We start from the raw sequence: 57,671 nt of genomic DNA, 5'->3' as shown, positions 1-57,671 counted from the left end.
GTATAGAAAGGCTGATGAATCGTGAGAGCAGAAACATGGTAATTATTCCGCTGGACCATGGAATCTCTGACGGACCTATTGAAGGGCTTATTAATATTACCGATACAGTTAATAGGGTTGCCGAAGGAGGAGCAAATGCAGTTCTCATGCAGAAGGGCATGGTCAGGTACGGACATAGAGGATACGGCCACGATATCGGGCTTGTTGTGCATATCAGTGCCTCTTCTGTCCTGAGCCCGGACCCCAATGCCAAAGTGCAGGTCTGTACCGTTGAAGAAGTAATTAAGATGGGAGCTGATGCAGTTTCCATGCATATCAACGTGGGATCTGATACAGAAGCCGACCAGCTTGAAATGCTCGGGAAAATCTCAAGGGACTGTACGGAATGGGGTATGCCTCTTCTTGCCATGATGTACCCGAGAGGCAAAAAGATCACAAACCCACATGACCCGGTAAATGTGGCACACGCTGCAAGAATTGGAGCCGAACTCGGGGCTGATGTTGTGAAAACCGTATACACCGGAGACCCTGACAGTTTCAGGGATGTTGTGAGGGGCTGTCCTGTGCCTGTGGTAATTGCAGGCGGGCCGAAGACCTCTACCGACATGGAACTTCTTGAAATGATTGACGGGGCAATGGAAGCCGGAGCAAGAGGAGCTGCAATAGGAAGAAATGTCTTCCAGCACGGGGACCCTGTCAGGCTGACCAGGGCTATCTGCGAAATCGTTCACCACAGAAGGCCTGTAGAAGAAGCTCTGGAGCAGCTAAAATAAAAATATTGAATAAAAATATTGAATAAAAAAGGCCCGCTGTGAAAAAGACACAGAATGAAGGATTCCCAAGCAGGGTTTCGGAGAATGTACCGGAATAAATCCGGAATAAAAACAGAATTTATGAACGGGGTTGAAAGCCTTTGAAAAAGAAAAGCGTCTGGATAAAAGCCGATGAAGGCGGATGGGAAGAACAGAAAGAGAGGATCACAACAGGCCTGGAATCCGGAGCCGACTGTGTACTTGTAAATCCGGGAGATGTAGAAAAAGTCAGGGAACTCGGAAACATTACAGTTGCAGCCTTTGCCCGCGACAATAAGTCAGGAGCCGACATCGTGGTCGTGGGAAAGAGAGGAGAAGGTGACGGAACAAAACCCCTGCCTCAGGAAATTCCGGGTTCTTTTGATGTAAACGCAGCAACCCTGCTCACCGACAAAGGCGTAACCGTAGGCGGATATGTGGTCATAAAGGACAGAAGCTACGAACGCTTCGCAGCAGAAATGGGAAAAATCTGCGATTACCTGCTTGTTACCGGCACTGACTGGAAAGTTATCCCTCTCGAAAACCTGATTGCTGACCTCCAGCGTGAGAAAGTAAAGATTATTTTTGGAGTAAAAAGTGCCGAGGAAGCAAGGCTCGCCTTCCAGACTCTTGAAACAGGAGCTGATGGAGTCCTCCTTGACAGCGGAAACCCGCAGGAAATAAAAGACACAATTAAAGCTGCAAGAGAACTTGAAAGCGAAAGCACAGAACTTGAATCCGCAGTTGTAACCAGGGTAGAACCTCTTGGAATGGGGGACAGGGTCTGTGTGGATACCTGCAACCTCATGCAGCGCGGAGAAGGAATGCTTATAGGTTCACAGGCAAGCGGGATGTTCCTGGTAAATTCGGAGTCTGACGACAGTCCTTACGTGGCAGCCCGCCCATTCAGGGTAAATGCAGGTGCAGTTCATTCTTATATAAAAATTGGAGACAAAACCCGCTATCTTTCAGAACTCCAGGCTGGAGACAGCGTTACTATCATAGACTCAAGAGGGAAGCAGAGGGAAGGAATAGTTGGCAGGATAAAGATAGAAAGCCGCCCACTTATGCTAATTGAAGCAAAAGCCGGAGACCGGACTTTAACCGCAATCCTGCAAAATGCCGAAACCATCAAGCTTGTAGGAAAGGGCGGAACCCCTATCTCGGTTGCAAAGCTCAAAAAAGGTGATGAGGTTCTGGTACGCCTCGAAGAAGGAGCCAGGCATTTCGGCAAAAAAATCGAAGAGACGATTATAGAGAAATAAAGCAGGAAAGACTCTGTAAAGTCGATAGCAGCAGATTTCTACTCCCGGTTCGGAGAAAGCATGACTCAAATAGGCTCGTTTGACCTTGAAAAGAAAACTGCAGTTGTTGCAGTCATTCTTGAGAAACCCCTTGAAAATTCAAAGAAGGCAGCCGAAAAAGGAGCTGATATCCTTGAAATCCGGCTGGACCTGCTTGGGATAAGGACCCCTGAGAGAGCCGCAGAGGTGATCAGGGAAATAAAAGCCGAAACCGGGATTCCCATAATTGTTACCAGCCGTTCGGGAGCGGAAGGAGGAAAGTGGGATGGAAAAGAAGAAGATAGAACAGGACTTCTTATAAATCTTCTTTCTTTAAAAGATGGCCCGGATGCGATTGATATCGAACTTTCTGCCGGCATGAAAGAAAGAAACAGGGTTATTAAAGCGGCTAAGGACCGGGAAACAGCTGTAATCGTCTCTTCCCATGACTTTTTGAAAACCCCTCCCCTCCAGAACATGAGGACAATTATTGAAGAAATGTTTCTTGCAGGTGCAGATATTGCCAAACTTGCAGTTATGCCCCTGTCAGTGGGAGATACCCTTAACCTGCTGAGAGTTACTCTGGACTTTAAAGATGCAGGAAAATCCGTGTGCACAATTGCAATGGGCAGTCAAGGAAAGCATACAAGAGTTGTTGCCCCTTTTTATGGTTCAGTCCTTACATATGCTTCTATAGAAAGTAATGCGTCTGCAGCTCCTGGCCAGCTTCCGGTAGATGAAGTAAAAAAAATAATGGAAATGCTAAAATGAAGCAGGTTTTTGGTGTATTTGGAGACCCTGTAGGTCATTCCCTTTCCCCAGCCATGCATAATGCAGCTTTTTCAGCACTTGGCATGGACTGTATCTATCACGCTTTCAGGGTCACTCCAGAAAAGCTGGAAAAAGCGATCCTTGGAGCTGAAGCTATGGGATTTGGAGGGATTAACCTTACAGTTCCCTTGAAAGAAAAGGCTTTAAAACTTGACTTCGTCAAGCCTGACCCCCTTGCAAAGAGAATTGGAGCAGTGAATACTCTGGTATTCGGGAAAAAGGGAGATATCCAGGGATATAACACTGACGGGCCTGGGGCAAAGCAGGCGCTTCTGGACACTGGAGTGGAAATTAGGGGGTCCAGAATGGTGGTCGCAGGAGCAGGAGGAGCAGCAAGGGCAGTTGCTTTTCAGCTTGCAGCCGACGGTGCAGATATCACAGTAATAAACAGGACAGAAGAAAGGGCAGTAGGACTTGCAAGAGAAATCTCGGCTGCAGACCTTCCGGGAAAAATCAGAGGTACCGGGCTTTCAGGATTAAAAGAACTGTTAAGGGATGCCGATGTCCTGATAAATACCACAACTCTCGGAATGCACCCGAACACGGACGCAACTATTGTAACAGCAGAAGAGCTTCACAGCGGCCTTACAGTTTTTGATATCGTATATAACCCACTTGAGACAAGGCTTTTAAGGGAAGCCAGGACATCAGGAGCAAAAACGATAAGCGGGGTTTTAATGCTCGTCTATCAGGGAGCAGAAGCTTTCAGGCTCTGGACAGGGGTTGAGCCTCCGCTGGAGCTTATGAAAAAGACCGTACTGGAGGCTCTGCAAGCTTGAATACGGACTACGATGCTGGAAAAACGAAGGTTCTGATCCTTGGCGGGACCGGAGAGATGGGGCAGTGGTTCACACGTTTTTTCAAAGAAAGAGGCTATGAGGTTACTGTCTGGGGAAAAGGCGGCAAGATAGAAGTCGCGAAAAAACTGGACGTACCTTTTGCTTTAGACCTTGAGGCAGTTATCCCTGAAAGTGACATAGTGATAGTTTCCGTCCCGATCAATGCAACAGAAGAAACCATCGCAGAAATCGCCCCAAAAATGAAAGCTGGAAGCATTCTTATGGATTTTACCTCAATAAAGGTAGGACCTGTTGAAGCGATGAGAAAGTTTGCGCCCAAAGATGTTGAAATTCTTGGGACGCACCCCATGTTTGGTCCGACAATTCCCACAATAAGGGGGCAAACAGTAATCCTTGTTCCGGTAAAAGGGTATTCGGAAAAATGGTTTCCGGTAATCAGACAGCTTTTTGAGGAAAGCGGCGCGCACGTTGAGATCACAACTGCAGAGGAACACGACAGGCTGGTCTCAGTAGTGCAGGGGCTTACTCATTTTGCTTATATTGCTATAGGCACAACCATTGACAGGCTTGATTTTGACGTCAAAAAGTCCAGAAAATTCGTAAGCCCGGTTTACAGTATAATGCTCGACTTTGTGGGCAGGATCCTGGGACAGAATCCCTATCTCTATGCCCTGATTCAGATGGAAAACCCTGGAGTTCCTGAGGTGCATGAAGCATTTATAAAAGAGTGTGAGGAGCTTTCCAGCCTTGTGAAGGCACACGATGAGGAAGGCTTTGTAAGAAAGATGAAAGCAGCTGCCCGTAAATATGATGACACATCTCATGCCCTGCGCAGGTCGGACAAACTGATCAACTCCAGGATAATCGAATATGAAACTATCCTGAATTCTACAGGAAAAGTCTGTGGTTTTTCTCATATTTATTCCGGAAATATCCACGTGGGCAGACTGGAAAAAGTTAGACCGAACGAGATAGTTCTTATGAAACTTGTCTCAAAAGGTACTGCTCCCAATATAAAAAACAGATTTATAACACTAAAGCTTGAAAACCTTCGCCCCCTTTCGGAAGCTGAACTAAGGGAATGGAGAAAAGAAAACCTGGAGCATTCGGTAAGGGATATTTCAGTCGTGATCCCTGAAGGAGCCGATCCTGAAGTAGTCCTCAGGGCGGTGAGTACAAATAAACATCTTGCAGACTGTAAAATCAGTGACATTTATAAAGGGGTTAATGGGACGTTGCTAGAAAAAAAAGGAAGTACAGCCGAAAAATTGGGAGTAACTTACAGAATAAGTATATTTGGGGATTGTGACGCAGATTCTGTTGAAACTGAGGTGACAGCCCTTCTTTGCGGTCTCGGATGCCGTATAAGAGAGAAAAACCTGAAATTCAGTTAATGAAAAGGTTTTTCTCTCTGCCGGGCTTAATAAACAGAGAAATACATATAAACAATTAATAGATAGAAATTATAATGTCCCAGGTCAAATGGAAAATTTCTCTTTTATTTGCACTTATCACTCTTTCCATATTTTTTTCACTTTTATTAAGTAGTGATAAGTTTACGGAAAGTATGGGAAACGAAGTAAATACTACAGCAATGGCTGGAGTTTCGGGAGAAAATCAGGTTATAAGCCTTATGAACAGACTGGAAACTGGCAATGGAAGTGAAGCCAGGCTAAACGCCGCGACTGAACTTGGGAACCTCGGAGAGCCAGCTGCCAGCGCTATCATTGAGAAAATGGAAGCCGAAAACCCGAGTCTGGGGGGAGAAATAAAGAGTTACATGCTTCTTGCACTTCTTGAAACAGGAGATAAAAGAGCGGAGAATATTATTTCTGAATACCTTGGAAAAGAAGAAGCTTCAAATGCGGCTGTAGCAGACGGGGTACAGAGTAAAGGAGAAGTCCCGGAAGATATTATGCTGGCTATACAAGCAAAAGATAAAGCCATGAGAGAGAGCCTTGCAAGGTCTATGACCAGTGAATACGGAAATGATACAGACCTTCTTGAAGAAGCCCTCAAGGCAGAAGAACAGAATTCCACTCTATATACCTCCTTTGTACTCTCAAATTTTGAATTTGAATCTGAAAACGAAACTGAAATACTTCTTCAAGCTCTTAAAAGCGAAAAAGGATACGTGAGAGTTTCAGCTGCGATGGCTCTTGGACAAAAAAAGGAAAAAGCCGCAACAGATCCTTTACTGAAGATGCTTGCTCAGGATTACCCTCTGGCCGGACACAGTGCAGTTATGGCACTTGGAGAAATGGGAGATGAAAGAGCTGTAAACACCCTGATGAACGAATTGAAAAATAACGGGAAGGATTACATCAGGAGCAGCACTGCAATAGCTCTTGGGAAATTGGAGGCAGAAGAGGCAGTGCCTTATCTGATAGAAAGACTGAGAGATACCAGAGCTTCGGTAAGGAGTAATTCAGCCCTTGTACTTGGTAAAATGGGGGATGAAACAGCAGTAGAACCTCTGAAAAATATTCTGGAAAGCGGCAAGGATTCTGAAGGGAGAAGAAAAGATAGCCTGAATACAGGTGTGGATGTCCGAAAAAGCACTGTCCTTGCTCTTGGAGGAATAGGGGGCACTGAGTCTACACAAACATTAATTGGCGTAATAAACGACGAGGGAGAAATACCTGATGTAAGGGTAGCCGCAACCATAGCTCTCGGGAACATAGGAAGCCCTGAAGCTGTAAATGTCCTTAAAAAGACTTATGAAAACCAGAACATGAATATGAACGTCAGAAACGGAGCCCTTATTGCTCTTGGTAAAACTGAAAACCAGGAAGCTGCAGAGTTTTTTATAAAAAAAATAGGAGATAAAGACTTTGGAGTGAGTGCCAGAGAAGCCCTTATCAACATGGGAGAAACGGCAGTTGAACCCCTGATAGAAAACCTGAAAACAGAAGACCAGAAAATTAAGGATGAAACTGCCCTGATCCTTATTGAAATAGGGGATCCAAGAGCGGTTGAACCTCTTATTGAAGCATATAAGTAACTAAAAAATCCTTAGGAAATCTGAAAAGCGGCTGAAAAAGCCGCACTATTTTTTATTCATATTGTTAGAGTTTTATTATTCATATATGTTAGAGTATTATAATCGTATTATTTATCTGTGGATTTCTTAAGGTTCAGAAACCGCGATCACTTTTTAACAGCCCTTATGAAATAAATCGGATGGGAATAATCGAGCTTATCCAGCAGGCTTCCGTGTTTCCTGGCAGAAAGGCAAAGAGAATCCATACGTTCAATGTTAATCTCCTCAAACCCGGCATCATTCAATAAACCGAATACCCTACCGGGTTTTAAGCTATAAAGAGGGAGATCATTTTTAATCAGCTGGTATTTATTCTTAAAAGGGTCGTGACGATTTCTTTCCTTTACAGACCGGATGAGTCCGGAAACTGTACGGATCGATTTCAGGAATATCCCGGAGCTGTACCAGTCCCCATCAATAGCAATTATCATGCCGTCTTTCTTCAACACTCTCTTCCATTCCAGGAGAGCCTTTTTCGGGTCAGGAAGTGTCCAGAGGAGGAATTTGCTGGACACAACATCGAAATGTGCGTCAGGAAGCTGCAAATTTTCTGCGTCCCCCTGAATAAAATTAATATCAAGAGATCTCTGTAAGGCATTTTTCCTGGCTTTTTCAAGCATGCTGGCAGACAGATCGACAGCAGTTAAATGATGTCCCATCTCTGCAAACATCAGAGCAAGCTGGCCAGGTCCTGTGCCCACGTCAAGTATCTCAAGGCGTTTTCTCCCGCCCAGCTTTGAAGCAAGCATATTTTTCCAGGCAATCCTTTCCTCTTCAGAGTACTCCACAATGCCAGTGCTGTAGATCTCGCTGCGGTGGTCCCAGTAGTTTCTGATTATTTCCTTAGTTTCCATCAAATTACTCCATGAAAGCGATTTTATAACCAGTCTAATTAATGATCAAGTATAGAGTGAAAAAATGTTAACATAAATAATTCAATATTTGTAATACGATATTACACAAACATATAAAATATTCACTATTATTAACAAAGAATAGATTACTAATACAAATATCAGAATAAAGATGAATAAAAAAGAATTACTTAAAACCAGAAATAAAAAAGAAAAAAGCCGGTTCTTCTGCTTGATACTGGAGATAAGAAAACAGAAAAAAAGATGAGAAAATAACAGAACTCTCATCAAATAAAGACGAATCTAAAGCTCAACCTGAAATTCAACAAAGTAAAGACTTAAACAAGCCGAATAAGGTCTTCAAGTGCAGCTTTAGGATCTGAAGCTTTCACTATACCGGATGCGAGTAGTACTCCCTGCGAGCCAAGGTCAAGGGCTGCCCTCAGGTCTTCACCTTTTGAAATTCCGGCTCCACAAAGCACTTTTACATCAGGATTGATCTTTGAAACCGCTTCAACAGAACCACTGACAACTTCAGGGTCGGCTTTTGAGACAGGAATTCCGCTACCTATAAGCTCAGGTGGCTCGATTGCTACGTAATCAGGAACAAGCGCTGCAGCTGCTGCAGTTGTGGGGACGTTGTTGGTGCATATAATTGCCCTGAGCCCGAACTCTTTTGCAGCTTTCAACGAAGCTTCGATTTCCGCAAGGGTCAGACGCCTTTCAGAGTGGTTGATAAGAGTCCCGAAAGCTCCTGCTTCTTTTATACATTTTCCGAAAACATGACCTGTAAAACTTCCTGCTCCTATGCCGTCCATGTGCTGGGAAAAAACCGAAAGTTCAACTTCGGAAGCTACCCTGTAAATATCCGGAAGCTGAGGAGCTACTGCAATCTCGATACCTGACTCTTCGGATACGGTTTTGCAGGCTTTTGCAATATCAACTGCGCCCTTGCCTGTGCCCTGTATATAAGTCTTATAGTTCAGTAAAATGAATGGTGAACCCAAAAAAATCCCCTCCTGAAAAAAGAAAAGAAAAAGCGTGAAAATACACGCTTTCAGAAGTCTGTCATGACTCTGAACTGGTCAATCTCTGGCTTATTAAGGCTGTTGATAAACTGTTCAGCCATTTCCCTGACGTCTTTTGCATTGGTGATTGCACGTCCGACCACAAGGATATCAGCACCCTGGCTGAGGGCTACAGGAACCTTGTCGAGGCGGACTCCACCTGCAACTGCAACCAGAGCCTTTGGAGCGATCTTTTTGATTTCTCCAATATTGCCCCAGGCGTGTTCTGTGCCTTCAATATCGATTCCACGGTGAAGCTCAATGACATCTGGCATGACTTTGAGCTGCTTTAAGACAGAAATCGGATCCTGCTGATTAAGGGTGTCCATAACCGCGTAGATTCCGGTCTTGTGGGCTTCCTCAATAAGTTTATCAATGGTGCTGATAGGAGCAAGGGCTGAAACTACAATAGCGTCACCTGCGGCGTCTGCAACCATTCTGGCTTCAAGGTTTCCGGTGTCCAGAGTCTTCAAGTCAGCAACGATGAATGCATCCGGTCTTACCTGCCTGATCTTGGAAATAACATCTGTGCCGTAGCGCTTGATAAGTGGCGTGCCTGCTTCGATGATTACGTGGTCGCTCTTCGGGATTTCCGAGATAGCCGAGAGCACGAACTCAAGGTTCGGGTTGTCAAAGGCAATCTGCAGATATGGTGGGTCCCAGAGCCTTGTAACTTTGAATCCCATGATAGCATGTGTGGACTTGTTGCTTTCCTCAAGTACAGTGTCGATGTCAGGGAAGCCTTCAAGTGCCCTCTTTATTGCGAGTTTTGTGGCTCCGTAGTTGTACCTGTAGATTTTATTGTAGTCCTGGGCTTCAGGGTGGATAAAAACGCTTGCCACAATAACAAGGTCTTCAACCTGGTCCTTCGGGATCACGCCTTCTTCCACGGAGTCTGCTACTGCTTTTGCAACAGCTGACTGGGCAGGTCCGAAAATCCTAGCTGCCTGGTCCATGTTTTTTACAGTGACCTTCGGGATAATAAGGGTTGAAGGCTTGGGCGGCAGATTTGGCCTGATAACTGAAAGGAGAGGGGTGTGCCCGGCTGAAAGCTGGGTAAGGCCGTTTGCAAAAGCCTGCCCTACTGGACCTCCCTTGTCTCCTATCATCAAATCAACGTGGGCAAGTTCTGAGCCCTGCCCCATTAATGCTTCTCCTATCTGAAACATGTTTAACCTCGCGAAATGGTAAATGTGAGATGCAGATTACTGATGATATACACTGTGCAGAGTATTGAATTTTGAGAGTACAATGTAAAGAATGATGTTTGTGCACCTGAAATGAATCTGTCATCGAATTAAGGGATAAGCATAACCCTTTTGCCAGCTTAATGCCAGCTTTATATAAATAATCTCGTATCCCCATAATAGTTTTCTATCCATGCACAATGCCTCATGAATTCGATTATACAGATTAGTTTCACAGAAAAAATAGTAAAGGAATCCTGATCAAAGGAGGATTGAAATCCTGATCAAAGGAGAATTTTAGGGCAGATATCATTCAGGATGCAAATCCCGCACCTGGGAGATATGGGCCGGCAGACATTTTGCCCGAATTTTACAAGCAAAATATTTACATGTCTCCAGTATTTTTGCGGCAGGAGCTTTTTTAATTCCATTTCCGTTTCCTCGGGATTTTTTGTTACTACCCGCCCTAGCCGGTTAGAAATCCTGTGGACGTGGGTATCAACGGCAAGAGCATCTTCTTTAAGGAATGCATGCGCAAGTACACAATTAGCTGTTTTTCTGCCGACTCCAGGGAGTTTAAGGAGAGTCTCCATATCATCCGGGACCTTGCCGTTATAATCTTCCAGTAAAATCCGGGATATTTCCTTTATCCTTCCTGCCTTGACCCGATAAAAACCAACGTCTCTTATGAGCTCTTCAATATCCTCAACGTTAGCTTCGACCATTTCCTCAGGGGTTGAAAACCTTTCAAAAAGCTTCTTTGCTGCAGGGTAGGTCACATCGTCACGGGTTCTGTGTGACATGACAGTGGAAATCAATGCAAAAAAAGGCTCCCGTACATCTACAGTGCAGCCATCGGGATAAAGTTCGAAAAGTCTCCGCATGAGTTCGTCAGTGTCCATGCCCAGAATTAGTATTCTTTTGATATAAAAAATACCAGATTAAAAAGGTGATTGTTTTCTCAGCTAAAAAAGAAAAAAATTTTCCAGAGAAAGCTCAACTAAAGATAAAAAGATTTAGAGAAAATCCAGGAAAAGACAAAAGAAACAAATTTTAAATGAGAAAGAAAAAGATAAAGATAAAGTGTTTAAAAAGCCAAGGTCCGGATTCGAACCGGAATGGTATCGCTCTGCAGGCGATTGCGTAGCCGCTCCGCCACCTTGGCACAAAGTGGATTCGTTTAAAGCACTTTATTGAATATATACTTTTAGGTTGAGTTGTTTATTAGAAGAGAAAAGCCAAGATCCGGATTCGAACCGGAATGGTATCGCTCTGCAGGCGATTGCGTAGCCGCTCCGCCATCTTGGCATTTTTGAACACGTCTTAATCGTGTAGATGCAATTAAAGTAATTTCTTATATATAAATATTTAGCTTGAAAAGGTGAATAATAAAAAATTTTAAGAAATAAGTAAAAAAATTTTTGGGTTATCTCTTAAAAAGAGACACCCGGATGATATATGCTTAAACAAGAGTTGAAAAAGTACTGGATAGAACAAATACTGCTACAGCCACGGCCAGTAAGATGATCAGGACTAGAGGCAAGAGTACAGCTATCGCCGATTTCACCATACTGACATCATGTACAATCATTCCGCCGAGAATATAAAGATATAGTCCGTAAAATCCGAAAACCCAGCCGATAAAAGGGATCCAGGAAAGCAGCATCACAGCAGTCGCATAGCATATGAACCTTACAGTACCTTCATAGCTCCCTTTGCCACCAAGCACTTTATAAATTATGTAAAGTATTGCAGCCCCTACGAGTACAGAAATAATACCCGTAATGGGAAACGTAATCGCGATAATGAGCGAATTAAAAAGACCGGGACCGCCGGAACCTATTCCATATCCATACATATCTCCGATCATTTCGCGGTTGAAAAGTGCACTCAAAAGCCCGTATATGAGATAACTGATTGCTGCAAAAGTAAGCGGCTCAGCGTATCCTCCGGTCACTGGCATTTTTCGGTAAAAATTAGAAGGTCTTTGAATGACCTCTTTCCATGTTTCGATATAATCCATAGAATATCCCGATAAAAAATATGCATGAGTCATATTTAAACATGAGTCAAAAAGAAATCTGCTTTTAGATAAACAGGATCTCAGACAAAAAGAATATTAGACCGCAAAAAAAGATATAATAAAATTTAGTAAAATTCTTCACAGAAGCACATTTAGAGAGACTGACCAGGTTACTCATCACATGAGTTATCTCTAATCTCTCTACATTGCTGTTCACTTACTGCCCCACAGGTCAATAAATTCAGTGCTTCAAATATACCTTCACCCACACTTATTCCTTTTAAAGCACATTTCTTCATTAAACGGTCGTAAAGGTCTTCATCCTGACTTTTTATAAAGTCGCACATTTCGGAAATGAATTTGTCCGTTAAAAATACCTCTTCTTTATTTACCCAGTTTTCGATCGACTCCATCAAATATTGACTTAGAGGCTTGTCCTTCCCTATAGCGCTCAGGTTCGCAAAAGCACATTCATCCGCACCTAAAACCCACTTTTCAAGCTTAAAGTCAAATATATCCCTGCTGTCAGTATCACTCATATGTAATCCTCCACAAAAATAAGAGACTTCATGATATTTAACAATTTTAGGCGATTTTTATAATTAAATGGATATTTAAGTAGATATATGATTGACATCGCTCTCAGGTACCAGGTGAGTATCTAAAAAGTATAATAGATAAATTATAAATTGTGCAAACTATAATCTCTTTTGCACAGGGGGTTTATGCATGAAAGGAAATGAAAAGATGATTGAGCATCTAAATGCTCGTTTAGCGGAGGAATTGACTGCTATCAATCAGTATTTTGTACATGCTGAAATGTGTGAAGACTGGAATTACAAGCGACTGGGAGAGGTAGTGGAGAAGCGAGCCATTACTGAAATGAAGCATGCCGAGAAACTTATCGAACGCATCCTTTTCCTCGAAGGAAGGCCCATAGTCAGCAACCTGAACGAAATAACCATCGGGTCCTTTGTGCCTGAGATGCATGAAAACGACCGCAGGGCCGAAGAAGGAGCTATAAAGGGTTATAATGAAAGTATCCGTCTGGCGTCTGAGATAGGAGATAATGACACAAAATCACTTCTCGAGTCTATCCTTAAAGAAGAAACAGAGCATATCGACTGGATTGAGGCCCAGCTCGACCAGATAAGTCACATTGGTATCCAGAACTATCTGGCGCAACAGATTTACGAATAAAGATGAACTGTAGAATTTACCTTTTTTAATTTACTTTTTTTAGAGATCTTGAGGGTACCTGCAAAAGAGTTTTAGAAAAGATCAAAACCCCAGTACCCCAGAGAATATTTATCGAATAAATTCCTGCAGAGAAAATTTGTAAAACGCCCTTTTTTAGAATTTATTTTTGTGAGAATTTCGACTACGATCAAGCAAAAAATGTGAAGAGATAAACAAAATTGCAGGAAAATAGAATTAAAAATCATAGAAAACAAAATAAAATTAAAAATCATAGAAAACAATATCGGAATACCACATAAGAAATACAATATTCAAAGAGTCATTCAAAAAACAATACCAGAAAAAACAATTTCAAAAATCGGTTTTAAAATTAAAGTATTATAAGGTGAGCTTGGCAGCGATCCAGAGTTCCCGAAGGCTCGCACACTTCAGTACAGTAAGGAACGCGGGCAGGCTTATCTTCTGTGTTCGGGATGGGTACAGGAGTTGCCCTGCCGCTATGGCCGCCAAACTCAACCTATAAAAAGGATAGGGGAATATGAAAGTCGTGTTAGTGCTGCATACTGAATTTCGCCTGGACCTGAATTAGGGAAAGGAACGGATAGTTAGTGAACGCGGACTGAACACCTCGTTGCCTTGGTGCTTACATCCCGTTTCTATCAAACCGGTCTTCTACCGGAATCCTTAAAAAGGTCTCTTTTTAGGTCAGATTTCGAGCTTAGATGCATTCAGCTCTTATTCCTTAGCGCGTAGCTGCCCGGCGATGCCTTGTCAGACAACCGGTACACCAGTGGCGCCGCTGCTTGGTTCCTCTCGTACTAAAAGCAGCTTACCCGCAGACCTTGTGCACCTCTAGTAGATAGTAACCGACCTGTCTCACGACGGTCTAAACCCAGCTCACGATCTCCTTTAATAGGCGAACAACCTCACCCTTGGCCGATGCTGCACGGCCAGGATGGAAAGAACCGACATCGAGGTAGCAAGCTGCCGGGTCGATATGTACTCTTGCCGGCAACGACTCAATTATCCCCGGGGTAACTTTTCTGTCATTTTTGGCCCCCACCAAGGAGGCTCAAAAGTTCGCTAGAACCGACTTTCGTCTCGTCATCCACTGCTGTGCTGAATAACGTCAGGCTGACTTATGCTCTTGCACTCTTCAGTGAGTTTCCGACCCACTTGAGTCAACCATTGCGCGCCCTTGATATCTTTTCAAGGGCGTCCCGCCCCAGGCAAACTGCCCACCTATCGGGGTCCTCTTCGCAGAGTTAGGGTCGTAGTCCCAGAAGGGTAGTGTCCCAATTGTGGCTCCACGCATGCTGGCGCACACGCTTCGACGCCTCCTACCTACTCTGTACATCCAGAACCACAACCCAGCGACAGGCTGCAGTAAAGCTCCACGGGGTCTTCACTTCCCCCTAGAGGTCTCTAGACTGTGCACTAGAATGTAAGCTTCACCGGATTCCAGTTAGGGACAGTAGGGCTCTCATTGATCCATTCATGCAAGTCGCCAATTAAGCGACAAGGTACTACGCTACCTTAAGAGGGTCATAGTTACCCCCGCTGTTTACAGGCCCTTCTTCCCGTTGAACCGGGGTTTCAGGTACCTGCACTGAGCAGGATTCAGAGATTGTACTAGCCCTTACGGGTTTGCAATCTCCTATGTTGGTATTAGACAGTTAGAGCCCCCTGGTCACTGCGACCTGCTGTCTTCACAGCAGGCACTCCTTATCCCGAAGTTACGGAGCTAATTTGCCGAATTCCCTTAACTGAAGTACTCCGACACGCCTTAGCCTTTTCAGCTAGGGGCACCTGTGTCAGTTCTCGGTACGGACATTTAGCTGCCTTTTCACGGGTCCCTGGGTGCAGCCGACTTGAGCCATTACAGATTCGCCCGATTCTCGCCATTACGGCTCTCCACGGGTTTCGCTGCTTAGACGGCGCGACGACGCCGCTCGGCCTGCCCTGAGACGTCAGACTCAGTGCTAAATGGTACAGGAATATTAACCTGTTTCCCTTTTGGCGTACTCGAATTACGGTACGTCTTAGGACCGACTAACCCTCGGCTGACGAACATTGCCGAGGAAACCTGGCCCCTTCGGCGGCAGGGATTCTCACCCTGCTATGCTGCTACTATTACCAGGATTTTCGTTTGTGAACGGTCCACAGGACTTCACAGCCCTGCTTCAGCCCGAACACAACGCCTTCCTACGAGATTACCTTGCGGTACTCCGTGGTATCGGTGGTCGACTTGAGCCCCGTCAATTTTCGGGGCCCCAAACCTCGACTGGTGAGCTGTTACGCACTCTTTGAAGGGTAGCTGCTTCTAAGCTAACCTTCCAGCTGTCTTGGGCTTGGGACGCCCTTTAGTGTTTACACTTAGTCGACACTTGGGGACCTTAACCACGGGCTGGGTTGTCTCCCTTACGGACTACAAGCTTACCCCAGCAGTCCGGACTCCGACTATCTTTGATGACAGTGGGTTTGGAGTTTGACAAGCGGGCGAGGGGTTTCCCCCCCGGAACCGCCAATCAGTGCTCTACTCCACCGACAATCTCCAGTCAGGTCATGCTGCGACATGTTTCGGAAGGAACCAGCGGATGCCGGGTTAGATTAGCATTTCACTACGAGACGCAGGTCACACGAATGATTTGCAGATCAATACCGCTTGCGGTCCTCCACGTAGCTTTCGCCACGCTTCAACCTGCCCACGCCTAGATCACCCGGCTTCGGGTCGTACCCCGATGACTCCACGCACTTGTATACGTCGTGCCTCACCCGTAAGGGTTGCGCACATGTTGCTTTCGCTTCGGCTGCCCAATTAAAAGGTTAGCCATTGCCATCAAGATACACTCCCTGGCCCGTTCTTCAAAACGTAAGATACGACACTGGCAGTGATATTCGTACAACACTCTCGCGAGTGGTTCCTTCATATCAAAGATCCTTTCATGCCGTATCGTTCCATCACTATCAGGTTTCAGGCACTTTGCACCTCCCTTCTCGGGGTACTTTTCAGCGTTCGGTCACCCTACTATTTCGCTATCGGTCTCAAGGAGTATTTAGTTTTGGAGGTTGGTGCCCCCCGGATTCCCGCACGATATCCGACGCACGGTACTCAGGGACATGTTCCTGTCTTCTGGCTTACACCTACGTGACTGTCACACTCTATGGTCTGCCGTTCCAGGCAAGTTTGGTTTTGCCGCGAGACTTTTGAACAGCCCTACAACACCACATTTCCCCGAAGGGATTCGGTTTGAACTGTGCCGGTTTCACTCGCCGTTACTTACGGCATCTCGTTTGATTTCTTTTCCAGCTCCTACTGAGATGTTTCAATTCGGAGCGTTCCCGATCATGACTGATCACTATGGAGAGGTCCCATTCGGAGATCCCGGGTTCATTGGATCCATGCACCTACCCCGGGCTTATCGCAGCTTGGCACGTCCTTCATCAGCTCTTGAGCCGAGCCATCCACCTGATAGCATAATTCCTATATACCTAACCAGGTCCAGTTAGCGTTCAATATACAGCACCTATACACGACTTCATGTGCCTGCGGTTCCGCGCAGGCTATCCATCCTTCCCCGAAAATTTACTTTCCGGGTGCACTTGATGATTTGTGAGATTAATATGGAGAAATCTTATCGATTTCTGGTTTGAGGATTTGTTCGGTTTATCGGCATCTGGGTGATATTGTTTTATGCTTAGGAGGTGATCCAGCCGCAGATTCCCCTACGGCTACCTTGTTACGACTTAACCCCCCTTGCAAAGCACAGGTTCGAACACGGCACGAAGTCCGTGCCCTCACCCATACCTCACTCGGGTGGTTTGACGGGCGGTGTGTGCAAGGAGCAGGGACGTATTCACCGCGCTATATTGAAACGCGATTACTACGGATTCCAGCTTCACGAGGGCGAGTTACAGCCCTCGATCCGAACTACGAATGGGTTTGTGAGATTACCAGCCCTTTTCAGGGGAGGGACCCATTGTCCCATCCATTGTAGCCCGCGTGTAGCCCGGGAGATTCGGGGCATACTGACCTACCGTGGCCCGCACCTTCCTCCGATTTAACATCGGCGGTCCCCACAGAGTACCCATCGTCCCGGAGGACATGCTGGTAACAGTGGGCACGGGTCTCGCTCGTTGCCTGACTTAACAGGATGCTTCACAGTACGAACTGGCGACGGCCATGCACCTCCTCTCAGCGATTCAGGCAAAGTCTTCAGCTTGGCCTACATATTGCTGTCGCCCCCGGTGAGTTGTCCGGCGTTGAGTCCAATTAAACCGCAGGCTCCACCCGTTGTTGTGCTCCCCCGCCAATTCCTTTAAGTTTCAGCCTTGCGGCCGTACTTCCCAGGTGGCTCGCTTCACGGCTTCCCTGCGGCACCAGACACGGTCGCGCCATGCCTGACACCTAGCGAGCATCGTTTACGGCTGGGACTACCCGGGTATCTAATCCGGTTCGTGCCCCCAGCTTTCGTCCCTCACCGTCGAACCCGTTCTGGTAAGACGCCTTCGCCACAGGTGGTCCCACAGGGATTACAAGATTTCACTCCTACCCCTGTAGTACCTCTTACCTCTCCCGGTTCCAAGTCTGGCAGTATCCCCCGAAAGCCTAATAGTTGAGCTATCAGATTTCCCGGAGGACTGACCAAACCGGCTACGGACCCTTTAGACCCAATAATCACGATCACCACTCGGGCCGCCGGTGTTACCGCGGCGGCTGGCACCGGTCTTGCCCGGCCCTTGCTAACGGATGTATTTTACACATCCGGACAGCCAGCATATGATGCTGGCACTCGGTGTCCCCTTATCACGGTTTCCCGCATTGTAAAGTTTTCGCGCCTGCTGCGCCCCGTAGGGCCTGGATTCATGTCTCAGAATCCATCTCCGGGCTCTTGCTCTCACAACCCGTACCCGTCGCTGGCTAGTAGGTACATTACACCCACTACTACCTGATAGGCCGCAGACCCATCCTTGGGCAGACGAATCCTTTTGACGCATAAAGCATTCCAGCAAATATGCGTTATCCGGAATTATCCCCAGTTTCCCGGGGTTATGCCGGTCCCAAGGGCAGGTTATCCACGTGTTACTGAGCAGTACGCCATGTATTGCTACATATGACTCGCATGGCTTAGGCGAACACCGATAGCAGTAACCTCTGGCAGGATCAACCAGAATTGTTATTGTATCGCACACTTCAAAATTAAAGGTCTTGGTCGCAGAAACTTGCACTAACAACTATCAATTCAGTTAGTTCATGTCGCGATAAATGTAGTATAACAAATATCACCCAGAATTAACCGAACCGACAAATCCTCGTCAGTCAGGAAATAACTCCTGACTCCATTAAAAGATGAAATTGAATTTGATTTTCAACCCACACATTTGACCTGTGTGAGGGATACATACAAGACGTTTCTTGTATATAAAGCTTTGTGTTGTTCCCCCACGCATTTACGCATTGTGAGGGGATACATACAAGGAATTTCTTGTATATAAACATTTTCCTTCAAGGAAGGTCGAACAAATTTGAATGATGGAAAGTGAATAGTTAAAAGATTTCAAGGAAGTTGGCCCTTTGAATCCTTTTCTCTGTCCGTTTTTATCAGCGATCGTTATTAAAACAAATCACTCAGGCACTTTTATTCGTTTTTCATGTCTCGTTTTTAAGTACCTGTTCCGTTTTTCGAACATCGTTTTTCAAATTCCGTTTTTCACCTTCGGGATGTCTTGTGACACCCGAGAAGCAACCCTAACATAGCATATCAACTATAAATAAGTTTCCATTGAAAACTCAAAAAAGTAAAATTTCAGTTAAACATTTAAAAATATACATGATGTTTATATACCAGAACTGTACATCCATGTAGATGATTACTATGGATGTACACACTGAAAGAAGGGATCGATTTTTACATCGAACCCATGCAGAGTAAAAAAGTAACTGTTTTTGACACAACACTGCGTGACGGAGAACAAACCCCTGGAGTATCCCTGACTTCTACACAGAAGCTGGAAATTGCTCATCAACTTGACAAACTCGGGGTAGACATAATAGAAGCCGGATTTCCCATCTCTTCAGAAGGAGATAAAGAATCCGTAAAATCGATTTCTAATGCCGGGCTTGACACCACAGTTTGCGGACTGGCTCGTGTGCTGAAAAAAGATATCGATGCCTGTTTTGAAAGTGATGTTGGCCTTGTGCACACCTTCGTCCCTACCTCGGATGTACAGCGGATCTATACCATCAAAAAGAGCCGGGAAGAAGTCATTCAACTGGCTGTAGAAGCTGTCCAGTACATCAAAGACCACGGGCTGAAGTGCATGTTTTCCGCAATGGACGCCACCAGAACAGACCCTGAATACCTCATAGAGGTTTTCAAAGCGGTTCAGGAAGCAGGCTGCGACATCATCAACGTGCCGGATACTGTTGGCGTGATGGTCCCGTCTGCAATGTACAGGCAGATAAAAGGCATTGCAGCTGAAATAACGATTCCTATAGACGTGCACTGTCATAATGACTTCGGGCTTGCTGTGGCAAATAGCCTTATGGCTGTTGAAGCCGGGGCATCTCAGGTACAGGTCACCATAAACGGCATAGGAGAAAGGGCAGGAAATGCTGATCTTTCCCAGACAGTAATGAGCCTGACATCAATCTACGGTGCAAAAACCAATATCCGGACAGAATACCTTGTAGAAACCTCGAAAATGGTTGAAAACTATACAGGAATCAGGCTCCCTCCAAACACGCCTGTGGTGGGGCAAAACGCATTTTCCCATGAGTCAGGAATTCACAGTCAGGGAGTGCTTGAAAAATCCGACACCTTCGAACCAGGAATTATGACTCCGGAAATGGTTGGGCACAGACGGCGCATTGTCCTTGGTAAGCATACCGGCAAACATGCGGTCAAACAGTCCCTTGAGTCTGCCGGGATAAAAACCAATGATAATCAACTCGATGAAATTGTGATCAGGATTAAAGAAATCGCAAACAAAGGTAAACAGATAACAGATGCTGATCTTTATGCAGTTGCCTCTGCAGTTCTCGGTAAAGCGAGTTCTGAGGAAGAGCTGATCAAACTCAAAGAAGTATCCGTCATGACAGGAAACATCCTTACACCTACGGCTGTGGTTAAGGCAGATATTGAAGGAAAAGAAATCATTGCAGCAAGAACAGGAGTCGGTCCTGTGGACGCAGCCCTCCATGCCGTAAGAGACATTCTTGGCGAGAGTAATCATTTCAGACTCCAGGATTTCAGGATCGATGCTATCACAGGTGGGGCAGATGCCCTTGCCGATGTATACATAGGTCTGGAAAATGAAAAGGGAAGGATTGTAACAGCCCGGTCCGCAAATCCGGACATAGTAATGGCTTCCGTGGAAGCCCTTGTAAATGCTATGAACCTTCTCTATAAAAAAGAAAACAAAAGCTGAAAGTAAAGCCCTGAAGAAAAAGTAAAGGATAAGAAAAACTGAAGGGCAAAAAAGGCTGAAAAACCGGAATAATATACCGGAAACCCGGAAAGAAAAACCGAAGATATCAGCTCAAAACCCAAAATCGGATAAGGTCCGGAATCTTCTCTTTTTTTGGGTTTGTATTCCCGAAGCATGTATAAAGTAAAATAAAATGAAATGGAATACAAACCCATGCCTTATCCAATCATTGATTCTCACTGTCACCTTGATTTTCCAAAATTTAACCCTGACAGGGAAGAAGCCATTCAGAGAGCCCGAAAAGCAGGAGTTGTCGGGATGGTCAACTCCGGAATTTCCCTTAAAGGAAACCGCATAAGTCTTGAACTCGCGGAAAAGAACGAGGATATTCATGCCGCACTGGGGCTTAGCCCTGATATCGGCAGGGAAGGCAGTGATAAAGATATAAATGCAATCCTTGCCCAGATAGAAGCTAATGCAGGAAAAGCGGTAGCTATCGGAGAAGCCGGCCTAGATTTTCAGGACTGCAAAACAGACGAAGAACGTAGAAGACAAACAGCTTCATTTAAAAAGGTGATCGAGCTTGCAAAAAACCTGGAAAAACCTCTTGTTGTGCATGCCAGAATGGCTGAAGCTGAAGTCCTGGAGCTTGCCAGGGACGTAGACACAGTAATTTATCACTGCTACAGCGGCTCTGTTGAAACCATGAAGGAAATCGTGGACGCAGGCTACTACATCTCCCTGGCAACACTTGTCTGTTTTTCCGAACATCACCAGACCCTTGCAGCAGAAGTGCCCCCTGAAAACCTGCTCCTCGAAACAGACAGTCCTTTCCTTTCCCCGCGCAGGGGCAGAAACGAGCCTGCATTTATTGTGGATTCGATCCCTGTAGTGGCAGAATATAAGGAAATGGAACCTGCAGAGATTGCTAAATTTGCAACTGAAAACGCACGCAGAGTTTTCAAGATATAAAATTTCAGTAGTAATCAGGAAGAGGGAATCAGGAAGAGAAAATCAGGAAGAGGCTTCAAGAAAAAAAGGAAAGAAAGGGAAGAAAAATAAAAGAAAGGGAAGGAAAAAACAGCAAACAAAAAAGCAAAAAAAGGAGCGGAAGAGGAAGAAATATGGAAGTCCGGTATATTTGCCCCACAGCTTACGATTCCAGTGTTTATCTTGTAAACGGGAAAGTCCTTATCGATGCAGGCATGAACAGTGACCTGATAATTAAACAGCTTGAAAAATACATCAAACTTACAGAACTGAAACTCATCATCCTTACTCACTGCCATTATGACCACACAGCAGCAGCTGCAGCAATTGCAGAAAAAAGCGGAGCAGAAGTTGGGATACATAAAGCTGACCTTGAAGGTGTAAACGATGAGTATCTGAGCGTTTCCGTGCTCTTTGGGGAACGCGCTCCTGCCGTCAAACCCACAATCACATATGAGGAAGGAGATAAAATTGACATCGGAGATGGGGAATACCTGAAGGTCATTCACACTCCTGGCCACTCAAAGGGAAGTATCTGCCTTTATGAGCCGGTTTCAAAGAGTCTCTTTTCAGGGGATACCGTATTTCCAGGAGGAGGGTTTGGGAGAATGGATTTTGAAGGCTCAGAACCCAATAAAATGCTCGGCTCCGTAGAAAAGCTTACAAAACTCGATGTAAAAAACCTGTACTCCGGGCACGGGGCTCCAACTGACAGGGATGGAAACAAACAGATCACGGCATCATATACGATGCTGAAAATGATTATGGGAGCATGAAAACATCTCATGTCTGAAGAAAACTTTAACCTGAAAACAAAAGTAACCGTTTCCGGTTCTTTTACTCCGAAAAAGGCAGGAAAAAAAGCGGAAGTAAAAACCAGAACAAAGGCCGTAAGAAAGACTGAAAAAGCGGAGCCATTGAAAGCTTTGACCGTGGAAGGGAAAAAAGAAGAGTCGAGACCCGGAACAAGAACCGGAAAGAAAGAAAAGAAGCAGAAAAAAAGGTTTTCCCCGCCCCTCCCTCTTTCAAAATTTCTACCGATGAGCCCTGAAGAAGTAAAAGCTCGCGGCTGGAAGGAACTTGATGTTATTCTTGTCACCGGAGACGCTTACGTGGACCACTCCAGTTTCGGGACTGCAATAATCGGAAGGGTCCTTGAAGATGCAGGTTTCAGAGTAGGAATTATTGCCCAGCCGCGCTGGGAAAATCCCGAAGATTTCAAAAAACTCGGAAAACCCAGACTATTCTTTTCCGTAAGCGCCGGAAATACGGATTCAATGGTAAGCAACCTGACACCCGGACTCAAGCCACGTAATAAAGATGCATATTCCCCGGGAGGAAAAACAGGACTTCGCCCTAACCGCGCAGCAATTATCTATTCAAACAGAATAAAGGAAGCTTTTCCTGACATGCCTATAGTACTCGGAGGAATCGAAGCTTCAATGCGGCGTTTTGCCCATTATGATTATCTCTCGGACAAAGTAAGGCAGTCAATTCTGGCTGATGCCCCTGCAGACCTCGTAGTTTACGGTATGGGTGAACTCCAGATTGTAGAAATTGCAAAACGGCTTCAAGCCGGAGAGGACATAAAGGGAATCAGAGACATCTCCGGAACTGTATGGAAAATGGAAGTTAAAGCCTGGAAAGAGCTTAAAGGAAAGGGTAAAGAAAAAGCCGGAGAGCAGGATGAATCTGAAAATGCAACTGAGGAGGTAGCTAAGGATAAATCTCTAGACCCGGCTGAATTTTTTAAGGAATATGTCGAGATTCCTTCGTTCTCCGAAGTTTCCCAGGATAAAGCGGTTTTTGCAAAGGCTTTCCGCACATACTTCCTGGAACAGAACCCTGTTACCGGAAAAGGTATTGTGCAGCCTCACCCGAAAACCATTATCATACAGAATAAGCCAATGCGCCCACTTACAGAAGCGGAACTTGACCATGTTTATGAACTGCCATATACAGGCGAAACCCATCCTTCTTACACCGAACCCGTACCTGCCCTTGAGATGGTTAAATTTTCCCTGACAACGCATAGGGGCTGCTTTGGAGGCTGTTCTTTTTGCGCCATCACCCAGCATCAGGGGCGCATGATTGCGAGCCGGAGCATCGAGTCTATACTGCGTGAAGCAAAAAAGCTTACCCAAAAACCTGATTTTAAAGGCATAATCAACGGGGTAGGAGGTCCCACTGCCAATATGTACGGCATGGAGTGCAGATCCTGGGAGAAGAAAGGAGCCTGCCTTGACAAAGCCTGCCTCTACCCGCGCGTCTGCCCTGCTCTGGATACAAGCCACAAAAAGCTGCTTGAATTAATGCACCGCCTTCGTGAGCTTCCGGGAGTCAGGCATGTATTTACAGGTTACGGCGTGCGCTATGACCTTGCCCTTGAAGATGAAGAGTATTTAGAGGAACTCTGTGCCCACCATATTAGCGGGCAGCTCAGGATCGCGCCTGAACATTTCTCAGGAAGAGTAACCGATGCAATGTCCAAGCCCGGAAAGGAAGTTTATGAGAAGTTTGCAGACAGGTTTAACGCCTTTAACAAAAAATGCGGCAAAGAACAGTATATTGTAAACTACCTGATGTCGGGCCACCCCGGATGCACTCTTAAAGATATGATCGAAATGGCAGAGTATGTGCGGGACCATGGAGGATATACCGAACAGGTTCAGGACTTCACTCCAACTCCTATGACAGTTTCAACCTGCATGTATTACACAGGGCTTGACCCGTTTACAGGCAAAAAAATGTACGTTGCAAGGGATAAGAAAGAAAAAGCAATGCAAAGAGCCCTTATGCATTACAGGAACCCTGCAAACTACGAACTCGTATATGAGGCTCTGGAAAAGGCAGGACGGCTTGACCTTGTTGGAAATGCCCATAAATGCCTGATAAGGAGAAAAGAAAGGCAACGAAAGTAAAGAACTCAACAGGACAGGCTTAGCAAAAATATGCAGGCTTCAAATAAACAGGACTGAGAAGAAACGGATTTTCAGGGAAATTTGCGTTTTTCTCAAAATCCCTGGCACTCGCGCATAAAAGCTTTCAGTTTTCCGCTTACCTGCCCGCAGTAAGTAGTTAAGGGCCTTTCCCTGATCTCAATCACAAGGTTCGCCTCTCCATCCCAGCTAAAATCGGCAACTATGCCATTTCCTTCAAACACTCCGGAATTTCCGGGCGAAGTTTCGATCCCGTAAGCCTGGAGTTTTTTCTTCATGCAGGAAAAAACCGCTGGAGTCACATTTCTGAATTTGATGCCCTGACAGCCTTCGGTGTCAATTTTTCTTTCATCCATATCTGTACCAGGCTCCCGGACTTTTTATGAACCGTGGCACTGTCTTACGAATTGTTTTATTCGCATGGCTGCGGCTTCACAGCTGACAATAAACGGCTTTTCTTTGATGGTAATCGTAAGATTAGACTGCCCATCCCATTCGAAATCTGCCACAATGCCGGATCCCGAGAGTTCTCCTCTGTTTCCTGAAGGAACACTGATCCCTGCTCCCTGAAGCTTTTTCTTCATACATGCGAACGTATCAGGCGGAACATTACGAAACTTTATAGGTCTACAGCTCATTGTTTTCTCCTCCCTGACTACTTAGAACTATTTCTAAAGCCCGTATTTGACTGGAATTTCTAGACAAAAATCGTCTTCCGGGGATAAAAAGTATACTGGTTGTAAAAAACAGAGGTTTATGTTGTCCAGGCTGAAAAGGTAAAGTTAATTCAAAGGGGAGAGAAATAGATTTGAGCCGGACAAAACCGGCCCGGAGTTAAGGTGGAGCTGAGAGAAAACAACAGCTCAAAGCCATAACTGAAATCAGAGTGGCTAAACAATGAAGAACCGACCTTATTGCATCGCCATTGCCACGAGTTCTATAATATCGATTATCTCGATATTTCCGCCTGCATCTCTGAGATTCCTCACACAGAGAGGACAGGATGTCACTATGTAGTCAACGCCTTCAGGCACATCGTCGAGCCTGTTTCTGGCAAGTTCTAGGGAGATATCCGGATATCCTATCCTGACTCCGCCCCCACCGCCGCAGCAGCGGGAGTTTTCTTTGATGTTTTTCATTTCCTTAAGATTGCAGATTGCCTGAATAACTTTTCTGGGAGCATCATAGACCTTATTATGCCTGCCCAGGTGGCAGGGGTCATGATATGTAACTGAAAGGTCAAGGCGTTTCAGGTTGAGTTCTTCAAGGTGCTCGGCAAGGAACTCAGGTAGACTGATGACTCTCAATTCTTCAGGATAATTGTTCTTGAGGGTGGTGTAGCAGCCTGCACAGCCTGTAATAAGGGTGTGTGCTCCCACATTTCTTATCTGCTCAAGGTTGTGCTCCATAATCTTTTCCGCGTCTTCCCGGAAACCGGTGCGGAGAAGGGGAGATGAACAGCACTGCTCATCCGGCAGGAGGGTTACCCCAAAGTGCTGCAAAACCTCAAAGGTCTTTTTTGCAAATTCCGGATAGCGGTAAGAGTCAAAACAACCTACAAAGTACACGTAATCCGACTTCTCAGGGAGTGTTGAGCGTTCCGAATCAGAAAGCCAGTGTAGTCGGCTTCTGGTTTCACCGAACGAATTGCCGCTGGTCGCAACTGCTGACCTCAATTTTTCCTGGGCATCTGTTGTCACACCGCATTTTACCAGCTGGGCACGGGCAGCTTCCACTACTTCTGGAGGATTGGCTCCGGCAGGGCATTTAGCAGCGCAGATCCCGCAGGTAGTGCAGGAAGCAAGGCTCGAAAGGACATCTTCAGACGGCGGCCTCCCTTCGATCAGGCTTTTAATAATAAGCATTCTTCCACGTGTGTTGGCAGACTCCCAGCCGACAACGTCAAAGACAGGACAGACTGAACGACAGGTTCCGCACTGCACGCATTTATAAACCGAACGGCGGTCAACTTCAAAGGGCAGCTTTTTGCTTTTCTCGCCTGTTTCTTTTTTGTTCAATTTCTCTGCCCTCCCGGTTTCATTTTTTACTTCTTCATTTTTTACTTCGTTTTTCATAATTTTTACAGCCCCAGTTTACCCGGATTCAGGATTCCCTTTGGGTCAAGGGCTTTCTTAATTGCACGCATCACTTCAATAGCAGGTCCCCACTGGGCTTCCATGTATTCGGCTCTGGCTGCACCGACACCGTGTTCGGAACTGACCGTGCCCCCAAGCTCTATTGCAGTCCTGTGGACAAGATCTGCAGCCCGGTTAAGGCGGTCCCACTCATCTTCATTCAGGACATCAATGAAAAGGGCTAGGTGAAGGTTTCCGTCTCCTATATGCCCGTATTTCATTGCAGGCAGGTTAAATTTCTCGGAAATCTCCTGTGCCCTCCTGAGCAGTTCCGGGATCTTCTTAATAGGAACCCCTACATCTTCACCTACATAAATCCTGGTTTTTGTAGGGTCAAGGCGAGAAACTGCTGCGCCTACCAGCTTCCTTGCTGCCCAGATATCTGCCATTTCCTTTTCGCTTTCTGCAAGCTTTATGGAAAGGGTCAGAGGAGAGCAAACTTCTATTATCTGCTCTGCTGCCTCACGAGCCGAGTTTTCAGTGCCGTCGACCTCGAAAAGGATGACATCACCTTCAGAGGGGAGCACAAGTTTCGGGTCATAACGTTTAAGCACCTGCAGGGAAACCCGGTCAAGGATCTCACAGGCTGATGGAATAACTCCGTTTGAAAAAGTCTTTACAACTGCCTGTCCTGCAACCTCCGCACTTTTAAAGGAGGCGATCACAAGTTTGCGTGTCTTCGGAAGAGGGGCGATCTTCAGGCTGGCTTTCGTGACAATTCCAAGCGTGCCTTCAGATCCTATTATAAGCTGTGTCAGGTCATACCCGGCAGCTGATTTTAGCATTTTTGAGCCTGTGTGGATAACAGTCCCGTCCGCAAGCACCACTTCAAGGTCGCGGACGTAGTTTCTGGTTGTTCCGTACTTAACGCAGCGCATCCCACTTGCATTATAAGCTATCATGCCCCCGATGGTGCACATTGCAGAGCTGCCCGGGTTAGGGGGAAAGAAAAATCCGTATGGTTTTAAAGCGTCGTTAAGGGCGTCCTGGATCATTCCGGGCTCCACGACTACCTGGATATTGTCAATATCAATTTCGAGAATACGATTCATTCCCGACATATCCAGCACAATGCCCCCACTGACCGGGACAGCTCCGCCGGCAAGACCTGTGCCTGCGCCCCTTGCAGTAACCGGGATTTCATTTTCATAGGCAAGCCTCAAAATGCGGCTGACCTCGTCGGTGCTTTCAGGACGCACCACGTAATCAGGCATCCCCTTGACCTGGGATGCGTCAGAAGAATAACAATAAAGTTCAGAAGGCGAGACCGAGAGCCGCCCACCAACGATTTTTCTAAGCTCTTCAGTTATATTCATTATAGACCTCAAATGTAGAATTCAGATGTGAAAAATAGAAAGTCTGTCACGGTTGGGACAGAAATGAGAGATAATTTGCAGCAGATAATCAATATTAATAATATATAAGAATATACCATCCTCCTTCCTTCCGGGATACATTTGAAATCCAGAAAGAGATTACAGCTTTTCAGATAAGAGAAGAAAAAGTAAAATAAAGGCAAGGAAAACAGGAACTTTTTCAGAAAAAAATGCAGGGCAAACCTTTACATCCTGATAGACATAAGAGGACAAACATGACACAGTACTTTGAAGTAGAAAATAGAGATGGAGCAGCACGTATAGGGAAACTCCTGCTCTCTCCCGAACTCCGCACTCCCTGTGCCCTGCATACGGCAGCACTCGGAAATCTTGAAAACCCGGGGCCTGTTGTTGATGCAGGCAGCCTCTGGACCGGTAGCCAAGAAGAACTTCAAGAACGCATTAAAAAAATCCGCGAAAAAACAGGAAAAGGGACCCTTGTAATTCTTCCACATCAGGCCTACCCTCCTGCCATTCCAGCAGAGTCGCTTGGAAAAGTAAAAACATTTACTTCCGATGGAAACAACGAAATTGATGGACCTGCAGGCTCTCTTTTGCGAATAGGCGGAGAGGTCCAGAAGAGCGACCTTTACATAATCGAAGGTATAGGGACTCTGGAAAATAACGCTCGCAGGTTTCTGGAAACTTTGATAGACCTTAAAAACCGCATCCCCCCTGACACTGCGCTGTACGCCCCAAATCTGGCGCTTCCTGAAAATGCAGCAATGCTTGCCTACATGGGGATCGATGTAACGGATGATACCAGGGCTGAGATTGCAGCTTATTCTGATGTTTACCTTACGGCTGCCGGCAGTTTTTATCTTGATTCACTGACAGAATTTCCGTGCAGGTGCAGGGTATGTGCCTCAACCACGCCTGCAGAATTAAGGACTCTCCCGAAAGCTGAAAGGGCAAAACTTCTTGCGGCGCATAACAGGGATGCTCTCGATGCCGAATTTTCCCTTGTAAGGGAAAAGATCAGGGCAGGTAACCTGCGTGAGTATGTAGAAGGTCAGTGCAGGGTCAGACCCTGGCTCACAGCTCTGTTGCGCCTTGGGGACTTTGAATATTCTTATCTCGAAGAAAGGGTCCCTGCTTTCCGGCAAAACCAGCTACTTGCAGATACTTCAGAGTCTCTTTCAAGGATCGAAGTGGTCAGATTTGCACAGCGCATACGGGAGAGATACACGCCTCCTGATCTTGATATCCTCCTGCTCCTTCCGTGTGCAGCCCGAAAACCTTACTCAACGTCACAGTCCCATCAAAAGTTCATACTTACCCTTGGCAAATACCGAAAGTTTGTCCATGAAGTGATCATAACGTCGCCCCTGGGAATCGTTCCCAGAGAACTTGAACTTACCTATCCGGCAGCCCATTACGATACTGCAGTCACCGGACACTGGGACGAAGAAGAAAAAGCCTGGGTTTCAGGCTGCCTTGAAGACTATCTCTCAAAATACAATTATAAAGCGATAGTTGCCCATGTGGAGGGAGCTTACAGAGAAATCTGTGAAAGAGTAGCCAGAAAGCTGGGAATTGAAATAGTTTATACTGCAGGGGAGAGCCTCACGTCCTACGAATCTCTTTCAAGCCTGAAAAATACTGTTGAATCTATCTGCACATCCGAGGGTTTTAACAGGAAAAGCCAGAATGCGGAAGAAGAGAAGAAAAACTTCGTAAAGGCGGTTGCAAGCTATCAATTTGGAGAGGGCGCAAAATATCTCTTTTCAGGAGAGGTCGGAACCCCTGTGGTGAAAGGGCGTTTTCCAAAATACCAGCTATTTGTTGGAAAGAAGCAGCTTGCAACTTTAATTCCGCAATACGGGATGCTTGCCCTCTCTCCTGAAGGAGGAGAACTGGTGCTAAAAAGTGAGAAGTATGTGGTAAAGATTGATGACTTTGTCCCACGTGGTTCCATTCTTGCTCCGGGTGTTCTTGAGGCAGACCACGGAATAAGGCCGAATGATGAGGTAATAGTGCTTGGAAAAAGAGCGCTCTGCGTAGGAAGAGCTGCGATGAGCGGAAAGGAAATGGAAAAGTCAGGAAGAGGTGTTGCAGTGGACGTGAGGCATGTTAAAAAACTTTAATGCAGGTCTCTATAAAAGAGCAGTTTTTTCCTCGAAGAAGTAATAAAATGGTAGAAATATATAATGATATCATGATAAGACGGTTCGCACCTGAGGATTTCCAGGAAATAGTCGAAATCGAGGAAGAGGCTTTTTCGGAGCATAACTCCCTGGTGTATATGAATTTTTACGAAATGGTTGGAGACGGCTTTCTGGTTGCAGAACAGGAAGGAAAAGTCGTGGGGTATGTTGTAGGCTACCGTTCTGCAGAAAATGAAGGGCATATATTCTCCGTCGGCGTTAAAAAAGAATACAGGGGAAGGGGGATAGGCACGGAACTTATCCATGCGATATGCGATATCTTTGTCGCAAACGGGCTCAGATACGCAAGACTCGAAGTAAGAACCAGTAATACTGGTGCACAAAAATTATACAGATCGATAGGATTCACACAATGCTGGACTGAAAAAAAGTATTATTCAGATGGAGAAGACGGTATGGTCATGAAAATGCATCTGCACCCATACCGCCTTTTGATCTCAAAACAAAAATATCTCGAACCCGTATTTTCGGACAACGAATTCTTTACTACTATAAGGGGCCCTATCAGTTATTACCGATAAGTTTAATGACGGAATTCATGGAATCTCTCATATGGGCAGACGCTTCTTCAAAGATAGGGTCATCCCTTGACATGAGAGTGGCAAGCTCGCCTCCTAAAATAAAAATTGCGCGCTTGTGATCCGCCTTGCTCCTGTGGATGTGGACAGGGCTTATCGATAAAGCCTTATAGTCGTCGAACTCGTGCGTTACACCGTGCCTCTCAAAGTACCTCTTCATTTGAGCCATATATGTGTGCAGTTGTATTAGTTCTTCCTTGTGCATAGCGAACAGACCTACAATTTTACAAGATCAATTTAATATTATCTTGAACCGAATAAAAGAATTACCCGAGGAAATATTCTTCCTACTTTTAGTTAATAGAGTTTTCCATATATTGTATATGAAAAATCATGAAGAATCCCAGCAAAGAGTGTGAATTTTAGCACCATAGTGTGAAATCATACCAAATCGTGGTGATTTCACGGCATTCATACATAAATGTTACACATAAAATAAAAATGATAGGATAATTATCTGCTTAGAAAAAATTACCGTTAGAAAAAAAGCCTGCCATAAACAATTATTCGTAAAAAAATAAAAAAAGGAAGAATAAAAACGAAAGAATGAAAAAGGAAAGGAACAAAAAAACGGGAAATGAAAGAATGGAACAAAAGAACGGGAAAATGAAAGAATAGAAAAATGGAGAAATAAAATACAAAAATAAGGAAAAGGAAAGAAAAAAGGAAGTTAAAAAGCCTCTCAGAGCATGCTTGAGGTCAAAACTTCCATATCTGCAGGAACTTTAGCGATATTTCCTATTTTTACTCCTATAAGGTTTTTGATTTCATTGCTAGAAGCGATATCAACGAGCCTCTGTGTGATCACGCCATCAAAAACTACACTTTTCACATTATCCCTGTAGTTCTTTAGCCTGCTTGCAAGGTCTCTTACTGCGATTTCTTCTATAACCTTATCATCGGAGTCAAGAATCCTTGCAGTCAAAGTACCTTTAAGAGCATCAACGTGAGGCCTGAACCTTATAGCTTCCGGAGAAACCGGAGCCGGGGCCTGTCTTGCCGGAGCCGGGGAAACCCTAACCGCCTCTCCTCCAGGAACCTTTACAGCCGGGCCTTTTTCAGCCGCAGCTTTTCCTCTGGTGACTCTGGTAGCAGGAACTGCCCTTGCCATAACCGCAGGCTTTGCAACAGAGGTTCTTGCCTCAACTCTTTCTGCCGCAGCAGAAGTTTTTTCAGCAGGCCTTTCTGGAATTCTTTCAGTGACCTTTTCGAAAATTTTTTCCGGAGCTCTTTCAGGGCCGGTTTCTTCCATTTCTTCAGGGAACTCCTCTTCATGGATGTCTGCTTTTGGAGATACCCTGTGAACCTTCACACGCTTATGCAGCTTCTTCTCAGCAATCCTGGGAACAATTTCCGGAGCTCTGATCTTTCTTTTAGAAACACGTTCCAGCCTGCATGCGCTGTCTTCATTTTCTCTTTCCTGAATCCCGTATTTCTCAATGATCTGTTCCACCGGAACCTTGCGGCGGAGAGCTCTGATAATTTCTTTCTGGACCAGGTCTTCCACACATTTGCCATCCGGCGCACGGGCAACATAGTCGATGTCTGCTACCTGCAAAAGTTCACGTATAATGAGTTCTCCGCCACGGTCACCATCCGTAAAAGCGGTTACTGTTTTCTTTTTAGTAAGTTCGGCAACCTCAGGAGGAATGTTGGTTCCACCAACGCAGATGGTATTTTTAATCCCATAACGGAGGAGGTTCAGGATATCAGCCCTGCCCTCGAGAATAATAATAGCGTCCGAGTTAAGCACATTCGGCCCGCAGGGTATTCTTGACTTGCCATAATAGGTCAGCTCATCAACCCTTACAGACTGTCTTACTTCATCGGCAAGTTCCTGAGATTCGGGCACAGTCTCATCGAACATTTTCGTAAAAATGAGTTTTGCCCTCTCAATGATTTTTTTGCGTTTTACAGCCCTGACATCTTCTACCTGGAAAACCTCTATCTTGGCACTGCAGGGACCTACCCTGTCAATGGTTTCCAGCGATGCTGCAAGAATTGATGTCTCTACTTTATCAAGGCTAGAAGGAACGAAGATATTTCCTTTGGTTTTTCCACCTTTAGCAGTGACCATTACCTCAATCCTTCCGATCCTTCCGGTTTTCTGCAAATCACGCAGATCAAGGTCAGCTCCAAGAAGACCTTCAGTCTGACCAAAAATTGCGCCTACGATATCCGGACGCTCAATAACCCCATCAGCATTGATTTTAGAGTGAATAATGTATTTTGTTGTATCAGTATTTTGCATGTGAATTCTCCCAGAATTATTATAACGATTTATCATGAAGTATTATTATGAAAGGTTTTTTCTCTGGCAATTTTCTGGCAAATAGACAGGAAATAGTCTCTGTACACGGGGGAACCTGGTGTACAATTCTTTTTCCGGCTTCAGTCCACAGTATTTTTCTGACAGTAAAGGACCTGTTCAGTAAAGGACCTGTTATCTATCCCTGGAAACGTGCTGGAAACCGCAAAGAACCAGAGAATACAAAAATAATAGCAAAATCAGATTAAAACCAGGTCAGGGATAATACACCCTTGAAAGGCAGACTTCAGAATCGGTTATGCTGTGAGCCGGAAAGAGAAATTCCGGGTTGTCTGCACTGCCTTTTGTGCTTATGCCAGGAGAATCAAGCAGAAGGAATACTTCCTGACTATTATTTGATGAAAGTTCTTACCTGCAAGGTAATCGCCAGATCAATGACATTCTGGTTTTAAAGCTCTCACAGATAGAGCTGCTCTTCGACTTTCGATATAGTAAAAAGACACTTAACTCAAGGTGTCTTTCTTTACCTGCCCGAAGGTCTTCGCCCTAACATAAGCTTATTGAAGATCTGAAACAGCTTTCAGACCGATAAGTCAAATTACGTGTTTACAATTCAATTTCCTGATGTCTGAATACTTCCATAAGCGGGATTAAACTGAGGCGCCAGTGGCGCGAGTTTCCCTGAAGTCTTTTTCATCTTAAACAAGTATCTCTAAATGATAAGTGGTAAAGTGGTGAATGGAATGCATCAGGTTTATTGAAAGCACTTTTTGACTTTTATTTCATGGGTGATGTGGTGTATAAGGTTTTATCTGGACTGGAATATTAGCCCTGAATTGGTAATATGTATAATCTGAAATTTCTATCAAGTTTGCATACGTTTAGTACGTGAAATTCTTTACGGATCCAGTGTGATGAATGGATGAAATTGTTAATATATGATATGACCTGACAGAACAGCTCCCGCCCACCGGAAAACAACTTCGGCAAAACAGGAATCCTGTACGTCACATGTCTTAAATTCATATGTTTAATGCCTGCTGGCTTTAAGAACTTTGTGGTTCTTTAGGAAGTTGCTCAGGCCTGAATTTTTTAATTTATACTTGATAAATATAAGGATAGCAATTTTTCGTGAAGATACTTAAGATTCTAAAAATTACCGGATTGGAAAAATTTAGAAAAGTATATATAAAACAAAAGACGTCTAAAAATTTGAACGAGCGAGACAAATACACTGTTTTATATACTAACCCCCCCACTCCCAACTCGCTCGTTCAGACCCCCATTTAAACCGGTATATCCTGTTGTTTTCTTAAAATAACTTAAAATGGATGTTTTAATGGATATTTTAAGAAAAGATTCTAAAGGGAATTTTTTACAAGCAACCTGCCTTTAAAGAGCTTCTCAAGACTAATTTTGTATTTAAAAACATATAATAGGCGCGAAGCACCATTATGAAAAGCATGGGAAGCAATTCTGGTGCGAAAGGTACTGAAGATGGAAGTTCTCGAACAGAAGGCGAAATTCAGGAAAATATTTCCGAAAATGCCTCTTCAAATTCCCGGACAGAAAAAGAGTTTGCAAAAGTGGTCATTATAGGGGGAGGAGCCTGCGGGATGGCAACTGCAACAAAAATTCGAAGGCAGAGCGATTTTGATATAACCGTGCTTTCATGGGATTCCCATACTGCTTACAGTCACTGCGGAATTCCTTTTGTCCTTGGAAAGGAAATTGAAAGTTTAAAAAAACTGATTGTAAAGCCTCTCGCTTTTTTCAGGGAAAACAAAATTAATGTGAAACTGAACGAGAAAGTAACCTCAATCGATCTGAACGGGCAGGTCGTTATTACAGGGGAAGGAACCTATCCTTTTGACAGACTGGTTATTGCTACGGGGAGCCTGCCTTTTATACCCCGGGAAAGCAGGGCAAATATTTTACCTTATGGAATCTTTACATTGAGAAGCCTTGCCGATGGCATGCTATTTGAAAAAGCACTGGAAACTGCCCGGACAGTCTGCATCATAGGCGGAGGCACGATAGGAATAGAATGTGCCTCAGCTCTTACAAAACGGGGGATCAGGACTACTCTTATAACGCGGGGCAATGACCTGCTTACCAGGCAGTTTGATTCCGATATGTCTGCAATTGTCAGGGAACATCTTGAAAGTCTCGGGGTTGAAGTTATCACAGGGGAATCTGTAATTTTGCCTGAAAACTTCTGGAAACAAAAAACTCTGATTCTAAGGGATAGACAGCTTCCTGCAGACCTTGTGCTGCTGGCAACTGGTGTAAAACCCGAAACCTGGCTTTCCAGAGAAACAGGAATAACGATCGGGAAGGCAGGAGGAATAATTGTAAATGAAATGCTTCAGGTAAAAGCAGGAGAGAAATTTCTCTCCCATGTGTATGCAGGGGGCGAATGCGCTGAAGTTATTGACCTTATAACCGGAGAGTCAAGACTGAGCCAGCTTGGTACAACAGCAAGAAGTATGGCAGATGTGATAGGAAACAATATAACAGGCAAACATTCGACTTTCGGGCCTCTTGCTGACCCCTGGGTGGCAGTTGCCGGAGACCTTCAGTTCGGAGGAGTTGGGCTAACATCCGGTCAGGCTGAAAAACAGGGGATAAAGACTGTAACAGGCTTTTCCAGAGGGCGCACCAGAGCTTCTTACTATCCCGGTCGAAAAGACCTCTATATAAAGCTTCTTTTTAAAAACAACTGTCTTGCAGGAGCACAGCTTGCAGGAGGAGAAGGAATAAAAGAAAGGATTGACGCTCTTTCCCTGGCGATAAGAAAGGAAGCAACAATTAAAGACCTCCTCAACCTTGAAACCTGTTATGCTCCTCCGGTTTCCACGCTTGTTGATCCTCTTACCCCGGCTGTAAAAGCTGCAGCCAGAAACATGCGGAAAATTAAGGGTAAGGGAAATTAAGGCAACGAAAGAAGCCCATATAAGTAATCAGGCTGGATATGAGGTTAAATAGCAAAATTAAGGCAAATGAATGAAATCTGGATAAAAAGGAAAAATATTGAATGAAAACTAAAAAAAGGCTGAATTAGAAGCTGAATTAGGAGCTAAATTAGGAGCCGAATGAAAAGCCGAATGAAAAGTTAAGTGAAATAAACGGGAGTGGAAAATGATAGAAATAGACGGTTCTTACGGGGAAGGAGGTGGGCAGTTAGTCAGAACTGCTGTTGCCCTTTCTGCAGTTACAGGGGAAGAAATAAAAGTTACGAATATAAGAGAAAACAGGCCAAATCCGGGCCTGAAACAGCAACACCTTAAAGCTCTGGAAACTGCAGCAAAGATTTGTGGGGCACGGGTTTCAGGGCTTTCTCAGGGCTCCTCGGAATTATTTTTTGCTCCAGTGGAAATAAAGGGGGGAAAGTATAATATTGATATCGGGACCGCGGGGAGCATAACCTTGCTTTTGCAATGCATTATGCCAGCCCTGCCTTTTGTAGAAGAAAAGGTAGAGTTAACAATCAGAGGCGGGACTGACGTTGCATGGTCTCCGACAATCGACTACCTGAAGCATGTAACCCTCAGGGCACTTGAACAATTTGGATATGCGGGCAGCGTAACCCTGAAAGAGCGCGGCTACTATCCGAGAGGCGGAGGAAGTGTTTCAGCTGTTTTTGAGCCCTGTAAACTTCATGGTTTTCATTTCAGGAAAACTGAAGGAAATAAAAAAACAGAAAGTAACCCGGTGGGAGAAGGTTTGAAGGGAGAAAAAAGCATGATGGAAGAAATTATTGGAGTTTCACACGCATCTAACCTTCCTGCACATGTACCGGCCCGCCAGGCTGAATCTGCAAGGTCCCTGTTTCTTGAAGCCGGATATGATGCCCGGATAGATGTCAGTTCCTCCGAATTTTTCTCCACAGGAAGCGGAATAACTCTCTGGAAGGGCTATTGCGGGGGAAGTGCCCTTGGAAAAAAGGGGCTGCCTGCTGAAAAAGTAGGCAGGCAAGCTGCGGAAGAAGTTATTAAAGAACTCAGGGCAGGAGCTGCTGTGGACATTCATCTGGCAGACCAGTTAATTCCCTATATGGCACTTGCTGGCAACAGTTCCTTTACTGTCCGTGAGCTGACCCTGCATGCTGCGACTAATATCTGGGTGACAGAACAGTTTCTGGATGTGAAGTTCAAAATAAAGGAAAAGGAAGGCCTTTTTGAAGTATCTGTAGGCTGATAAAGATAAAAAGCAAAGAAACTGTAAAGAAAAAAGCAGAAAAAATAATACTGAAATACAAAGAAAATGTAAAGGATAGAAAAATAATACTAAAAGTAAAACAGTAAGAAGAGATTAGTCCTCAAGTACAAACAGGTAATCAGGAGGTATTTTTTCTGCAAGTACTATATAATCCGTTGCAAGCTTCAGAGAAATTCCGTCTTCCTGAGCTCTGAAGGCATCAACCTGCAGAATCACAGGACTTTCAGTGTGAATAAGGGCAACTTCGGCTGCCTTTTCGTATGTGGTACTGAGATGCACATAACGCTGTTTAATAGGGAAAATTCCATTCTCAAGAAGGACATCGACTTCTTCAGGGCTTGCACCATAGTAAACGTAAGGAGTATCACTTTCGTCGTAGTCAAGGTCAACGTTGACTGAATGTCCGTAACGCGCTCTAATCATGGGCCCGCTGATCTGATATCTTCCTTTTTCATCAGACTCGACAAGGGCATAAAGATATTCTTTTCTCATCCAGTTATAACGCTTTTTCATAACCTCGCAGAAAGCATTAAGGTCTATCCAGCCGTACTTATCCATTTTAACTCCTGCAGATGCCGGAAAATGACGGAGAGTTCCCGATACAAACCTTCCAAGCTTTTCTTCTCTGCCATCGTCAAGCACGTATCTTCCAGGGCGTTTACACTGCTGACAGCTGCCTCCTCTAAAATAGCCGTGATCAGTGCATTTTCGAATCATGATATCACGTACATAATGAAACTTTACCATAAATAAGGTTTTGTTTTAATTAACTTTATTTCTTAAAACTGGTTTTTGAAAAGAACTTGAGATATTCAACCTTATCAAACAGATTATACTATAAATCTACTATAAAAGTACCGGTATAAAGCACTGGCATAAACCATACAACACTCAAAAATGCTTCCCGAAATTAGTATTTTCATTTCACATACAGAATACTTTCACCCTGCTTACGGTAATCTTTAGTAAGACGCCTTACATACCGTATCAAGGGATCTTTAAAAAGTGTTGAACTTTAGAAATAATCGAAAAGTGGACTTACCATATAATTTAATTTTCAGGGATATTCTTATTATGCATTAGTGAAAGGACGTATAGAATCTGTGGACGTATAGAATCTGTTATTCTCACCATGAGATTGAGAAATATTTTAACTTAAATTTGAATATATCCGATTGAATTTTTATATCAATCCTGACCTGGAATATATTGAACTTCCAGAAAGCTTCATATATTCAAAAATTCTGCATCTTGAACTAAAACTCACATCTAATTGAACTAAAACTCACATCTAATTGAACTAAAACTCACATCTAATTGAACTTAAAACTCACATCTAATAAATCACACAATAAATAAAGCTCACATTAACACTCTATCAGGGATAAACACCTGATTTTAGGGTAGACACATATATTGAATAAAAGTACTACCAGAAGTACACCAGTAATTGCAAGTAAGACACCAGTAATTGCAGTAAGCACTAACGATTTAAGGGAGCAACATGACCGATATTGAAACTATTTATAAGAAGCTCAGCCACGTCATAAGTAAAGAGGATTTCCTGCAGCGCATACAGGAAAAAGTAGAGAATATGGGAGGGCTCTGTGATGAGACAATGGCTGCCATGCTGGTAGCCAATGAGCTGGGATTCTCGGATGCAGGCAGAGATAGCATAAAGATAGAAAACATTACCCCCGAAAGCGGACCTGTTAACTTTATTGCAAGAATTATTTCTGTTTTCGATACCAAAGAATTCACAAGGAATGACGGGACTATAGGAAGGGTAGGAAACCTTATTGTTGGGGATGAGACCGGAAAAGTAAAGTTAACCCTGTGGGACAATATGGCAGACCTTATTAAAATGGGAAAAATAAAGGCAGGGCAATCCGTTCAGGTCAGTGGATTCGCAAAGCAGGGATATTCCGGAGTGGAAGTTAATATTGGTAACAATGGAGTCCTGACAGAAAGTGAGGAAGAGATCGATGTTGTTTCAAATAGTTATAAAATAAAGGATATAAAGGATGGCATGGGAGACATCAACCTTAACGGAAAGGTACTGGAAGTCTCCGAGATCAGGACATTCCAGAGAAAAGACGGGAACAGCGGGAGGGTAGGAAACCTGATGCTGGGAGACGAAACAGGTACGCTCAGGGTAACACTCTGGGATGACAAAACTGATTTTTTAAGCCAGGTTGAATATGGGGATAGTATAGAGCTGATTAATGCTTATGCCCGCGAAAATGCCTTTAGCCAGAAAGTAGAGTTGCAGGTAGGAAACAGGAGTATAATCAGGAAAAGTGAAAAGAAAATTGAATACGAAGAAGAATTTACTCCTATTGATGATATAAAAGCTGATATGAATAATATAAATATCTCAGGAAGGATCCTTGATATCTCGGAAGTCAGGACTTTCGAGAAAAAAGATGGATCCACTGGGAGAGTAGGAAATGTCCTTCTGGGCGATTCTACAGGCAAAATAAGACTGACGCTATGGGATGAAAAAACTGATATTCTTGAAGAAATTGACTTTGATGAAACAGTTGAAGTCCTTAACGCTTATTCGCGGGAAAATACTTTCAGCCAGCAGGTTGAACTCAACCTTGGAGCCAGAGGAATAATTCAGAGAAGCGAAAAGAAGGTCGAGTACAGGGAGAAATTTACCGATATAGCCGATATCATCCCCGGAGAAAGCTATTCTGTACAGGGAAAAGTTGCTGAGATTGGAGAGCTCAGAGAATTTGAAAAAGAAGACGGAACCGAAAATGTTGTTGCAAATCTCCAGCTTAAAGACGATACAGGCAGCATCCGACTGACACTCTGGGGAGAACAGGCATATGTGATAGAAGACCTTGACATAGATTCCGAAATCCAGATCATCGATGCTTATGCCAGGTACGGGCTGAACGAAGAAATAGAACTGAGTGTTGGAAACAGGAGTAGACTGATTATCCTCTGATCATTCCCCTGTTTTCTGTTTATTAAAGCTTTCTCATCACTTTATTTCTTTCCTGCTTACTCACTTTCTGCTTTTATTTGGCATGAAAGTGCTCTCAAGTACTTTCATTTTTTGGGCATGTTATTCGAAGAATATCATGTGTGTTTTTATCTTATTTGTTATCTATTATATACTCTATCTATTTCATCTGTTTTCGATTTCGCCTGATTTTATTTTTATCTTATTTGTTATTTAATTTTATTCTCCGCCGATTCATCTGTTTTCTATTCATCTGTTTATTTTCACTATACATTGACTTTTACTTTATATATTTATTTAACATTGAGCTTTTACAGCTTTTAATTTTTATACTTATATTTTGCTGGAGGAGCATTGGATTCTATCCAGATTTTTACATTATGTTTTTGTCTGAATTTACTGAATTTGTCAAGATGTCAATTATTTTCACCTTATACTAACATACTTATTTTCGGCTAATCCCTTCAGGATTTTTTGTATTTTTCAAAAGATATTTGCAAATTTACACTCAAATAAATACAAGCAAAAAAGTAAAAAAGTAAATTCCAGTAGAAATATAGGGGTTAGAAAGATTTCCTGTGAGAAAAATCAATAGCGTTCTAAATATAATTAAGAATGTTTTATTCTTTTTAACAATTTTTAAAAAAGAATATTTCCCACCTGCTACTTCCCCCTAATATTTTTTCTACATGACTCGATATTTTTCATTCTGAGCAAAAATCTCCAGTGGAAATAAGGGGGTTATTAAAAAATTCCTGACTGACTTTAAGAAATTGCGCTTAAAGAAGACATAAATCTCAACCTTAAAAAAGAGACTCAGCGCCGTCTTAGAGGAAAATTTAGATCATGCTAAAAAGGAATGCCGTTATCATTATGTACCATTGACTCGTATATATTAAGTGTCATAAAAAGGTCTCAGAAGTGCGGGAAAGAGATTTACAGGAAAAAACCGGAAAGATACTTAAAAGAAGGATTTTACCGATAACCAATTTTTCAGGATTCCTTCCAGAAAAGTAACAAATGGGGAAGTTTAAAAGAATCTGGAAGTATTTTCCACAGGAAATTGAAAACCTGGAAGGGCTTTAAAGAGAGGATTTATCGGTTCTGGGTGCTGAACAGGTAAAGGGGGAACTGCAGCCAATGGTACAAGACCCTGAAAGGGAAACAGTTACTGGTATTCACAACAGAGAAATTGAGAGGGAGGTCTCAGTTGCAGAAATTATGAATAAAGCAGTTATAACAATGGATATTAATTCAGATATTCCTGCTATTGCAAAGGAAATGGTAGATCGTGATGCAGGAAGCGTTATTATCACAGAAAACGGAAAGGCAATGGGGATTATAACTGAAAGAGACCTTGTGAAGAGCGTCATTGCCGGGGACAGAAAACCAAGTGAAGTGGACACAAGTGAAATCCTTTCCACTCCTTTACTTACTGTCGACCCCACGACCAGTATAGTTGAAGCTGCGAAAATGATGTTGAGAGCAAATGTTAAGAGGCTGCCAGTCCTGGAAAACGGGGCAATCATAGGGGTGATTTCGAATACAGATATCCTGATGATAACTCCAGGTCTCAATACGATTCTCAAAGATCTTATTGATATGAATAGAGAAGCTCTTTTCTCAACCCCTTCAGCTGAAGAAATATCGGAATCAGAAGACTTCAGTACTGGAGTATGTGAGTCTTGCAATGTTTTCTCATATGACCTCAGGTTTGTTGACGGGAGGTACTTATGCGGGAACTGCAGGCAGGAGGAAGGAGAGGATTACGAATGAATCATTAAACCGCAATCACGAGTGAATTGTAAGCTTGAAATCTTGACTGTCAATTTTCTGTTTTAATAAGGAGAGGAAGATAAACAATGAATGTCAGCGAGATTATGACAGAAGAGCCCGTAAGTATCAAAGAAGGGGATTTTGTAACTCACGCCCGCCAGCTGATGCGTGATTACTTCTTTCGGGGTATTGTTGTCGTGGATGAGGGAAACAGGCTCGTAGGAATGTTAAACGACCAGGACATCATGAATGTTACATCCACACGTTCAAATGTGACAGTGAGCGGATATGCGAGGCAGTCTCCTACCATCACTCCGGACATGGATCTCGTAAAAGCTGCAAAATTAATGGTACAATCGAAACAGAACAGAGTTCCGGTTGTCAAATCAACAACAGACCGCACGGTTGTTGGAATTCTCAGTGATGTGGATATTCTCAGAAATGTGGAACTCCCCAGAAATATTTCGAAAACCATAGAAGCTATCATGACAAAAAAAGTCAAGACCTGTTCTCCAGATGAAAGGGTATCAAAAGTCTGGAATTATATGATAGAAACGGATTATACCGGCATTCCGGTAGTTTCAAAGAAAGGGGATCCCATTGGGATGATAACAAGAAGGGACATAATTAAGTCAGGCGCTTTAAGAATGGCTATAGAAGACGAGCGGGCAACAAGACCGAACGAAAGTCCCAAAGTTGAGAAGATTATGTCAACTCCTGCTTATACTTTATCGGAGAATGATTCAATAAAAAGTGCAATTGACATAATTGTTCAGCGTGATATAGGAAGAATTACTGTTGTGAATGAACAGGGTAAAATATCCGGAATCGCTGACAGACAGGATCTTCTGGAGTCTGTTGTTAAAGGCTGGAGTGAATAATCCTGAAAAATATAGAAAGTAGGTTTCGCGCAAAAGCATTATAACGATTAAAGATTATAAATAATAAAGATTACAGATTGGAAAACAAGAGTAAGTGTTAGAAAAGATTCGAGAGAAGATTGCTTTAAGGCTTTGTCTGTCTCCGACGCTGTCTACGGTCCTGAGGTTGTAATTGGATCCTCAGGAAAGTTCCTGCTAATATGCAGGTAGAGTAAAAACGGAAGATGAAAAAAGCAATTAACTGCAACTCGATTCGGTGATCCTATTGAGCAAAAATAAGACATTTGTACCAGTCGAAAAAATGAATGTTCAGCCAAATCTGAACAAGTCAAGCAAAAAGTCGCAGCAGAAGGACCCACATATGGTCAGCAGCAGGGGTACAATGAGAATTGGCCCTGATTTTAAGTCCCGAATTTCAGAACATGAGGGGAAAATTCTTGCCCTGGCAACAAGAAATGTGGTAACACTCCCTCCTACTGCAACCATTATGGAAGCAATAAAAATTATGACTGAAAGGAGATTCAGGCGTATTCCTATTACAAATGCAGGAACAGGGAGGCTGGAAGGAGTAATTACTTCTGTTGATATCATTGATTTCCTGGGAGGCGGCAGCAGGAATCTCCTTGTCACAAACCGTTTTAAAGGCAACCTTCTAGCTGCAATAAACGAAGAGGTACGGCAGATCATGGATACCAATGCTGCATACATCCATGATCAGGCAGACTTTAAAGAAGCCGTCAAAACAATGCTTGAAAGGAGGACCGGTGGCCTGCCTATAGTAAACAGTGAAATGCAGGTCGTCGCAATCTTTACCGAAAGAAATGCCGTAGAATTAATGGCCGGGCTTGTGACAAATAAAACTGTTGATGAGTATATGACTAAAAATGTCACAATGGTAACGACAGATACTACTATAGGGCAGGCTGCAAAAGTCATGGTGCAGAATAGATTCCGAAGGCTTCCCGTGGTAAAAGACGGGATCTTTGCAGGAATAGTTACCGCCTCGGATATCGTTCATTTCATGGGAAAAGGAGATGCATTCAGCAAACTCACAACAGGGAATATTCATGAAGCTCTGGACCAGCCTGTAGGCTCTATTATCTCAAAAGAACTGATCTGGACCAGCCCTGGCACAGATATGGGGAAGGCTATGGAAATTATGCTCGAGAAAAAGATAGGTTCGCTTCCGATTCTGGAAGAGGGAATGCTACGTGGTATTATTACGGAGAGCGATTTCCTGAGAGGTTTTGACTTTTAACGGGAGTTTTGACCAGGCTCAAATGAAAATTCCAGCGAACAGGAAAAGGTGTGTGTCGAACCTGATAGCTTGGTAAAAACAGAAAATTTCTGTTAAAACTTCTGCTAAAATGAACCATAACCGATAAGCCAGAATTAACCTTTAGCCAGAATTAACCTTTAGCCAGAATTAACCTGGAAGTTTAATAAAAAAGGATCCGGGTAAAACTTCAATAAAGATCGCAGGGAGGAAAATTTTTAGCTGGACAGACCAGAATAAATTCCATATTCTGGATATATCTGTATCCTGGAGCGTAGCTGGTCTTAGAATTTGCCTTCAACCAAGATATTTTTCTATCAGCCTGTAACCCCATGAAGCATAGATGGGTCAGGTCATATAAATTAAAAAATACGGCAGATGCTGACAAAACATTGGAATCAAAAGGAATGTTTGTAACAAGGATTACAAAGTTCAACTTCATTCAAAAACTATAATTATTAATACTTATATATTGTAAAAGTGAAGGAGGTATTTAATGAATGTGGCGGACATCATGAGTTCACCTGTGTACGTTATAAACATAGATGAACCCGTGTCACATGCAAGAAATCTGATGTTAAGACACAGAATCAGTACATTGCTTGTCCTGAACGAGGGCAAAATGGTGGGAATCGTCACGAAAACAGACATCACCAACCGTCTGGCTCAGGCAGAACCTCTCTGGAGGAGACGGCCGATAGACCAGATTCCTATAAAGTTGCTGATGACAGAGTCCGTAATCACTATCTATCCCGAGGCCTCCATTTCCCAGGCAGTGACGTTGATGCTTGAGAACGGAGTACATAACATTCCTGTGGTAAAAAACGATGTTGTGGGTATTATCACCAGGACAGATATTGTGCGTTATGTTGCTGAACACGCAGACGAAATAGAAACTAAAATTCCCAGGCTGATGACCGAGGATATTGTTTCTGTTCACAGGCACCACACAATCAACCACGTTATAGACGAACTGAATAAAAATGAAATTGAACGGGTAATCGTTAAAGATGATGCAGGAAAACCGGTTGGGTTGGTTTCAAGGAGAAGCCTTGCCTTAAACCTGTTAACTGATAATGAAGGCAAACTTTCAACAAAAAGTATTAAGATGACGCGGAAGTCTTCTCCTGCAGGTCAGAAAACTTACAGGTATGTAAAAGAAGTGCCTTTAATAGCAGAAGACATTATGATTTCTCCAATAATGTCCATAGATGTGAACGAGAAAATTAGCAATGCTGCAAAAAAACTGATTGAAGAAGGGATAAACGCTCTTCCTGTCAGTGATGGTGAAGATATAATAGGAATGCTTAGCAGAACCGATATCATGAAAGCTGTACTCTGAAAAGGTGCTCCGATAGTAGATTAAAAAAGAGATCCTTAAAAGATATCCGGTTCATAATAAGTAAAAGAGGAGCAAAACACCTTTAAAAGTGTAAAAACTAATTAATTATGATAGTAAATCCAAAGCAGCAAGTATTATGCGGAGGTATATACGGTAAAAGAACGAAAAGAAGCTGGCTAACAGCAAAAGAAGGATGCAAAGCAAAAATTAGAAAAATGGATGTATTAAGGTCTGTAAAAACGCGAGAACGTCTTTAAAACGTAAATTGCGGAGAATTGAAAATTAAAACTCTGGATACGCATGAGGTGAAATGCATGCAAGTTAAAGACATAATGGTACAACCACACAAGATTGATAAGTCAGACACCATATCTCACGCTCTTGATCTCATGGAAAAGAAAGACACAAAGCGCCTGCTGGTAGTCCACGACAACCAGATAATTGGAGTGCTTACTATGAGAAGTCTGACAGAGCAGCTCGGAACTCGAAGAAAACAGAGCAAACCCGCATCCTCTTTGCATGTCGCTACAGCCGTATCCGACAATTTCGTGAAAGTTTTGCCAGATACTGACACCAGGGATGCCCTTACCCTGATGAAAAAGAAGGGAGGCGTGATTATCGTCAGTGAAAATGGAAACGCACTGGGCTGGGTGACCCCACAGGAGCTCATAAAAGAAAACCGTTTCACAGGCTTTGTCGGGGAAGTAATGGAAAAATACCCGATTACTGTCAGTCCTTCAGACCGTGTAAGCCACGCCAGGCGCCTGATCCTTGATAAGAATATTGGAAGACTACCGGTTATTGAAAACGGAAAGCTTGTAGGAATCATTGCAGAGGATGATATCGCTTTTGCGATGCGCTCTTTCAGGGATCTTGTAGCTGACAACCAGCAGGACTCCAGAATTAAAAACCTGCTTGTCGGAGACATAATGACCCGCAGTGTGGTCAGTGTGCATACCAATACCCCTCTTTCAGATGCGGTAAATACCATGCTGGAACATGATGTTGGAGGTGTTCCTGTCCTTAATCTGGAAGAAGAGCTCGTTGGTTTCCTAGCACGCAGGAACGTCATAAACACGATTCAGGAATGAAACTCTGAAGAAGAAAAGAGAGAAAGAAAAAGGTCTGCCTTGAGAGGCAGTCCTTCCTGAATTTCAATAATTTCTTATCGGGTAAATTCTATTTTAATATTCTTTTTTGCCGATTACGGGTCTTTATGAAATTATAAATTCATTATCAGTTTTTATTTCTATTATCAGTTTTAATAATTTTTATTAGCTAGGATTGTTTCCGTTTTAGAAGGATTTGTCTCCTCCAAGAAGACCTCCAAGTATGTCACTTCCACCAATGCCACTGCGTTCTTCCCTGTTTTGCCCGTAAGCAGAAGCTGCAAAAATTCTGTCAGCAAGACGTGAGAAAGGTAGACTTTGCATGTACACTGTACCTGGACCTGTCAGGGTAGCAAGGACTACTCCTTCACCACCAAAGAGCGCATTTTTGAAATCTCTGGACCATGTTATGTCATAAGTCACATTTTCTGTAAAAGCTGCTACGCATCCGGTATCAACCTTGTAGGTCTCACCCGGAGCCAGATCTTTTCTTATAACCGTGCCTCCGATATGAATAAAAGCCAGTCCGTCACCCCTCAGTCTCTGGAGAATAAAGCCTTCACCACCGAAAAGCCCTGCACCCAGTTTGCGGGTAAAAGCCAGTTCCACCTCAATACCTTTAGCAGCGCAGAGAAATGCATCCTTCTGGCAGAGAATACTGCCTCCGAATTTGGAAAGGTCAAGTGGGAGAATTTTGCCTGGGTAAGGAGCTGCAAAAGCTACGTGCCCTTTTCCGGAGCCTTTATGAATAAAACTTGTAATAAAGAAGCTTTCGCCTGTTAAAGCTCTTTTCAGGCCTTTTTTCAGGCCTCCAAAGAGTCCTCCGCCTTCGTTGCCCATACCTGTCTGCATTAGAATTCCGGGCCCCATGTATGCCATAGCTCCAGCTTCTGCCTGAACAGCCTCGCCCGGGTCAAGTTCGATCTCAACGATCTGCATTTCATTGCCAATAATTTCGTAGTCGATATCGTCAGCTATTTTGTAGCCTCCTTATTTACATTAAAATTAAACTACAGGAGAAATTAGAAGTCACATATTTAAAAAGTTTCTTGATGATTAATCTTTGTAAATTAGATAAGTCTACGCAAGTAGACAAGTTCCGAAACACTGTAAGGAATGACAACTTATTTTACGCTCGAAAACAGATAAATAAGTATGAAAAGAGGGGATGAGGAAATAGATTCTGGCTTTGTTGAGCGGCTGGCTGGATTTCTGGGATTTGATGAAGAAAGAGTTCAACACCTTTTTGAAAAAATCTATCTTGCGAGAAATTGGGGGAAACATGACTATTTATTCCGTTTTGACAAGGAGATTTCTCGCATAGAAAGAGGTACGGTACTTTACGAAAAGGGAGACTCGTTTGAAGTAATTATGGGTTTTCCCAAAATCCGGAGAGCTATGGTACTGGACCCCACTCTAAAGAAACATTTCAGCGGGCTTGAGAAGATAACTGTAGAAGAAAAGATGAACGGGTATAATGTCAGGGTTGCAAAAGTAAAAGACGATATCCTGGCAATTACCAGAAGCGGCTATATTTGCCCCTATACTACTGAAAAGGCAAAAGAGAAGCTTGACCTGAAGTTTTTTGATGACTTCCCCGAACTTGTGCTTTATGGAGAAATGCTGGGCCCTGACAACCCCTATGTCCCAAAAGAGATCTACGGCATTGACTCCGTGGAGTTCTATATCTTCGATATTCGGGAAAAAAATACTGGAAACCCTCTTCCAATAAGCAAGAAACACGAAATTCTGGAAGAATATGGTTTTTTGCAGGTTGAATGTTTTGGAGAATTTCCCCTTCATACAGCTGCAGAACAAATTACTAAAATAATCCGGGAACTCGGGAAAAAAGAACACGAAGGAGTGGTAATAAAAGATCCTGATATGATTCTTGCTCCCCTGAAATACACCTCATCCCAGAGCAACTGTTCTGACCTCAGGCACGCCTTCAGGTTCTATAATGAAGCAGGCAGGGACTATATGCTCCCCAGGATTGTTAGAGAGGGGTTCCAGACGGTTGAATGGGACGAAAATGAAGCCGAATTCAAAAAGCGTTATATGCAGCTGGGGGAAAGTATCCTGAGACCCCTGAGAGAGTCTATCCAAAGTGTAAAGAACGGACAGAGGCTCTATGAAGAAGTCAGAATCCGTGTAAAGGACCCGAAAACTGCAACAGAATTCGAGAATTACCTCAAAAGGCTTGGAGTGGATGCTATCTTTGAAGAACCACAGCCTATAGGAAATGAATACCTGATAAACATCAAAAAAATCAATAAAAGCACCAATGATAAAACTCAGGCGATCTGGGAAGGAGAACTCTGGTAATAGGACTCACCTGCTAATAAAGTATATTTTCCAGGTTGTCTCAAAACTATACCTGATCGCACATTTGGGTCAGAAACCCGTAATCTTTATCTTTTTTACAAAACTAAATTCCAGTGTTTCCCATGTTTAGAAAATACGATCAAAAGCAGCAGTTTTTACTTCCATTAAACCTGGAAGATTTTGTTCCTGAAAATCATCTCGCCCGAGTACTAAACGACATCGTAGATGTCGTTGATATCACTGCTATTGAATCCACTTATTCTAAGGAAGGCTGCCCAGCCTATCATCCAATAATTCTTTTAAAAATATTACTTTATGGTTATCTTATAGGCATTAGAAGTTCACGTAAACTGCAACAAATGACTCAAACTGATACTGCATTTATGTATCTGGCAGCCATGCAAAAACCTGATTTTCATACTATTTGTCGATTCCGTTCAACTCACCTTGGTCCTATTAAAGAGATATTTTCCCAGGTTGTCACTTTTTGTAAAGAAATGGATATGATTGGTTCCAGTATCTCGATTGACGGAACAAAGATCAAGGCAAATGCTTCATCAAGACAAAGCAAGAGTTCGGATTCTCTCGAAAAAGAAATAGATCGGATACTAAAAGAGAGTATTGAGACAGATAAGTATGAAGATGAAATTTATGGTGACTCAACACCATATCAGATTCCAGAAGAGCTAGTTGACAAGAAGAAAAGATTAGAGAAGATTAAAAACGCTAAGAAGAAGCTTGATGAAGAAAAGCTGAAAAAAGTAAACATCACAGACAACGATGCTCGAATTATGAAATATAAAGATGGGAGCAAGAAACCTTCATACAACTGTCAGGTTGCTGTTGACGAAAAGGAACAAATTATCGTTGCAGCAGACGTTGTCAACGAAGAAAACGACCTGCATCAAGTAGAACCAATGATACAGAATGTAAAAAATACACTGGGATATAAACCAACAATCGTGCTTGCAGATGCAGGTTATTTTTCATATGAGAATCTGGAATTTTTACAGAAAGAAGGAATTGATGCTTATATTCCTGACAACTTCTATAAAGCTGAAAAAGAAGGAAAAACCAGGAAGTTCAGAAAGTCTCTTTTTAAATACGACGAAGAAAAAGACTGCTATTATTGTCCTGCTGCTTTTGAAATTCCCTTTTCAAGAATACAAAAGAGGAAAGGTGAACCTGATTTAAGGTATTATGTCTGTAGTTATTGTTCTCAGTGTGTGTTGAAAAATGCATGTACTGAGAGTGGAAAAAGGACGATTACAAGAGATCCTCGAGAACATTTAATGGAGGATATGAGGGCTAAACTGAACACAGAAAAAGGTACGGAAAAGTATCAGAAAAGAATGTCTACCGTAGAACCTGTGTTTGGTCAAATGAAACAGGATAGAGGGTTTAGGGAATTTCTGTTGAGAGGAATAAGGAAAACAGGAATTGAATTTGTTATGATATGTACCGTACACAATATAAAGAAAATAGCAGATTTCATAAAAAGACAAGGGAAAAACCTGAAAGAAATGCTGAAAATGATAGTTGGAGGAGAAAGTAAAGGATGGAATAAGAGGAGAATTCAAGCAAGAATGACAAATACGCTATGTTGAGCTATGAAAATTTACTTTTTCTTGTTGAAATGAAATAAAAATTGAAAGGGCATTACCCAATTGTAGAATTAAAAATGGTTTTGAGACTACCTGTTTCGGTTATTTTTGATATTTTACGATTATTTTTGATATGTTTTGTTTTCCGGATTGATTTCTTTCTCTCATTTTTCTCTTTTTTTTTCTCTTCTTGATAACAGTGCGAAAAGAAATATATTGAAGTATATTAATACCAGTGGCAGCTACAAAGTAGCAAAAGCCGTAGTCTAAAAGTCGCAGCTTTAAAATGAGTAAAGTAAGTTATAGTTTCAAAAAGTTGCTGTTTCAAAAATATTAAACACCATGATCCATTAACATCAAGATTCATTAATATCAGGATCATTAATATCAGGATCATTAATATCAGGATCATTAATATCAGGATTCTGCGCATAAAGATTTGATTAACCTTTAGATTCAATTAACCTGCATTCAAAACACACTCACATTTCCAGATTCTGGAAATACTCTCATACATATCATTTATTTAGAAAACATTAATCCAGAAAGGGGACTCAAAATGGCAAACGTTGCAATTATAGGGACAGAAAAAAGCGGCAGGACCTCCCTTGCCGCAAACCTTGGGAAAAAAGGAACTTCCTCTGATATAACAATGTACAATAATGATAAAGAAGGCCGTAACATGGTTTTTGTGGATGCCCATAGCTACCCGAAAACCCTGAAATCCCTGATTACGGCACTGAATATATCTGACATTGCAGTCCTGTGCATCCCTCCTCAGGGTCTGGACGCCCACACTGGAGAATGTATCATTGCCCTGGACCTGCTGGGCTTTAAACATGGGATCATTGCCCTGACAAGGTCGGACAGCACTCACATGCATGCTATTGATGAACTGAAAGCAAAGTTAAAAGTGATCACTTCAGGGACTGTACTTCAGGACTGGGAATGCATTTCCCTCAATACAAACAAAAGTGCCAAAAACCCTTTTGAAGGCGTGGACGAACTTAAAGCCAGAATCAATGAAGTGGCAGAAAAAATAGAAGCCGAAAACGCAGAACTTAACAGCCTGCCTGCCAGGATCTTTATAGATCACGCTTTCAATGTCACAGGCAAGGGATGTGTTGTCCTGGGGGTTGTAAAGCAGGGTATATCAAAGGACAAAGACAAAACCAAAATTTTTCCGCTTGACAGGGATATCGAAATCCGCTCTATCCAGAGCCATGATGTGGACATCGACAGCGCTCCCGCCGGTACGAGGGTGGGTATGCGCCTGAAAAATGTCCAGGCAAAGGACATAGAAAGAGGCTTTATCATTTCCGATAAAGAAATCGTAACTACCGATTACACTCTGGAATGTACGGTCTCAAAATTCACAAAAAAGATAGAGCCTGCGAGCGTGCTTCACCTTTTTGTCGGGCTTCAGTCCGAACCTGTGCGCGTTGAAAAGATTCTGGTTGACGGAAACGAGGTAGAAGAGGCAAAACCGGGTAGTACCTGTGTACTGGAACTTTCAGGAAACAAAAAGCTTGCCTACAGCAAACAGGACCGCTTCCTGCTTGCGAACCTCGACCTGACTCAGAGATTTGCAGCTTACGGTTTTTCAAAATAATATCTTACAGAAAAAGTCCGGAGAAGGGAAAAACGTGGCTCAGGGGACAGAGAAGACTCTTTACGGGAATGTCTTTCACAGAAATATTTGCTGGCAGCGCTCTTACGAAAGAGTGGAGGGCGAAGAGATCATAATGGCGCTTTACGGCAGCCTTAGAGATGGACTTTATAACAGCCGCCGCTTAAACCTTCCAAACAGGTCAGACTTTCTCGGGATAACAAGAATCAAAGGATATGCCCTTTACTCCCTGGGCCCTTATCCGGCTGTCTACTCGGCTGAAAACGGTTCTGTTGTTGCAGAAGTGCGCCGGTTTTCAGGAAAAAAGCAGCTTGAGGTCGCAAAGTCCATTGATTATATGGAACTTTTTGGCGGTTATCACAGGGAATATGTTGACCTTGAAATAGAGCAGCAGAAGGTAAAAGGTTTAATTTATGTTTACGATGAAAAACCCGAAACTGAAGTAATAGAGCACGGGGATTGGATAAAATACCTGAATGAAAAAGGATCATCTGAATAAAGAATCTGAATAAAGAATCTGAATAAAGAACGTAGTGTGGAAGGATCGGAATAAAGAAAAAATAAGAAAATAAAATAGGTGTAAGGCACTAGTGTCGCGTCAATCCTCAAAGATTAAAGAATTTGAGTAGCTATAACCGACTATATATGACATTTTACTGCTGACGCGACACTAGATTATATCTGAATATTACAGAAAATTGTAACAGAATGTATCTGAATATTACAGAAAATAACAACAGAATATTAGAGGGATCAGAGTATTAGAGGAGATAGAAAAGGAATCAGAATTTACAGAAAACAGAATATTAGAAAAATCAGAATATTAGAATAACCAGAATATTAGAGGAACCAGAATATTACAGTTTTCTTAAAAACTCAAGGCTTTTGATACCTTCTTCAATAGAAGCCATTTCGGTAACAAAAATTCCTTTGTAATTTGAGAGCCTGTCCATAATATGCTTCCAGTCTATGGTGCCATCTCCAATGGGCAAATGCTCATCTTTTTTCCCCATGTTGTCATGTATATGCACATGGGAAATCCGATCCCCAAGCTGGTCCAGAAATTCATCTATAAGTCCAACTGTATTTGCATGCCCGACGTCAAAGGTAAAACCAATGTTGTGGCTCCCGACAGCGTCGAGCATCTCCTCCATTTCATCGGGATATTTACCAAAGATCTTTGGAAGGTCTGGCATGTTTTCGACAGCTATCAAGACCCCGAGATCGGCTGCAAAATCACATAATTCCCTGATGGAAGCAAGGTTTGTCATATAAGCTTGCTGTGGGACCTGTGCTCCATAAGGAGAGAGATATCCCGGATGTACCACAGCGAGGTTCACATAGTTAGAGGCAAGGGTCAGATAATGCTTCATCTGCCTGAGGACTTCTGCGCGGATTGAGTCATTCAAGCCTGCAAGGTTCATATCCGAAAAGGGCAAGTGCAGGGTCAGTTCCAGGCTGGTGGTATCATAAATATTTTTCAGGTTCTGAACGGTTTTACTGCTCAGGCACTGTGACCCCTCCTGTACAATCTCCCAGCCTGTGTACCCGTAATCTTCTAGCGTGTAGGCCCATTTAAACGGATCTTCGACTACCGACCGTGATGAATAACTGATCCTGCTCAGCTGCATGATGTCTATTCAGCCCCTTTAATCAATATTTATTATAAAGCTTCATTATCCAGATCCTGTACTGAACTTTGAGACATTTACTGAACCTTTAGACTTTAGCTTCTTTTCTAACTTTAGCCCCTTTCCACATAGTCCATTTCCACTTCAGCAACCGGAACTCCTTCTTCGGTAAGAGGCAAAAGCCATTCAAAAAGCCTTTCCATTTCTTCGGAAGAATCTGCCCTGATAGTGACTTCGATGGAGCCTAGAGGTTCTTTTTCAGCAGGAACGCTTGGAATTCCGACAAAAGCCGCCTGTTTGTTGAGCAAAAAACTGACTGAAAGCCCTTCACTGGAAAGTCCTTTATTGAAAACCTTGTTACGGATACTATCTATAATTTGCTCTCTACGAATAAGTCCGTGCAGGGTAAACAGGAGGTCAAGTCCTCCTTCACCTGTGATACGGAAAGAAGGAGAAATTCCCTTTTCGGGCTCTGGTGAGCTAAAATTTTCTTTCTGGAGTTCTACCCCTGTAAAAAGCCCTGAAATTGCTTTAATAACCTTTTCAGGATCTTCTGTCGGATATACAGATGCTGAAATATTTACACTTATCATGAGTGTACTCCAATTTATATTTAAGTTTTTGATTCTTGAAACGTCATTTATAGAGCTTATTCTTAAATTCTATTCTTGAATATTATTCTTGAATACCTTCTACCAGCTTTTTTCTTTAGATTATTGGGATTATTTGAGATTGTTTGAGATTATTAAAAATTGTTAGAAATTGTTAGAGATTATTGAGGTTATTTGAATTATTTTTCCAGATCAGCCTCTAAATAGTTACTCAAAACGTCTCTAACATCTTTTCTGAAAGTCTCAAGCGTGAAGTTATTTTCAATTTCTACATTGGAAGCATCTATGGCTTCTCCCATGCCCCAGCTGAGTTCCCTTTCATCTCTATGGCGAAGGCCTTCGATACTGTTCATATCGTCACTTCTCCCCCTCTTCTGTACCCTGGAGAAGCGTACTTCAATGGGAGCGTAAATGGAAATCAGGATAAAGCCTTTTCCGAATTCCTTCCTGAAACACTCAACTTCAGCAATCCCGCGCACACCGTCCACAACTACAAGTTCCGAGCCTGTTTCTCTTATTTGAGAAATACATCTTCTGGCAACAGCACCCATGCCTTCATGCTTGCGAAGATCTGTTGCAACCATTCCGGTATTGGAATCATTGGGTTCAAGCCCACGCTTCAGTACTTCCTTCCTGATAACGTCACCCATAATTATAACAGGGATCCCCATCTCAGCAGCAATCCTGGAAGCCTCGGATTTCCCAGAAGCTGGCATGCCTACAAACGCAATTATCTTCATCAAAAATTACCTTTTAAATCTGAATACCTGAATTTTAGTTATAAGTTTGAGAGATAAATCTGAATTAGATTCTTAATAAAGTTTTACCTTCAATAAATTTTATCATCAATAGTGTTCAGTTTCAATAAAGTTTGAGCTGCACTCCATAAAAACTCTAAGCTCAATTCAACGAGTTTAGATTACGAACTACTAATTTTGATAAAATTTAAATAAATCACTAATTTTAATAAAACTTGAATAGTACGATATTATGCAGTGTACGATGTGAATGATGCAGATCGTATTGAAATATGATGCCTGAAATACGCATTGGATGTGAACTGCAGCACTATGTATACTCCTAGTCAAACCACAGGATCATATATATTATTTCCTGAAAAACCGAGGATATTTTAAGAATTAAAATCGGACTATTTCCAGAAGAATTGAAGTAAAAAAGTGGAAAGAAGTTCACGAAAGAAGAACTTTTATTAAATCAACTTAGAGAAATCATGATAGAGAAATCAAGACAGAGAAATCAAGAATGTCTGGAAAGGTCAGGCCTCTTAGAGAATCCAAAATATATGGAAAGATCAGCCGTCTTAAAGAATCCAGAATATAGGAAAAGCCGGATCAAAAACTAATCCGCACTTTCCAGGATTTACTCGGTATTAAAAATTATTTAAAAAATGTTTATTTTAAAAGTGTTTACAAGAATATTATGTTGCTAGAACATAATGTTATGAGAACATTTTATTGAACACTGAAGCCTTGAAATCTACAAGGGGTTTAAGTCTGTAGTCTTCAAGAAGTACTTTGCGGGTGTTTTCTACGGGAACACTCAAAGAGATTTCTTTTGTCCTTCCGTAACGTCCTTTGCTTACCACCACAGCATTGACTATCCCGAGCATGTCAAGTTCTGACATCAGGTCAGTAACCCTGCGCTGGGTAAGAATATCCACATCAATGTGATGACAGAGCTGGCGGTAAACATTATACATTTCGCCGGTTGTGACATTTTTGCCTTCTCTTCCCCTGTTTCTGAGCAGGATGATGCTGTAGAGCACAAGCTTGGACTGGGTGGGAAGGGTCCGCACAACTTCCACGACACGGTCGATTTCAATTTTCTCCTGCGCGCGCCTTACATGTTCTTCAAGAACCTGGGGCTGGTTTTCTCTCTCAGCAATTTCTCCTGAAACTCGCAGAAGGTCAAGCGCACGGCGGGCATCACCGTGTTCCTGAGCTGCAAAGGCTGCACAGAGCGGAATTACCATTTCGCCCAGGACTCCGTCATTGTAAGCCATTTTAGCCCTCTGTTTCAGGATATCACTGATCTGTTCAGCATCATAAGGCGGAAAAATAAGTTCTTCTTCGCCCAGAGAACTTTTAACTCTCGGGTCGAGAAATTCCGTGAATTTGAGGTCATTGGAAACTCCAATCATGCTAACCTTGGCTTTCCTTAAATCGGTATTAATCCTTGAAAGATTGTAAAGAACATCGTCGCCTTTTTTTATCAGCTTGTCAATTTCATCAAGAATGATAATAATAACCTGTTCCCTTGAATCGATTGCTTCTTTAAATTTCATAAAGACCTGATCCGTGGGCCACCCGGTCATAGGGACCTCTTCTTCAAAATGCCTGGCAAGGTTTGCAAGAAGCCGATACTGGGTGTCGATCACTTCACAATTAATATAAACAACAGAACAGAAAATTGATTTGTCTTCACTTACTCTTTCGAGCTCTTTTCCTACATATCTGGTCACTGCGGTTTTTCCTGTCCCTGTTTTTCCGTAAATCAGGACATTTGAAGGAGTTTCTCCCCTGAGCGCGGATACCAGGATGGTTGCAAGGCTGTTTATCTGGTCGTTTCTGTGTAATAACAGATCCGGAGTATAAGAAGGACGAAGGACTTCTTTATTTTTGAAAATTGACTTTCCGTCAAGTAATTTTTCGAACAAGCCGTCTAATGATTGAGCCTTTATCATAATGACCCTCTTAATAAAAGTTATAATATCATGGATTTGTTATAATATCTGGATTTAACGGGTTAGGATAGCCTAACATATAGCTGACATAATATGCAGAGTTATTAATGCAAAGTAAATAAGCCGTTTAAGAAAATACGGTCTAAAGAATGTTTTTCTCTTCTCACTTCAAATACTGCATAGTTAAACTCTACATAGCAAAGATATTTGGGAAGGTTTAACTGCTATTTTTTAAAGTGTTTTTTATTCTCAGTTTCTGGAAATTCTGAAATCCCAAAATATTATTTTTGTATAACCTTAATAAGTGAACATAAATAATAATAGATTCACAGGGGAAGAATGGATAGACAAATGCATGTTTCTTAAAGTTAATGCCTGAAATTTTTATTCAAGGGATACTAATAACACGCTGAAAAGTCAGTTGCGCACTTTAAAGTATCTCTTAATCCCTGATTGAATGTGTATTCGGAACATTCTTTAGCTAAAATTTTAGCTAAAATTTGTATATAAGCATCCAATTTCAGTTCACATTTGCAGTAGATGCAATGGAAGTACACGGTATTAATAGTTATGGTAAAGACCCCTTTGTTTCCACTGGAACAGTTATTTGCCTTAAATA

At 43.0% G+C, this 57,671-nt stretch carries 43 protein-coding genes, 2 tRNA genes and 3 rRNA genes (1 of these 48 running past the window's edge); 25 read left to right on the top strand and 23 right to left on the bottom strand.

What is annotated here, in order from left to right; translation table 11 throughout:
- From MSMAS_RS00250 to MSMAS_RS00225, 6 genes are all read left to right on the top strand, one after another.
- Positions 1-773, top strand: partial view of a 2-amino-3,7-dideoxy-D-threo-hept-6-ulosonate synthase gene (locus MSMAS_RS00250; protein ID WP_015411702.1) — the 3' portion only. The gene continues 25 nt to the left of window position 1, outside the view; the window shows 773 of its 798 coding nt (coding positions 26-798); its start codon lies beyond the left edge, outside the window; its stop codon occupies positions 771-773.
- A 140-nt stretch (positions 774-913) separates the two neighbouring features.
- Positions 914-2,056 carry a 3-dehydroquinate synthase II gene (locus MSMAS_RS00245; RefSeq protein WP_011033219.1) on the top strand — a complete coding sequence of 381 codons (1,143 nt, stop codon included), beginning with the start codon at positions 914-916 and terminating at the stop codon, positions 2,054-2,056.
- A gap of 60 nt (positions 2,057-2,116) precedes the next feature.
- Positions 2,117-2,845, top strand: a complete 729-nt coding sequence (aroD, locus tag MSMAS_RS00240) for a type I 3-dehydroquinate dehydratase (RefSeq protein ID WP_011033220.1) — start codon at positions 2,117-2,119, stop codon at positions 2,843-2,845.
- Positions 2,842-3,684: a shikimate dehydrogenase gene (locus MSMAS_RS00235; protein WP_011033221.1), complete on the top strand. Its 843-nt coding sequence runs from the start codon at positions 2,842-2,844 to the stop codon at positions 3,682-3,684. The genes aroD and MSMAS_RS00235 overlap by 4 nt, the downstream gene beginning before the upstream one ends.
- Entirely contained in the window at positions 3,681-5,099 is a 1,419-nt protein-coding gene (locus tag MSMAS_RS00230) for a prephenate dehydrogenase (RefSeq protein ID WP_011033222.1), read from the top strand. The genes MSMAS_RS00235 and MSMAS_RS00230 overlap by 4 nt, the downstream gene beginning before the upstream one ends.
- Before the next feature lie 74 nt (positions 5,100-5,173).
- Positions 5,174-6,709, top strand: a complete 1,536-nt coding sequence (locus tag MSMAS_RS00225; RefSeq protein ID WP_011033223.1) for a HEAT repeat domain-containing protein — start codon at positions 5,174-5,176, stop codon at positions 6,707-6,709.
- Positions 6,710-6,855: 146 nt separating this feature from the next.
- Here the strand turns inward: MSMAS_RS00225 and MSMAS_RS00220 are convergent, their stop codons facing one another.
- The 8 genes from MSMAS_RS00220 to MSMAS_RS00185 form a co-directional block, all read right to left on the bottom strand.
- Positions 6,856-7,602, bottom strand: coding sequence for a class I SAM-dependent methyltransferase (locus MSMAS_RS00220; RefSeq protein WP_015411706.1), 747 nt, complete (start codon positions 7,600-7,602; stop codon positions 6,856-6,858).
- Positions 7,603-7,940: 338 nt separating this feature from the next.
- Positions 7,941-8,609 (bottom strand): triose-phosphate isomerase, encoded by a 669-nt coding sequence (gene tpiA, locus MSMAS_RS00215; RefSeq protein ID WP_011033225.1) that lies wholly within the window; start codon positions 8,607-8,609, stop codon positions 7,941-7,943.
- A 50-nt stretch (positions 8,610-8,659) separates the two neighbouring features.
- Positions 8,660-9,838: a bifunctional 5,6,7,8-tetrahydromethanopterin hydro-lyase/3-hexulose-6-phosphate synthase gene (locus tag MSMAS_RS00210; RefSeq protein WP_011033226.1), complete on the bottom strand. Its 1,179-nt coding sequence runs from the start codon at positions 9,836-9,838 to the stop codon at positions 8,660-8,662.
- Between the two features lie 302 nt (positions 9,839-10,140).
- Positions 10,141-10,758, bottom strand: a complete 618-nt coding sequence (locus MSMAS_RS00205) for an endonuclease III domain-containing protein (protein ID WP_011033227.1) — start codon at positions 10,756-10,758, stop codon at positions 10,141-10,143.
- A gap of 191 nt (positions 10,759-10,949) precedes the next feature.
- Positions 10,950-11,021 (bottom strand) — tRNA-Cys (locus MSMAS_RS00200).
- 71 nt (positions 11,022-11,092) lie between these two features.
- Positions 11,093-11,164, bottom strand: a tRNA-Cys gene (locus MSMAS_RS00195).
- 154 nt (positions 11,165-11,318) lie between these two features.
- Positions 11,319-11,879: a YIP1 family protein gene (locus tag MSMAS_RS00190; protein ID WP_011033228.1), complete on the bottom strand. Its 561-nt coding sequence runs from the start codon at positions 11,877-11,879 to the stop codon at positions 11,319-11,321.
- 170 nt (positions 11,880-12,049) lie between these two features.
- A complete protein-coding gene (locus MSMAS_RS00185; RefSeq protein ID WP_011033229.1) occupies positions 12,050-12,418 on the bottom strand; it encodes a hypothetical protein in 369 nt (122 codons plus the stop codon).
- Between the two features lie 190 nt (positions 12,419-12,608).
- On the opposite strand from MSMAS_RS00185, the gene bfr reads away from it, so the two are divergent.
- Positions 12,609-13,079: a bacterioferritin gene (gene bfr / locus MSMAS_RS00180; protein WP_011033230.1), complete on the top strand. Its 471-nt coding sequence runs from the start codon at positions 12,609-12,611 to the stop codon at positions 13,077-13,079.
- A 389-nt stretch (positions 13,080-13,468) separates the two neighbouring features.
- On the opposite strand, the gene rrf is transcribed toward bfr, so the two are convergent.
- The 3 genes from rrf to MSMAS_RS00165 all read right to left on the bottom strand — a co-directional run bounded on the left by rrf (position 13,469) and on the right by MSMAS_RS00165 (position 18,254).
- A 5S ribosomal RNA gene (gene rrf, locus MSMAS_RS00175) occupies positions 13,469-13,590 on the bottom strand.
- 75 nt (positions 13,591-13,665) lie between these two features.
- Positions 13,666-16,572 (bottom strand): 23S ribosomal RNA (locus MSMAS_RS00170).
- Positions 16,573-16,779: 207 nt separating this feature from the next.
- Positions 16,780-18,254: ribosomal RNA gene (locus MSMAS_RS00165) — 16S ribosomal RNA — on the bottom strand.
- The 16S, 23S and 5S rRNA genes sit together here, the layout of an rRNA operon.
- Positions 18,255-18,959: 705 nt before the next feature.
- On the opposite strand from MSMAS_RS00165, the gene MSMAS_RS00160 reads away from it, so the two are divergent.
- From MSMAS_RS00160 to MSMAS_RS00140, 4 genes are all read left to right on the top strand, one after another.
- Positions 18,960-20,510: a 2-isopropylmalate synthase gene (locus MSMAS_RS00160; protein WP_011033231.1), complete on the top strand. Its 1,551-nt coding sequence runs from the start codon at positions 18,960-18,962 to the stop codon at positions 20,508-20,510.
- A gap of 198 nt (positions 20,511-20,708) precedes the next feature.
- A complete protein-coding gene (locus MSMAS_RS00150; protein WP_011033232.1) occupies positions 20,709-21,482 on the top strand; it encodes a TatD family hydrolase in 774 nt (257 codons plus the stop codon).
- A gap of 152 nt (positions 21,483-21,634) precedes the next feature.
- Entirely contained in the window at positions 21,635-22,276 is a 642-nt protein-coding gene (locus MSMAS_RS00145) for an MBL fold metallo-hydrolase (protein WP_048039567.1), read from the top strand.
- Between the two features lie 264 nt (positions 22,277-22,540).
- The gene (locus MSMAS_RS00140) at positions 22,541-24,421 is read left to right on the top strand and encodes a YgiQ family radical SAM protein (protein ID WP_011033234.1); all 1,881 of its coding nucleotides are present in this window, start codon (positions 22,541-22,543) and stop codon (positions 24,419-24,421) included.
- Between the two features lie 92 nt (positions 24,422-24,513).
- Here the strand turns inward: MSMAS_RS00140 and MSMAS_RS00135 are convergent, their stop codons facing one another.
- The 4 genes from MSMAS_RS00135 to MSMAS_RS00120 all read right to left on the bottom strand — a co-directional run bounded on the left by MSMAS_RS00135 (position 24,514) and on the right by MSMAS_RS00120 (position 27,890).
- Entirely contained in the window at positions 24,514-24,795 is a 282-nt protein-coding gene (locus MSMAS_RS00135) for a hypothetical protein (protein ID WP_011033235.1), read from the bottom strand.
- A gap of 24 nt (positions 24,796-24,819) precedes the next feature.
- Complete coding sequence (locus MSMAS_RS00130; protein WP_011033236.1) at positions 24,820-25,077, bottom strand: hypothetical protein; 258 nt, start codon at positions 25,075-25,077, stop codon at positions 24,820-24,822.
- 273 nt (positions 25,078-25,350) lie between these two features.
- Positions 25,351-26,514 carry a (Fe-S)-binding protein gene (locus MSMAS_RS00125; RefSeq protein WP_011033237.1) on the bottom strand — a complete coding sequence of 388 codons (1,164 nt, stop codon included), beginning with the start codon at positions 26,512-26,514 and terminating at the stop codon, positions 25,351-25,353.
- A gap of 5 nt (positions 26,515-26,519) precedes the next feature.
- Positions 26,520-27,890 (bottom strand): FAD-binding oxidoreductase, encoded by a 1,371-nt coding sequence (locus tag MSMAS_RS00120; protein WP_015411718.1) that lies wholly within the window; start codon positions 27,888-27,890, stop codon positions 26,520-26,522.
- A gap of 275 nt (positions 27,891-28,165) precedes the next feature.
- Between MSMAS_RS00120 and arcS the strand changes: the two genes are divergently transcribed.
- Positions 28,166-30,037: an archaeosine synthase subunit alpha gene (gene arcS, locus MSMAS_RS00115; RefSeq protein WP_011033239.1), complete on the top strand. Its 1,872-nt coding sequence runs from the start codon at positions 28,166-28,168 to the stop codon at positions 30,035-30,037.
- A 47-nt stretch (positions 30,038-30,084) separates the two neighbouring features.
- Positions 30,085-30,639 carry a ribosomal protein S18-alanine N-acetyltransferase gene (gene rimI, locus MSMAS_RS00110; protein WP_080503104.1) on the top strand — a complete coding sequence of 185 codons (555 nt, stop codon included), beginning with the start codon at positions 30,085-30,087 and terminating at the stop codon, positions 30,637-30,639.
- Here the strand turns inward: rimI and MSMAS_RS00105 are convergent.
- Positions 30,623-30,901 (bottom strand): UPF0058 family protein, encoded by a 279-nt coding sequence (locus tag MSMAS_RS00105; RefSeq protein WP_011033241.1) that lies wholly within the window; start codon positions 30,899-30,901, stop codon positions 30,623-30,625. The genes rimI and MSMAS_RS00105 overlap by 17 nt on opposite strands.
- A gap of 477 nt (positions 30,902-31,378) precedes the next feature.
- The gene (gene dnaG / locus MSMAS_RS00100; protein WP_048039564.1) at positions 31,379-32,947 is read right to left on the bottom strand and encodes a DNA primase DnaG; all 1,569 of its coding nucleotides are present in this window, start codon (positions 32,945-32,947) and stop codon (positions 31,379-31,381) included.
- 1,481 nt (positions 32,948-34,428) lie between these two features.
- Between dnaG and MSMAS_RS00090 the strand changes: the two genes are divergently transcribed.
- Entirely contained in the window at positions 34,429-35,901 is a 1,473-nt protein-coding gene (locus tag MSMAS_RS00090; protein ID WP_048046890.1) for an FAD-dependent oxidoreductase, read from the top strand.
- Between the two features lie 205 nt (positions 35,902-36,106).
- Positions 36,107-37,165, top strand: a complete 1,059-nt coding sequence (rtcA, locus tag MSMAS_RS00085; RefSeq protein ID WP_011033244.1) for an RNA 3'-terminal phosphate cyclase — start codon at positions 36,107-36,109, stop codon at positions 37,163-37,165.
- Positions 37,166-37,279: 114 nt separating this feature from the next.
- Here the strand turns inward: rtcA and MSMAS_RS00080 are convergent, their stop codons facing one another.
- Entirely contained in the window at positions 37,280-37,903 is a 624-nt protein-coding gene (locus MSMAS_RS00080; RefSeq protein ID WP_011033245.1) for an RNA 2'-phosphotransferase, read from the bottom strand.
- Between the two features lie 787 nt (positions 37,904-38,690).
- On the opposite strand from MSMAS_RS00080, the gene MSMAS_RS00075 reads away from it, so the two are divergent.
- From MSMAS_RS00075 to MSMAS_RS00050, 6 genes are all read left to right on the top strand, one after another.
- Positions 38,691-40,145: an OB-fold nucleic acid binding domain-containing protein gene (locus MSMAS_RS00075; protein ID WP_048046252.1), complete on the top strand. Its 1,455-nt coding sequence runs from the start codon at positions 38,691-38,693 to the stop codon at positions 40,143-40,145.
- A gap of 1,158 nt (positions 40,146-41,303) precedes the next feature.
- The gene (locus MSMAS_RS00070; RefSeq protein ID WP_011033247.1) at positions 41,304-41,939 is read left to right on the top strand and encodes a CBS domain-containing protein; all 636 of its coding nucleotides are present in this window, start codon (positions 41,304-41,306) and stop codon (positions 41,937-41,939) included.
- An 86-nt stretch (positions 41,940-42,025) separates the two neighbouring features.
- Positions 42,026-42,820, top strand: coding sequence for a CBS domain-containing protein (locus MSMAS_RS00065; protein WP_011033248.1), 795 nt, complete (start codon positions 42,026-42,028; stop codon positions 42,818-42,820).
- Between the two features lie 256 nt (positions 42,821-43,076).
- The gene (locus MSMAS_RS00060) at positions 43,077-44,078 is read left to right on the top strand and encodes a CBS domain-containing protein (RefSeq protein WP_011033249.1); all 1,002 of its coding nucleotides are present in this window, start codon (positions 43,077-43,079) and stop codon (positions 44,076-44,078) included.
- A gap of 514 nt (positions 44,079-44,592) precedes the next feature.
- On the top strand, positions 44,593-45,438 hold the full coding sequence (locus tag MSMAS_RS00055; protein WP_011033250.1) for a CBS domain-containing protein: 846 nt from the start codon (positions 44,593-44,595) through the stop codon (positions 45,436-45,438).
- A gap of 314 nt (positions 45,439-45,752) precedes the next feature.
- On the top strand, positions 45,753-46,529 hold the full coding sequence (locus MSMAS_RS00050; RefSeq protein WP_175413363.1) for a CBS domain-containing protein: 777 nt from the start codon (positions 45,753-45,755) through the stop codon (positions 46,527-46,529).
- Between the two features lie 204 nt (positions 46,530-46,733).
- Here MSMAS_RS00050 and MSMAS_RS00045 read toward each other — a convergent pair whose 3' ends face one another.
- Positions 46,734-47,525, bottom strand: a complete 792-nt coding sequence (locus tag MSMAS_RS00045; RefSeq protein ID WP_080503033.1) for a TIGR00266 family protein — start codon at positions 47,523-47,525, stop codon at positions 46,734-46,736.
- Positions 47,526-47,702: 177 nt separating this feature from the next.
- Here MSMAS_RS00045 and MSMAS_RS00040 point away from each other — a divergent pair, with 177 nt between their 5' ends.
- The 4 genes from MSMAS_RS00040 to MSMAS_RS00025 all read left to right on the top strand — a co-directional run bounded on the left by MSMAS_RS00040 (position 47,703) and on the right by MSMAS_RS00025 (position 52,605).
- Positions 47,703-48,872 carry an RNA ligase gene (locus MSMAS_RS00040; RefSeq protein ID WP_011033253.1) on the top strand — a complete coding sequence of 390 codons (1,170 nt, stop codon included), beginning with the start codon at positions 47,703-47,705 and terminating at the stop codon, positions 48,870-48,872.
- Positions 48,873-48,994: 122 nt separating this feature from the next.
- A complete protein-coding gene (locus tag MSMAS_RS00035; RefSeq protein ID WP_011033254.1) occupies positions 48,995-50,479 on the top strand; it encodes an IS1182-like element ISMma2 family transposase in 1,485 nt (494 codons plus the stop codon).
- Between the two features lie 556 nt (positions 50,480-51,035).
- On the top strand, positions 51,036-52,088 hold the full coding sequence (locus tag MSMAS_RS00030; RefSeq protein ID WP_011033255.1) for a selenocysteine-specific translation elongation factor: 1,053 nt from the start codon (positions 51,036-51,038) through the stop codon (positions 52,086-52,088).
- 34 nt (positions 52,089-52,122) lie between these two features.
- A complete protein-coding gene (locus tag MSMAS_RS00025; protein ID WP_011033256.1) occupies positions 52,123-52,605 on the top strand; it encodes a gamma-glutamylcyclotransferase family protein in 483 nt (160 codons plus the stop codon).
- 358 nt (positions 52,606-52,963) lie between these two features.
- On the opposite strand, the gene MSMAS_RS00020 is transcribed toward MSMAS_RS00025, so the two are convergent.
- The 4 genes from MSMAS_RS00020 to MSMAS_RS00005 form a co-directional block, all read right to left on the bottom strand.
- Entirely contained in the window at positions 52,964-53,737 is a 774-nt protein-coding gene (locus MSMAS_RS00020) for a sugar phosphate isomerase/epimerase family protein (protein ID WP_011033257.1), read from the bottom strand.
- Positions 53,738-53,850: 113 nt separating this feature from the next.
- The gene (locus tag MSMAS_RS00015; RefSeq protein ID WP_011033258.1) at positions 53,851-54,330 is read right to left on the bottom strand and encodes an RNA-binding domain-containing protein; all 480 of its coding nucleotides are present in this window, start codon (positions 54,328-54,330) and stop codon (positions 53,851-53,853) included.
- A gap of 197 nt (positions 54,331-54,527) precedes the next feature.
- Positions 54,528-55,088 carry a dephospho-CoA kinase gene (locus MSMAS_RS00010; RefSeq protein ID WP_011033259.1) on the bottom strand — a complete coding sequence of 187 codons (561 nt, stop codon included), beginning with the start codon at positions 55,086-55,088 and terminating at the stop codon, positions 54,528-54,530.
- A 719-nt stretch (positions 55,089-55,807) separates the two neighbouring features.
- Positions 55,808-57,052: an ORC1-type DNA replication protein gene (locus MSMAS_RS00005; RefSeq protein WP_011033260.1), complete on the bottom strand. Its 1,245-nt coding sequence runs from the start codon at positions 57,050-57,052 to the stop codon at positions 55,808-55,810.
- Positions 57,053-57,671: the final 619 nt, after the last annotated feature.

This window comes from Methanosarcina mazei S-6, assembly GCF_000970205.1.
In the GTDB taxonomy this organism is placed as follows: Archaea; Halobacteriota; Methanosarcinia; order Methanosarcinales; family Methanosarcinaceae; genus Methanosarcina; species Methanosarcina mazei.
Note: the sequence above shows the minus strand (reverse complement) of the source record. Positions and strands in the feature narration are given on the sequence as shown.

Bases quoted from the DNA above. Each gene is read 5' to 3' on its own strand.
- MSMAS_RS00105 (WP_011033241.1), bottom strand. From the start codon at position 30,901: ATGCACAAGGAAGAACTAATACAACTGCACACATATATGGCTCAAATG.
- MSMAS_RS00220 (WP_015411706.1), bottom strand. From the start codon at position 7,602: ATGGAAACTAAGGAAATAATCAGAAACTACTGGGACCACCGCAGCGAG.
- MSMAS_RS00135 (WP_011033235.1), bottom strand. From the start codon at position 24,795: ATGGATGAAAGAAAAATTGACACCGAAGGCTGTCAGGGCATCAAATTC.
- MSMAS_RS00065 (WP_011033248.1), top strand. From the start codon at position 42,026: ATGAATGTCAGCGAGATTATGACAGAAGAGCCCGTAAGTATCAAAGAA.
- MSMAS_RS00050 (WP_175413363.1), top strand. From the start codon at position 45,753: ATGCAAGTTAAAGACATAATGGTACAACCACACAAGATTGATAAGTCA.
- MSMAS_RS00090 (WP_048046890.1), top strand. From the start codon at position 34,429: ATGGGAAGCAATTCTGGTGCGAAAGGTACTGAAGATGGAAGTTCTCGA.
- MSMAS_RS00205 (WP_011033227.1), bottom strand. From the start codon at position 10,758: ATGGACACTGACGAACTCATGCGGAGACTTTTCGAACTTTATCCCGAT.
- rtcA (WP_011033244.1), top strand. From the start codon at position 36,107: ATGATAGAAATAGACGGTTCTTACGGGGAAGGAGGTGGGCAGTTAGTC.
- arcS (WP_011033239.1), top strand. From the start codon at position 28,166: ATGACACAGTACTTTGAAGTAGAAAATAGAGATGGAGCAGCACGTATA.
- MSMAS_RS00235 (WP_011033221.1), top strand. From the start codon at position 2,842: ATGAAGCAGGTTTTTGGTGTATTTGGAGACCCTGTAGGTCATTCCCTT.
- MSMAS_RS00130 (WP_011033236.1), bottom strand. From the start codon at position 25,077: ATGAGCTGTAGACCTATAAAGTTTCGTAATGTTCCGCCTGATACGTTC.
- MSMAS_RS00070 (WP_011033247.1), top strand. From the start codon at position 41,304: ATGGTACAAGACCCTGAAAGGGAAACAGTTACTGGTATTCACAACAGA.
- bfr (WP_011033230.1), top strand. From the start codon at position 12,609: ATGAAAGGAAATGAAAAGATGATTGAGCATCTAAATGCTCGTTTAGCG.
- MSMAS_RS00150 (WP_011033232.1), top strand. From the start codon at position 20,709: ATGGAATACAAACCCATGCCTTATCCAATCATTGATTCTCACTGTCAC.
- rimI (WP_080503104.1), top strand. From the start codon at position 30,085: ATGGTAGAAATATATAATGATATCATGATAAGACGGTTCGCACCTGAG.
- MSMAS_RS00140 (WP_011033234.1), top strand. From the start codon at position 22,541: ATGAGCCCTGAAGAAGTAAAAGCTCGCGGCTGGAAGGAACTTGATGTT.
- MSMAS_RS00225 (WP_011033223.1), top strand. From the start codon at position 5,174: ATGTCCCAGGTCAAATGGAAAATTTCTCTTTTATTTGCACTTATCACT.
- MSMAS_RS00035 (WP_011033254.1), top strand. From the start codon at position 48,995: ATGTTTAGAAAATACGATCAAAAGCAGCAGTTTTTACTTCCATTAAAC.
- MSMAS_RS00080 (WP_011033245.1), bottom strand. From the start codon at position 37,903: ATGATTCGAAAATGCACTGATCACGGCTATTTTAGAGGAGGCAGCTGT.
- MSMAS_RS00145 (WP_048039567.1), top strand. From the start codon at position 21,635: ATGGAAGTCCGGTATATTTGCCCCACAGCTTACGATTCCAGTGTTTAT.
- MSMAS_RS00190 (WP_011033228.1), bottom strand. From the start codon at position 11,879: ATGGATTATATCGAAACATGGAAAGAGGTCATTCAAAGACCTTCTAAT.
- MSMAS_RS00185 (WP_011033229.1), bottom strand. From the start codon at position 12,418: ATGAGTGATACTGACAGCAGGGATATATTTGACTTTAAGCTTGAAAAG.
- MSMAS_RS00210 (WP_011033226.1), bottom strand. From the start codon at position 9,838: ATGTTTCAGATAGGAGAAGCATTAATGGGGCAGGGCTCAGAACTTGCC.
- MSMAS_RS00120 (WP_015411718.1), bottom strand. From the start codon at position 27,890: ATGAATATAACTGAAGAGCTTAGAAAAATCGTTGGTGGGCGGCTCTCG.
- MSMAS_RS00055 (WP_011033250.1), top strand. From the start codon at position 44,593: ATGAATGTGGCGGACATCATGAGTTCACCTGTGTACGTTATAAACATA.
- MSMAS_RS00160 (WP_011033231.1), top strand. From the start codon at position 18,960: ATGTACACACTGAAAGAAGGGATCGATTTTTACATCGAACCCATGCAG.
- aroD (WP_011033220.1), top strand. From the start codon at position 2,117: ATGACTCAAATAGGCTCGTTTGACCTTGAAAAGAAAACTGCAGTTGTT.
- MSMAS_RS00030 (WP_011033255.1), top strand. From the start codon at position 51,036: ATGGCAAACGTTGCAATTATAGGGACAGAAAAAAGCGGCAGGACCTCC.
- MSMAS_RS00125 (WP_011033237.1), bottom strand. From the start codon at position 26,514: ATGAAAAACGAAGTAAAAAATGAAGAAGTAAAAAATGAAACCGGGAGG.
- MSMAS_RS00005 (WP_011033260.1), bottom strand. From the start codon at position 57,052: ATGATAAAGGCTCAATCATTAGACGGCTTGTTCGAAAAATTACTTGAC.
- MSMAS_RS00020 (WP_011033257.1), bottom strand. From the start codon at position 53,737: ATGCAGCTGAGCAGGATCAGTTATTCATCACGGTCGGTAGTCGAAGAT.
- dnaG (WP_048039564.1), bottom strand. From the start codon at position 32,947: ATGCAAAATACTGATACAACAAAATACATTATTCACTCTAAAATCAAT.
- MSMAS_RS00015 (WP_011033258.1), bottom strand. From the start codon at position 54,330: ATGATAAGTGTAAATATTTCAGCATCTGTATATCCGACAGAAGATCCT.
- MSMAS_RS00010 (WP_011033259.1), bottom strand. From the start codon at position 55,088: ATGAAGATAATTGCGTTTGTAGGCATGCCAGCTTCTGGGAAATCCGAG.
- MSMAS_RS00075 (WP_048046252.1), top strand. From the start codon at position 38,691: ATGACCGATATTGAAACTATTTATAAGAAGCTCAGCCACGTCATAAGT.
- MSMAS_RS00040 (WP_011033253.1), top strand. From the start codon at position 47,703: ATGAAAAGAGGGGATGAGGAAATAGATTCTGGCTTTGTTGAGCGGCTG.